This is a genomic window from Nitrobacter sp. MLSD-S21 (assembly GCF_058809865.1).
Map to the genome: position 1 here is coordinate 277,501 of NZ_JBXASZ010000002.1, position 57,671 is coordinate 335,171.

Genomic DNA, 57,671 nt, shown 5'->3' on the forward strand with positions numbered 1-57,671 from the left:
TGCGTCATCATGCGCTTAGAGTTTCGGCTATCGAAGGTGGGTTTCCCCATTCGGAAATCCGTGGATCAAAGCTTCTTCGCAGCTCCTCACGGCTTATCGCAGCGTAGTACGTCCTTCATCGCCTCTCAGCGCCAAGGCATCCACCGAACACCCTTAAGGCACTTGATTGCTCTCATTATCAATATCCACACACTCGGCAGAATGTTATCCGCACACCTGCGTCAGGAGCCCGAAAGCCCCCTCAACACGCACCCTCGATGAATGCTGCATGCGGCTGGACATTGATTAGAAAGACCAGCTTGCTTCGTAAGATCGAACCGATAGCGAGGCGGTCAAGCTTCGCTAACAGGATCATTTACAACCCGTTCACCTCGCAACTTGCGTTACGACATGACCGAGCGCCGAAATGACCTGGAGATAGTGAATGGGCGCAGACCGTGCTTTCCAGCACGACCCACGATCCAGACTCGGATCGATCTCCTCTTTACGATGTCAGAAAACCCGCATGTCCATCTATAACAAATGAGACATGCGAAGCGTTGTTTTCGCGGACGATCGAACAATGTCGATCAATCAAACCATCTGGTGGAGCCAGACGGGATCGAACCGACGACCTCATGCTTGCAAAGCACGCGCTCTCCCAGCTGAGCTATGGCCCCGTACCAGAAGACGAATGCTGCACTTGATCAAATGGTGGGCCTGGGAAGACTTGAACTTCCGACCTCACGCTTATCAAGCGCGCGCTCTAACCAACTGAGCTACAAGCCCCTAACGACTAGGGACAGCGCACTCCGCCGGCTTAACCGGATCATGAGCACAAGCGTCGCCCCTGGCGCGTGTTCGTCCGCGAAGAAAGAGAAACGAAGACGGCGAAATCCCGCCAATGCAGCTCAACGATCCTGACGATCATTGGCCACTGATGTTTCTAAAACGGTTCGATAACAGCAAGCTGTTGAAGAACCATCCTTAGAAAGGAGGTGATCCAGCCGCAGGTTCCCCTACGGCTACCTTGTTACGACTTCACCCCAGTCGCTGACCCTACCGTGGTCGGCTGCCTCCCTTGCGGGTTAGCGCACCGCCTTCAGGTAAAACCAACTCCCATGGTGTGACGGGCGGTGTGTACAAGGCCCGGGAACGTATTCACCGTGGCATGCTGATCCACGATTACTAGCGATTCCAACTTCATGGGCTCGGGTTGCAGAGCCCAATCCGAACTGAGACGGTTTTTTGAGATTTGCTAGGGGTTGCCCCTTTGCTTCCCATTGTCACCGCCATTGTAGCACGTGTGTAGCCCAGCCCGTAAGGGCCATGAGGACTTGACGTCATCCCCACCTTCCTCGCGGCTTATCACCGGCAGTCTCCTTAGAGTGCTCAACTAAATGGTAGCAACTAAGGACGGGGGTTGCGCTCGTTGCGGGACTTAACCCAACATCTCACGACACGAGCTGACGACAGCCATGCAGCACCTGTGCTCCATGCTCCGAAGAGAAGGTCACATCTCTGCGACCGGTCATGGACATGTCAAGGGCTGGTAAGGTTCTGCGCGTTGCGTCGAATTAAACCACATGCTCCACCGCTTGTGCGGGCCCCCGTCAATTCCTTTGAGTTTTAATCTTGCGACCGTACTCCCCAGGCGGAATGCTTAAAGCGTTAGCTGCGCCACTAGTGAGTAAACCCACTAACGGCTGGCATTCATCGTTTACGGCGTGGACTACCAGGGTATCTAATCCTGTTTGCTCCCCACGCTTTCGTGCCTCAGCGTCAGTATCGGGCCAGTGAGCCGCCTTCGCCACTGGTGTTCTTGCGAATATCTACGAATTTCACCTCTACACTCGCAGTTCCACTCACCTCTCCCGAACTCAAGATCCTCAGTATCAAAGGCAGTTCTGGAGTTGAGCTCCAGGATTTCACCTCTGACTTAAAGACCCGCCTACGCACCCTTTACGCCCAGTAATTCCGAGCAACGCTAGCCCCCTTCGTATTACCGCGGCTGCTGGCACGAAGTTAGCCGGGGCTTATTCTTGCGGTACCGTCATTATCTTCCCGCACAAAAGAGCTTTACAACCCTAGGGCCTTCATCACTCACGCGGCATGGCTGGATCAGGCTTGCGCCCATTGTCCAATATTCCCCACTGCTGCCTCCCGTAGGAGTTTGGGCCGTGTCTCAGTCCCAATGTGGCTGATCATCCTCTCAGACCAGCTACTGATCGTCGCCTTGGTGAGCCATTACCTCACCAACAAGCTAATCAGACGCGGGCCGATCTTTCGGCGATAAATCTTTCCCCGTAAGGGCTTATCCGGTATTAGCACAAGTTTCCCTGTGTTGTTCCGAACCAAAAGGTACGTTCCCACGCGTTACTCACCCGTCTGCCACTGACGTATTGCTACGCCCGTTCGACTTGCATGTGTTAAGCCTGCCGCCAGCGTTCGCTCTGAGCCAGGATCAAACTCTCAAGTTGGACTTGAAACTTTGAGCCGGCTGATCACAACGTTTGACGAGGTCCCACCATTTTTTGTTAGCCGAAGCTAACAGCCATCCGCGATTCACATCGCTGATGACGATGGTGTAACCTTTAAAACGTGTACCGCCGAAGTCTTTCGTCCGGCCTCAATCCACGAAAGCCGAAGCCTTCATTGATCGAAACCCGCAAGGACTCCGCCGTCCACGTTTCTCTTTCTTCATCTTCACTTGTCAAACAGCCCGGGTCCAAGGACCCATCTTCCATCGCTGGAAGATCCGTGAAGCACTCACCGGACGACAAATAACAACCGATGGCTATCGGCTGTTGATTCACTCAACCTAGTGAGGAGCTTCACCGACACAGCTAAGGGCCTTGGTAAGGCCCAAGGCCGCGCCGCGTTCAGTGGGCGGTTTATAGTCCCACCGTCGGACGCTTGTCAACGCCCATCGTCAACAAATTGTTGCATCGGGTAAAACAACATCGCAGGCCAAAAAGCCCTGCGAAATGCCGTACTTGAGCCACATTCCTGCGACGTTCTCCAGAAATAAGTCTTGAATCGCCGATTGCTAGGGGCAGCGGCCATTTCGTTAAGTCCAGGAATTGGTAGCTTTCAGCAGACGGTGGTCATCCACGGTCGCATCGCCTTGTCCAGGCGACCGCAATGCATCGAGGGCTCAGACGCCGTTGATGTTCGTGACCCAGGCCAACCGGCGGGAGCCTTGAGCATGAAGCACGCGAATCTTTCGTCTCTCGCCCGAGGGCGTCGGACGCCGGGATACGCAAGAGTTTCGCCGGTTGCAGGAATTTGGGGGACGGCGGATTGAACGCAGCACGCAGTGGGGATCGAGGACGCGAGACGCGGATCATTGACCTGGGTCATGAGCCGCCGCTTTCTGCGGACGGATCCGAAGCCGCCGTCATCGACCGCCGCCGCATCTCCGTGCAGTGGTTCAGCGGCACCATTCTTACAGGCCTGTGCGGCGCGGCTCTTATCGGCGGCGCCGTTTTTGCGTCGCTCGATGGTGAAACCACCTTTGCGAGGGTAGCCGAGCGCGTCGAAGGCGGACTTCGCGGCTCGTTCGGAACCGGTGACCATCAGGCCAGCCTTCACAAGAGCGATCGTCTGCCGCCGCCGAGCGAGGCGGCCGCTGCAAGGCAGGTCATTCGCGTCTCGACCGTGACCCGCGCCGGCAACCGCGACGTGATGCGGGTCCGGCCCTTCGTTCGGGTATCCGGCAACCTGTCGATGGCGACCGGCGATCTCAGCGCAAAGATTCCGCCATTCAACGCGCAACGCCTGCTGGCCGACGGTGGTAGCCACGCCCGCACTGCCACAGACGATACAAGCGCCGCGACGGCGGCCGAACCAGACGCCGAAGTTTCCTTCGTGACCCGTGATCTCGCAACGATCCTCCCGAAGGCGACGATCGCGGCAACCATCCCGATCGATGAAGTTTTGATGCGGGTACGCGATGCCTCGAACTGGCGCGGCAACAGCGGTGTGCGGTACACGATGGCGGGGGCTGCGGTAGAGACCGCTGGCCCGACGTCGGGCATCAAAATGGCCTACGCCGCCGAAGGTAGCGTAGACCCCTATGCCGGGTTTGAGGCCCGTATTGTCCCGGAAAACGTCACGCTGCTTTCGAAAACCAGCGAACAACTTACCGGCGGCAATCCACTGGGCGAGCGCGTGCATCTGGTCAGGAGAGGCGACACCATCGCCTCGGTGCTGCGGGACCAGGGCGCAACGCCGGAAGAAGCCCATGCGATCGCAAGCACGCTCGGACCTCGAGGCCGCGACGGCGGACTCAGGGAAGGCCAGAAGTTGCGCGTCCTGATGGCGCCTGCGGCCTCCGACCAGCGACTCGTCCCCTACCGCGTGATCGTGGCGAACGATTCCACCATTGAGGCTGTCGCCGCACTGTCGGATCTCGGCAATTACGTCGCTGTCGACGTCGCCAGCATGAATTCGATCGCCGATGTCGCTGACAGCAGCGACACCGACGATGACCGCGGAGTCCGACTTTATCAAAGCATCTACGAGACCGCGCTGCGGGACAAGGTGCCGCCAGCGATCATCGAGGACATGGTCCGCATCTACTCCTACGACATCGATTTCCAGCGCAAGGTCCAGCCCGGCGATTCATTTGACGTCTTCTACGCCGGCGACGACGAAGGAACACCGACGACCGAGAAAAACGAAGTGCTTTATGCCTCTCTCACCGTGGGTGGTGAGACCAAGAAATACTATCGTTTCCAAACTCCCGACGACGCCGCCGTCGATTTTTATGACGAGACCGGCAAGAGCGCGAAGAAGTTCCTGGTCCGCAAACCGGTCGCCAGCGCGATCATGAGATCAGGATTCGGCGTTCGGCGCCACCCCATCCTCGGCTACGTGAAAATGCACACCGGCGTCGATTGGGCGGCACCTTATGGCACACCAATTTTCGCGACCGGCAACGGCGTCGTCGAAAAAGCAGAATGGGAAGGCGGCTACGGCAAGTATGTCCGTATCAAGCACAACAACGGCTATGAAACCGCGTACGGTCACATGTCGGCCTTCGCCAAGGGCCTCGAACCAGGCAAGCGCGTCCGGCAAGGGCAGGTGATCGGCTTTGTCGGTTCGACCGGCCGCTCCACCGGAGCGCACGTGCACTATGAAATTCTCGTTAACGACCGCTTCGTCGATCCGATGCGCGTCAGGCTTCCGCGGGGGCGATCACTGGACGGCACGATCCTGGCCGGCTTTGAGAAGGAACGCGACCGGCTCGAGGCGATGATGAATAGCCGCGGCGCCGTTGCCAGGGTATCGGATGCCGCAGGCTCACCTGCCCTACCGCTGCCTCGGCAGGTCTCCAACCGCTAGATCTTTTCGCTTCTGACGCGGATTAGACGCGTGGCTTCTATGATTGCGATCTGACGCGTTGTCTTCGCGCGAACCGGCATCCACTTCGCTCGAAACGCCCTAGTCGGAACAAGCCTGGTTGGTTCGCCGAGAGTAAAGGCAGGCAAAAATCTCTCAGCGCGGAGAAAATCCGCAGCTTGATCCAGCATACGATCAGGTAGAGACAATCCAGATTCGAGCATATCGATAATAGCTGCATGGAACGTCCATCCGGTCAGAGTGTGTGCCTTTCTTCCAGACGAACGGCGATGGCTCGAGCCGACATTCCAGGTAAGTTTTTTGAGCAGGGTTGGCTCGGTCCGCTTCCGATGGACATGCGACCTGTTCAACGTCTTGCGCCGTTCGGCAAGATCCGAGCATGACCGACCATCGCAAGCTGCTGCGTGCCCTCTTCGACGCGAGTGTCGCCGCCGCGCATCCTGACAACATTCTCGAGGCACATCTGCCACCCGCGCCGGAAGGCCGCGTGATCTGCCTCGCCGCCGGCAAAGCCGCCGCTGCCATGGCCGCAGTGGTGGAACGACACTATCTCGACGCTGCCGGTCTTGATCCCGCCCGGCTGACCGGCCTCGCCACCACACGTTACGGCCATAGCGTGCCGACGCGTCGAATCAAGGTGATCGAGGCCGGCCATCCCGTGCCCGATGAAGCGGGTTGGCGCAGCGCCGGCGTCAGTCTGACCCTCGCGAGTACCGCGACAGCCGACGATCTGCTGCTGGTATTGCTTTCGGGCGGCGGCTCGGCGAACTGGATTGCGCCTGTGAATGGCGTGTCGTTCGCTCAGAAGCAGCAGCTCAACCATGCCCTGCTCCGCTCCGGCGCCCCGATCGGCGAAGTCAACACGGTGCGCAAGCACTTGTCGCGGATCAAGGGCGGGCGGCTTGCGCGCACGGGCAGGCGCGCCGAGATCGTCACGCTGGCGATATCGGACGTGCCGCGCGATGAGCCGACGGCCATTGCCTCCGGCCCGACGGTGCCGGACCCAACCACGCTGGCTGACGCCCGCGCGTTGGTCGCAAAATACAAAATCGTATGCGACGATGCTGTTGGCCGCGCCCTCAACGATCCCGCCAACGAAAGCTGCAAGCCCGGCGACGCCGCCTTCGCCCGCACCCGTTTCGAGATCGTCGCACGGCCAAGAACTTCGCTCGACGCCGCCGTGAGACTTGCACGCGATGCCGGCTTTGAGGTGCTCGACCTCGGCGCGAATCTCGAAGGAGAAGCTCGCGACGTTGCAGTGGAGCACGCGAAACTAGCGCTGAAGGCGCGAGCCGACGGCCGCAAGCTCGCCATCCTGTCGGGCGGCGAATTCACCGTAACGGTTCGCGGCAACGGGCGCGGCGGCCCCAATCAGGAATATGCGCTGTCGCTTGCATCACAGCTTAAGGACGCGCGGGGCATTTCCGCGCTGGCGGCCGACACCGATGGCGCCGACGGTGGAGCGGGCGATGCCTCCGATCCCGCCGGCGCCGTGATCGATGCCCGCACGTACGGGGCGATGCGCGCGCAGAACCTCGATCCCGCCGTCTATCTCGCCAACAACGACGCCACCGGCTTCTTCGCAGCCAGCGGTGACCTGCTATTCACCGGACCGACGCTCACCAACGTCAACGACATACGGGTGATTCTGGTGGATGCCGTCTGATTGGCGCGCTCTCACTGCGGGAGTAGCTTAACCCGAGCGGGATAAGGAAGGTCCGTAGCGGCTTTCCGTCCGCATCTCACCTCTCAAAATTCTGGAATCTATCACGTGCGTGATTTTGGATCGCTTCGACCCGGAATCATGATCGAGCTGCTGTTCAGGCGGCAGCATCGTGCTCCTGACAGATCGCGCCCCCATCAGAATCGGAGAGCGCTTCATCGAGTAAATTGCAATGATGCGGCGAGGCGCTGCCCGGTTTGGCATTGTGGCGGAAATGCCTGCATGTGCGGCAGACTCCGAAAGCCCGTCCGTCGTTCCTCGCGATCGTTGCCGACAGGATGCCCTGTAACGTCGCGAGCAACTCGCCAGCATCGCCGCCCGTGGCGGCCGTAATGTCGTCCGCCAGCCGCCGCAGCGGATCATCCCTCAATACGGCCTCGCCGCGCCGGGTCAGCGCCAATTCGACCGAGCGGCCGTCGCGCCGGCTGGACTGCCGCGACGCCAACCCCTTCTGCTCCAGCGCAATCAGGGTTTGTGAAATGGTCCCTCGAGTCGAGCCAACGTAACCGGCAAGCGCCGCCGGCGTGCGCGAGAAACGATTAGCCCGTGACAAGTAGCGCAACGCCTCCCACTGCGCAGGATTGAGCTCCGCGATGTTTCCGCCGCTGCGGGTCAGCCGATCCAGGCGGTCAATCAGATAAGCCGCTTCAAGGGCTTTGGATAATAACATAGTAGCGACTCGCTATTTTTAGTTGACACTCCGATCGTCGATCAGACATATAGTATCGACTCGATATTAACAACTGGAGTTCTCTATGTTCGCCTCCATGCCCAAGCTCTCCACGAGAACGTTAGCTTTCATCTTGCTGCAAGGTACGCTGTCAACCTCCGCTTTCGCCCACGATATCCATTCTAAACCAGATGCGGCGGTGCCCCCGGCGTTCGACGTCACCAGCGCCTCCGCCTCGACCGACGGCCGGCTTGCCACCTTCGCCATGGAGGTCAGCGGCGATGCCGGTTCGCTGAAACCGCAAAAGGTCGGAAAGCTCGCCGGCGCCAAAGTCGACGCCTACGTCTGGCCGACCAAGCTCGATCCCGCGACGGTCGGCTTTGCTAAAGGTTCCGGCATCCTGGCGCTCGCCATTACCGCACATCCGGACTTTGACGACACACCGCTGTTCGACGAAAACGGCGATGGCGATCCGACCAATGACGGCGCGGGCTGGCATTCGCACTGGGTAGTACTAGCCAGCGACAAGGGCTGCGCCGGCGGCCTCAAGGTGCTGGACATTTCGCCGGGGCAGGATCTATTGCCGGCCACCGCGCCCGGCCTGCCTCTCGCGTTGGACAGCCCAGGCATGAGCCCCGTTCTCAAAGGACAAACGGTGCGTATTACCGTGCCAGTCAAGGGAGCGGAGAACGTCAACTTTGATGCCGTCGCCGCGCATCTGCAGGTCAACGAAGCCGGAAAGGCCCCGCTTCTTTGCGTCACCGGCACCTACAAGGTCGCTTCCGGCAATCTCACATTGCCGGGCATCATCACCAGGGAAAAGAAATAGGCGTTTGAGCTGCGCGACCGTTATGCCGGTACCAGCGCAGCCTCCTCGTCGTCGGCCAGGTCGTCGAGCGGCACGAACGTGCTGAGCGGCTTTGTTGACAACGTAATGGGCTTGCGCTGGCCGTGCTGCGACGGAGCATGGGGTTGCCGTGCGTTGCGTGACAGCGCGAACAGCGTGGAACCGACGCGGCCACCGACTGCGACCAGATCGCGCTCGGTGCAGCTTGAAGCGATTGACAAAGCCAGTGCGTGCAGATGGCTCCGGTGGTAGCAGAACAGTGCCAGCATCGCTCGTACATCCGGAGCGACGCTGGCAATGAGCTGAGGCAACCCATGCTCGCTGGCGCGATACATGGCGCCCAACAGATCATCCTTGACTGGGCAGATGTCGTTCTCGAAAGCGTCGGCGCTAGAGCACATGCGCAACTCTCCTCAAGTCCTGAGGATGCAACACAATTCCCTAACGAGAAGTTAACCACGCCCGCAAAGTCAGGCCGGGGAGACTTGCATTCCGGTTCCGAATCAAACCGGGCCACGATTCGCGATTCGCAGGTGCCGTCGCCAGATCACGTATTTCAGGTCACGCGTTGAATGCCATGACGATCGCCAGACCGAATCCGGTGAGATGATGCAGTGTCTGATCGACGCCTATCAGCGTCCAGAACCACGGGTGCTGATATGTCACGTCGAAGGCGGAGACACAGATACCCTTGGCGCGATCCACGACGATATGAATCGCGAAATCGATAAAGGCGATGAACCAGAAGCGTGGCGCGATAAGCAGAATCAGCACTAGCGCCAACACGAGATGCACGAGACAGTGCGAGAGCAGCGGCAGCGCCCAGCCGGTCTTTTGATCCTTGCCGACCGCCATCCAGGAATTCTGCAACACGAAATCGGCCAACACATGCTTGATGGTCAGCACGACCATCCAGCCAACAAGCGGACCCACTGCGATCGACGACGACAACGAAGGAAGTATCACGCAGACGCCCCTGCTAATGTCCGGTTTTTGAAGTTCGCATATTCATGAACGAGGCAAGCTGTGCGAGCGTTCTGCGCATCGAGCGGCTCAAGCACCTTCATTATGCCATCTCTGGACCGGGATACACCGCTCAATCGACCCTCCGGGTGTCGGCACCGGCCCGCTCCCTTATCCCCGCGATGACACGCTTCAACGATTCCTGCTGAGGATCACGATCCACGGCCGCCCGCGCCTCGGCTATTGAGACACCCAGATCAGAGCAGCACATCGCACCGTCGAAGGTCGGTTTGACAAGATGGTCGATAATCAGATTCCAGTTACGCAGATTCTGAGCGTAATCATCCCCGTATCCCTGCACCATTTCGGCCGTCGCAACCACCGCGGCGACTGCGGCAGGCTGCTTTGCCAGGCTGCGATCGATCATATGCAGCCAGCGCTCGACCCAAACGCGCTCATTGGCATAACGGAGAGATGACAGCCGCCATCGCCTGAGCGACGTCTTGATTCTGAGGGATCTAACCCCCAATCCACTCGCTGCACTGAACCGCATGGTGACCGGCAGGTGTCGCCACCCGAGGCGGTCAAGCAGCGAGAATACAGGATCGGCTCCCCGTTTTGGGAGCACGGACACCAGCTCATCGAGACGTAGCTTGCGAATATCAGACGGAACATGCAGACCCATTCGGAATTCAGCAAGCTTGAGCTGCGCCATGCGGATAGGATCATCATAAGCCATACGCACGGCCATCAGACGCGCGATATCGGCAAACACTTTATCATCAACATTGCGCCGGCCGATAAACCGCCGAAGCCGGGCGACATACAACTGCGCGTAACCTGCTCCTTGATATTCGACCAGGTGTTTCACGCCATCGACCGCCACACGCCTCGCTTCTTCAGGCATGTCCGCCGGCAGCGTCGGAATGAGATGGTTGTTCTCGCCTGAAACAGTCGCGAACATCGAACGGATGGCGGGAAGAACGTCTGCGGCTTTGCTTCTGCCGAAATTCATGCGAGCTTAGGCGTCATGACCGCGGGCGCCGCATGTTCAGCGAGCCGCTCTTCGAGCCTGCCAATGTTCTGAAACAGCCGCGCGCTGGCCAGCCGCAGGAAATAGAAACCGAATTCCGGATTCTGGACGTAAAGCTCCTCGACTTGGCGATAGCTCACGCTGAGCACCGTACCGCTCTCGATGCACTCCAGCGATTGGGTGCGCTCGTTGTAAGGAGACAGCATGCCGAGCTCACCAACTATTGCGCCAACCGGAAGCTCAATGCCGGACTCCACCAGACGGTAGCGGCCGCTGACGATGTAGAACATCGTCTCCGCCTTTTCGTTCTTATAGAACAGCATTTCTCCGGTCTTGCACTTGCGCTTGGTCATAAAGGGCTTCAGCCAGTCCATCGATAGATCGCTGTTGACGGACTTCTTCACCTCGCGCACGAGCAGAAGCATCTGGTGCAAGCGATAGCCGTTGAGACAGAACAGTCCTGCGTGAAGCCCCAATTGCAGGAAATTGTGGAGCGGAAGCGCAGTGATCATCAGCATGAGATTGGCCAGCATGCCGAAAGCACGGAGCGGGATCATGGTCCGCATGGTGCAGGTGGCGACCACAAAGAACGAAGCGGCCACCCCGCCGACGGTCCCGAAATGTTCGGCTAAATGTGATATGTCCATGGCAATCCAGCCAAAATTCCTGACGTGATGAGAAGCGTAGCGAACTATAGGGAAGACAGCGGAAGTTATACCGAATTCTATCCAATATCCCGGCAAAAAACGCGCGCTGGGGGAGAGCGGCCTTTGTCCATGAGCGTGGAGCTTGATCACCGCCAGGCGTGCTCGCAACTGGCAGGGCTGGACTAGACGCATCCTGTTGCGGACGTTCCGCAGACCGGAAACGGATCACATCAGCTTGTCTCGAAAGCATCGAGCCTCGAGGACGGTTGGGTCAATTCCCTTGCGGAAGAAAGATTGTATGCTAGCCGGCCGTGCCTTTAAGCTAAGCTGCCTGCAGACATCTGCCCCGGCGAATTTCAGCGGTGCCGGCGTGACATTGCAGTGGGGGCCGGATGGCCAAGTGGATCGAGGAATTCCGGCGCGGGTGGCAGGGAATCTCCGAGCCTCCGGCGGTTCTGGGTTTCGGCCTCACGGCCGTCTGCCTGATGCTCGCCACCGCGTTCCGCTTCGGCATCTCGCTGCTGCGAACGGACGTACCTTACAGCATCTATCTTCCCGGCGTTTTTGTCGCAGCCGCGTTCGGCGGAGAGCGAGCCGGAATTGCCGCCGCGATTGGCGGCGCAGCTCTCGGCGTGATGCTGAATTTCGGCGAGGCGCCACAGGTTATGGCCGCGGCAATACTTATGGCGATCTATTTTGTCGTCGCGGCGCTCATCATCCTGGGGGTGCGACGCCATCGTTCTCTCGTCGTCCATCACCGCGAACTCACGACCGAACTCGAAAAGGAACAGCGCTATCGCGAACTCGTGGTGGAAGAACTGCGCCACCGCCTCAAGAACAAACTCGCCACTATTCATGCGGTGAGCAGACAGGCGCTTCACGATTATCCGGCGGCCCGGGCCAAGATCGACGGCTGCTTCGGCGCGCTGGCAACAGCCGATGACCTGATCGCACGCACCGACGAACGTGGCTGCGATATCATCGATCTGCTACGCTCGGAGCTCGGCCCCTACGGCCACGTCCGGTTTACGCTGAACGGCGGTCCCCTCTTTCTGCCGACGAAGCTCGCGGTCAGTTTGGCGCTGATGTTTCATGAACTCGCCACCAACGCCGCCAAATACGGCGCGTTCTCCACGCCCCATGGCCTGCTCCATGTGTCTTGGACTGTAACCAACGGCCTGCTGTCAATCGTCTGGGACGAATCAGGCGGGCCTATGATCACTGCGCAGGGCAAGCCGGGGTTTGGAACGCAGCTCCTGAATGCCGGTCTACGGGCGTTCGACGGGAAAGCGGAGATCGCATTCCTCGGCACAGGGCTGCACTGCATGATGCAATGCCGGATCGATCCGCCACCGGCCGATAAGAAAAGCGGAAGTTTATCCGGGCGGTAATTCTTGCAGCGCGACGGGGTCGGTGGAGCGCAGATGCAGGAGTTGATCGCCACACATCTTCAGCATAGGTATCTCGGCATCCGATCGCGACGACCCGCATGTTGGCTCGCCAAGGTATGGCCAGAAAAACGCCACGGCCGCCCGCCCACTTGCTCAAACTTGCCGCGTGGGGGACGGGAACGCAATGCAGGGCTCTCGGTTCTCATTGATGTTGCACTGCGACGTGCACAGCTTGATGACCTCGACAAGGAGTTTCACATGCGAAAGTACATTCTGTCGATGGCTGCCGCGGTTTCCCTCGGCGCGGCCACTCCGGCGATGGCCTATGACTCCGGTAGTCTTCTCTCGATGCAAGAGGCGCTTGGCGTCGCGTTTGAAGTCGGTATTACCGCTGTCTCTGACGCGGAGTTCGCCGGTCATGAGTGGCAGATCGAAGGCCGCGACGCAGCCGACCGGTATATGGAAGTCGACGTCGATGCCACGACGGGCGCGGTGCTCAACGTCGACCGATAAACACGATTAGATCGGCAAGGCCACGAATGTCCCGAGGTTGTGCACCGCGCCAGCACTCGCCGCCCCGGCGAATAACTTTGTTATTTGCCGGGCTGAACGTCCACGGGCTGCACGCGGGGCGCCACCAAGATCGGTCCGTATCGGAGCGCGAATAGGCCGAAGCTGCCGATCCACAATGCAGCCGAAACCTCGATCAACATCGCTGACGATCCACTATCCCAAGCTGCCACCCGGGCGATGGCGGCGAGTATCACGAGCAGGTAGATCAAGGCGGTGATCCGATCCGATGTGAGGGCGCGTCCGGTGTGGCCGAGTGAAACGCGGGTCATGACACCAAGCGTCATCGTTCCGATGGCGCCGGCGGTCAGCGCGTGGATTGCCGCGGCCTGAGGCACATGATCGGTCAGCATCGAAACGCCCAGCAAAGCCGCCCCGACGATGACCCACAGATATCCGGTGTGAAGAACGGTCAATAGCGGCTCGGCCCTGGCGGCCATGCCGCGCCAGCGGCCGAGCCGCCAAAGATTGAGCGCAGCGCCAAGAAGCAACAGCCACCCGAAAGGCCAGATCTCGGGAAAAATCGCCCATCCGATCATCCCCGCATGGAGTGTTACAAGTGCGAGGCTATCGATGTGTCCGTGTTCGGGCGGAAGGCGGGGCGCATTTTTCTTGACGAGCCAGTTACGCGTGAAGCTAGGGACGATCCGACCGCCGACGACCGAGATCAGGACGATGATCGCGGTCAGCGCCAGGCGCCATCCCAGACCCGCGGGTACCGAAAAACCTGCGAGTTCCAGATACATCAGAAGGTCTGCGACGCCGAGCACGGCAAGTGGGACCGGCATGACCATGTTGCGCCAGTTGCGGCCCACAATGATTTCGCGAGCGACAACCCCGCAAAGCACGAATGGGAAAGCAAGGTCGACTGCCGCAGCCAGCCCGAGCGGGATCGACGTTGAAACGAGACACGTAACGCGACCCGCGAGCCACAACAGCGCCAGTGCGGCGAGCGGCAGACCGCTGATCGGAGCACGGCCGGTCCAGTTCGGAATCGCGGTGAGCAGAAAACCGGCGATCACAGCCAGGACGAACCCGAACAGCATTTCATGGATATGCCATGTGAGGGGATCGAAGCGGCTGGGCAGCGTGAGCCCCATTGCGATCATGGCGATCCATCCGGCAAGCGCCACCGCCGACCAGACGCCAGCCATCAGGAAGAACGGTCTGAAGCCGATCGTCCAGATCGCAAACGGCCTCGCTCTTGCATTCTCCACTTCCGACATGGCCATGCGCCATCCTCCCATGGTTTCGCGCGACCATATCAGCAAGTGCGGCGTTTAGTGCGCGGTCTGGATGGTATCCTCGATGCTAGCGCATGAGATGGGCACAACTTGCACGCTCAGGTTTTGAGTCGGAAAAACCGTAATATCACCGCAGACGATGCTCGGATTAGCCCGGGTTGCAGCTTCGCCAGTTCGACAAAATCGCGAACAATTCATCGCGCGAAAACGGTTTCGAAAGTCTGGGCCGACCCGAGTATTCCGCTGGAAAGGCTTTGTCGCCGCTATAGCCGGTCACGAAAGCAAACGGAATCTTCAACACGGCCAGCCGATTGGCGACTGCAAAACTTTTATCTTCCGAAAGACCCACGTCAAGAAGCACGAAGTCGGGAGCACGTTCTGCGATCATGGCCAGCGCCTGCGCCACATTTGAAGCAGTCCGGGCTGACGTCACGCCAAACTCCGCAATGGTCTGCTCAACGTCGATCGCGATAATGACATCGTCCTCAACGATCAACACGTCGCGAGGGATGCCGGCTGGCTTTGAAGCCGGATCATCGGGAACAACGGTATCCATAACTTCCACGAAGTGTCCGTCCGAACGCCACGGCAACGAACTCGGCTGGAACCCGACCTGATCGGTTCCCGCATGGAACTGACCATAGCGGTAAAGCTTTGTCTGTTCACTTCTGCACATAACTTAATACGCGCTTGCGTTAGGAAGCGCTAAAAAGAAAGGCGCAGCATGGCGGCACAGGACACGAACCAGCAGGACCGACCGTACAACAACCTTCTGCGTCGGCTAAGCGACACCGATTTCACACTGATCAAGTCCAGTCTCGAAACCGTCAGCAGTCAAAACGACGACCTGCTCTATAATCCGGGAGACGATGTCGAAACCGTCCATTTTCCCTGCGGATCCAGTCTCGCGTCCTATCTCGTCCCCAACGAGGATGGCCGCGATGTCGAAACCATTCTGGTCGGACGGGAGGGGGCGGTCGGCGGCATCGTTAGTCACGGCCATCTGCCAGCCTATACACGCATTATGGTCAAGGTCGGCGGGCCATTCGTGCGGTTACGGGTTGCGAAACTGGAAGCCGCAAAAACAAAATCCCCCACTCTGCAAGATCTCTTCGCGCGTTATGCCGACTGCATGCTGGCGCAGGTCTTTCAAGCCACCGCCTGCAACGCCATCCATTCGATCGAGCAGCGCACGGCCAAGTGGATCCTCTCGGCGATGGAGCGTACCGGCAGCGATCTCGTACCACTTACCCACGAGCAGTTATCGACCATGCTGGGTGTCGGGCGCAGCTATACCAGCCGCGTGATCCAGACCTTCAAGATTGAAGGCGTTCTGGCGACCCGGCGAGGCGCCATTCTGGTATGCGACCGGGCAGCCTTGGCTACTCGCGCCTGTCTCTGCAACGACGCCGTAAGGAACCATTTTGAAGAGGTTTTGCGTGGCGTTTACCCGACCGAAGCACCAAAGCGGTTCCCGTCATCTGCAAAATGAGTTCGCCAAACGGCAAACGACGCATTGTTTTTTGAGGATTTCCGGCTATATAGCGTCGCAGCGAAAGCGCCGGAGCCGCAATGTGGCTGTTCGCACCTAGTATTCGGCATTTCAGACAAGAAGTGGCAATGACCTGGCCGGAAGCGACGAATCCCTGACCGCTTTTGCCGCGTGAATCGATCACGCCGCGCCCTTCTCGTGACCTTATCCCCGTAAATAAGACCGCCGCCCAAAACCGGGGCGATGCGCGGTTTTCTTGATGAAGAAGAATCAACCCATGAATCTCCGCAACGTCGCGATTATCGCTCACGTCGACCATGGCAAGACCACTCTCGTGGATCGTCTGCTCCAGCAGTCCGGCACTTACCGCGACAATCAGCGTGTGGTCGAGCGCGCCATGGATTCCAACGACCTGGAACGCGAACGTGGCATCACCATCCTCGCCAAGGCCGCCTCGGTGCAATGGAACGACATCCGCATCAATATCGTAGACACGCCCGGCCACGCGGATTTCGGCGGTGAAGTTGAGCGCATCCTCAACATGGTGGATGGCGCCTTGGTGCTGGTGGATGCGGCCGAGGGTCCTTTGCCGCAGACCAAGTTCGTGGTCTCCAAAGCACTGAAGGTCGGGCTGAAGCCGATCGTCGTCATCAACAAGGTAGATCGCCCGGACGCCCGTCCGACCGAGGTCATCAACGAGGTGTTCGATCTGTTTGCGGCGCTCGAGGCCAGCGACGAGCAGCTCGACTTTCCGATCCTCTACGGCTCGGCAAAGCAGGGCTGGATGGCAGATAGCGCAGAGGGACCCCAGGATGCCGGCATGCAACCGCTGTTCGACTTGATCGTGCGGCATGTCCCACCGCCGCAGGTGGAGGACGGACCTTTCCGCATGATCGGGACGATCATCGAGGCCAATCCCTATCTAGGCCGTGTCATCACCGGCCGAATCTCCTCGGGCATGATCAAGCCGAACCAGAGCATCAAGGTGCTGGCGCGGGACGGGAAACTGATCGAGCAGGGCCGCATCTCGAAAATCCTCGCCTTCCGCGGTCTTGAGCGCACGCCGCTCGAGGAAGCAACGGCTGGTGACATCGTCGCCATCGCAGGATTGACCAAGGGCACGGTAGCCGACACCTTTTGCGATCCCGCTGTCGAGGAGCCGCTTCCCGCGCAGCCGATCGATCCGCCGACTGTCTCCATGACCTTCATGGTCAACAATTCGCCGCTGGCTGGCACCGAGGGCAGCAAGGTGACGAGTCGCATGATCCGGGATCGATTGCTGCGTGAGGCTGAAGGCAATGTCGCACTACGTGTGACGGAGGCTGCGGACAAAGATTCGATGGAGGTATCTGGCCGCGGCGAATTGCAGCTCGCGATCCTGATTGAGACCATGCGGCGCGAGGGATTCGAGCTATCGGTATCGCGGCCGCGCGTGGTGCTGAAAAAGGACGAGGCGAGCGGCGAATGGCAGGAGCCGATCGAGGAGGTCGTGGTCGACGTCGACGAGGAGCATTCCGGCGTCGTGGTGCAGAAGATGAGCGAGCGCAAAGCCGAAATGACGGAGATGAAGCCGTCAGGCGGCAACCGGCTACGGTTGGTTTTCTACGCACCGACGCGCGGCCTGATCGGCTATCAGGGCGAACTTCTCACCGACACCCGCGGGACGGCGATCATGAACCGGCTGTTCCACGGCTACGCGCCCTACAAAGGCGACATTCAAGGCCGCCGCAACGGGGTGCTGATTTCCAACGAACAGGGCGAAGCCGTGGCCTACGCGATGTTCAAGCTGGAGGATCGTGGCCCGATGATGATCGAGCCCGGCTGGAAGGTCTATCGCGGCATGATCGTCGGTGAGCACACTCGCGATAACGACCTCGAGATCAACGTGCTGAAGGGCAAGCAGCTCACCAACATCCGCACCACATCGAAGGATGAGGCGGTGCGGCTGACACCGCCGATTAAGATGACTTTGGAAAAGGCGCTGGCCTATATCGAGGACGACGAACTCGTCGAAGTAACGCCGAAGTCGATACGCCTGCGCAAGAAGCATCTCGATCCCAACGAGCGCAAGCGCGCCGAGAAGACCAAGGAGATGGTGGCGTAAATATCAGGCGCCGAAGTTTCGCTGTCTGCAACGAGTCTGCGGCGACAGCTGCGGAGACACACATCTATCGCATGATTGTCTGCGATCTGCCTCCCGGTGAAATGGAATGAGCGAAGCGTCTGCCAATAATATTCCGCTGGACGACGTAAGAGCGTTGATCGTTCAGGCAAGCGCCTTGATCTTCGATGTCGACGGGACGCTCGCCGAAACGGAGGAGGCTCATCGCAAGGCCTTCAATACCGCATTCGCCGAAGCTGGCCTTGATTGGTGCTGGGACCGCACCCTCTACAAGGACTTGCTGCGAGTGACAGGTGGAAAGGAACGTATCCGCGCATTCGACGCGTCGCGAAATGGAGCTTCTCCACAGCTGTCGGATCGCGAGATCGCGGAATTACATCAAGCAAAAACCAGGCTATACGCCGAATTGGTAACCAATGGCGGCTGTTCGCTTCGGCCGGGCATTCACGCCCTGTTATCCGCGGCACGAAAGCGCGCGCAGCCTCTGGCGATTGCGACCACGACCTCGCGCGACAATATCGATGCGTTGCTAACAGTCTCGCTGGGCAAGGACTGGGCACAGTGGTTTGTGGCTATTGTCGCCGGAGACGAGGTGCGTAACAAGAAGCCTGCACCGGACGTCTATCTCAAGGTTCTTTCCCAACTGGACCTGCCGGGATCGCAATGCCTTGCTATCGAAGATTCCGGCAATGGTCTCGCTTCGGCATCGGCCGCGGGAATTCCTGTCCTGATTTCACGCAGCGCTTATTTCAGCGACGATGACTTTTCAGGCGCGGCTCTTACGATCGATGACTTCACTCACATTTCAGACATGCCTGAAAATAAATCGGATATGTGATCGGAGAGATTCTCTCGTCGATGATTTTAGAACGAATAAAAAAAGCGCATTCACCAGAACGACTCTTTTTCAGAACGACTCTTCTTTCAAATCCATCAAAATTATTTCCATTCATGGTCTCAGCCAGTCCGGCCGGAACAGCCTTCGTCTGACCATTCCACCTTGGGCGGCGATATAGATTTGCGGGAGCGTCGGGCGGCTTTAGGCCATTCCGACGCCGAGCGTCCTCTCCAGACGTTTCGTCGGGCAGCCGCCGATGATGGGGATTCCTTGAGGTCGAGAAGCTGACGCATTTGCGGCAGGCATACCCGCTCCGCGTCGAAATGCTCGACGACAAATTGCCGGGCAGCCTCTCTGATGGCGTAAAACCGATCGGGTTCCTGAAGCGCCTCAACGACCCGCGCAGCCACTTCATCGACCGCGAAAAAAGGAACCAGCAGGCCGTTGTCTCCGGAACTGATGACTTCACGCACAGGCGGGGTATCCGACCCTATCACCAGGCAGCCGGCGCTCATCGCTTCCAGCGCAGACCACGACAGCACGAAGGGATACGTCAGATAGACATGCGCAGATGACACCTGAAGTGCCGCAATAAAAGTGCTGTACGGAACTCCGCCCATGAAATGAACGCGCGACATGTCGATCCGATCGCGCACCTCCTGCAGAAAAATCGACTTCCAATTGCTGCCCGCCGGCGGAGGAAGGCCATACGACAATCCATCCCTGCCGATAATGACAATCTGTGCGTTGGGCCGCCGCCTCAATATTTCCGGAAGCGCGCGCATGAAGATATGGTAACCCCTAAGCGGCTCCAGGTTACGCACGACAAATGTCACGATTTCATCCGAGCGGCCGACTTGACGGCCGTTTGGAAGCATCAGACGCGCCTGGGGATCAGGTCGCACGCGCGATGTATCGATCCCCTCGTGAATAACTTCGATCTTGCTTTGATAATGCCTTGGAAAAGTCGACTGCTGCCAATTTGTCGGCGAAATTCCGACATCGCAATCAGCTAATGCAAGCAAGGTCGTCGCGTTCTTGAGCTGCAACCCGATATGGCCATCCAGGCCCGAGATTGGGAATTCCGGATCGAAGCCGATGTCGCGACCTTCGGCGCCGTAGAAGAACTCGCAATAGACCACTTGCCGCGCCTTGGGAAACATGGTGCGCAACGGCAGCGTTTCGCCCCATCCGGGATGGGCAAGGATGACATCCGGCGTAAATCCCGATGTCGCCAGTGTTGAAAGGCTGTAAAGCACCTGCTCAGCGCGACGACATTCAAGATCGAAACGTCTGGCAAACGGATGCGTGCCCGAAACGTCAGCGTCATGCAGAGCATATTTAATCAACTTGACCGAAGGCATCGGCTGCGCATTCGATGCACCAATCGCGGCGAGTTCAAATCCTGACTCACTCGCTAACGCCGCCGCGAGATTTCGGTACTGCGCCGGGAAATTATTATGCACGAATAAAATTTTCATCGGCGTGATATCTCTGGTCAGGATCGCGCTAAAGCATGCGTATCGCTACTTAGAAAGGCTTTCCATCTCCGGTCCCTTCTCATCGTCGATGCCTTCGAGACAATCTCGTCTAAATGTTTGCACGTTGACAAGTTCCAAATGACTCGAGGCTTGTTCATTCAGCTTTCACTTCCGTCTGACATCTTCCTGCCCTAAAAGTCGTCGAATAGTCGAGACCGGATGGACACGGATAACGAAGTCGCCGTATCACCCATAAATATGGCTAGCGCGGGACATTCGCGATGAGGCTCAAATTTACACAACATGTTTCCGATTATCTTCCGCAGATTCCGCACCCGGATTTGAGCAGCGTTGAGGATATTCCGGATTCCGTCGACAGCATCGCTGACTCCATCATACTGCTGAAAGACGAGAACGACAGATTGCGCAAGATGGCCGCATCGCTGAGTGTGGAGGCTGAGGACATCCGGCGATCTCTTTCGCCTACGAAATCGACGACCTTGTTGGCCTGATCATTTACTGGAGCCATGTGCTCACCACGACTGCCACTAGGAACATGATTCGCATCGGTATCTCGGAGAGAAACTGATGTATTCCGGCCGTTTCGTTTTCTCAGAGGGACGGCAATCGCGGGATCGACAACTTGAGAACGGAAATGACGTCTATAGTGGTTGCGTCGCGGTTTTGATCGTCTGCCCGCTGATTTCACGATAGCGGGTTTTCTAAGACAGCCGGTGGTGCATGACGAATTGGCACAATTGAGGGAGATGGCTGGTGGATTTGTTTCGGGGGATGACGAACGAGACTGAGCAACAAAAAAAACTGAGTCTCGACCGCGGACTTTTCTTCATCAATTACAAAAGCGCCGACGACTCCGTCTCGCCACCTCGCGTAATCGTCGCGCCGGCCGAGGGGCATGAGCGGCGCATGGAGATCATTCTGCATCCAGACGCGACCGAGCCGATTTTATACAGTCCCAATTCTGGACTGGTCGTGCGGATTAACACACCCGCGACTTTGCAGGTTCAGGTCCGGCCGACAAGACCTGGAGGATCACAATCTGCCATCGTGCGCGTCGAACAGATCCAGGCCGGACGAATTCCCGACGCGGCAAGTCCAGGCAACGGCGTGGGGCTGCATGTTGCAACGGAAGGTCTGAAGGTGCTCGGCCACGTTGCAGGCCGCGGCGACATTGTCGTCGGTCCGGATGCGTGGATCGCTGGTCCGGCCGCGCCGTCTCGCGTGGAAGGCGTGGCGCTGGAATGGCCGGACAAACCTGCGAGCATCGATATACGTTACGCGGTCCAGTTCGCCAACGGTCAGACTGGCAGCGGCAAGATGGTGCCGCTCGGCACCTATGCAGGCACGCGCGGCCGGGCCCTGCCCCTTACTGGCGTGGTTCTCGAGATGAGCGGCACCGATGAACTGAAGTTTGTGGCCGAGGCAGGTTTTTTAAATGCGCCCACTCTCCGCGCAGTTGGCAAGCGCGTGGTTTTATCGGGTCCGACCAGCCGCGAACCCCTGGTCGGCATTCGCATCGGGATCGAGCGTAGTGCGCCTGCGGAGGTGGTTGCAACGTCTGCAATACCACGCAAGTCTGCCGGTTCAGCACGAGTGCGGGTCTTCCGCAGCCAGCAGCGTCAGGCGGGCGCCGCCAGATAGAAGCCGATCATCGCTTTTCGGATTGCGCGCTGGAGGCCGGCTGCGGATTTGAAGCTCCGGCCAAGCGCCAACTTGTCAGGACACCGGCAGATGGTTCTCGGTCCCGTCACTGACAATCAGGACCGTGCTGCATATTCCTCGTATGTCATGCTCGAACGCATGGCCGCGCAAGCGTTAACGGCTAAGGACTATTTTGCTGCATTCAAATACGCGGACAGACGTTGCCGGGTCGATCCATCATCGGCTGCACATTGCTTCGTTCTCCGCGCGGAGGCGAACTGGAGACTCGAACGCAAGGAAGCGGCCATGGCTGATCTCGCCGAAGCGCTCCTCGTCGATCCATCCGATCTTGCCGCCAACCGCAGAATGTTTGCCTGGGCCACCGACGATCGACGGCGCACCGCAGCCGCCGATCTGATCGGCCGCGACAGCAATCCGGCAGTCCTGCGCCTTGCCATTGAGGAACTCCGACAAGCGGGGTATCGGCATTGGGCTGCCTATTCGGTATTTGACAACCACGTGACCGGCTGGATCGCGTGGACCACAGCGAACGCCGTAGAAGTGAGCGTGGGGGTCGAAAACGGCGCACTGATCAGCCAGCTCGAGCCCGACCCGTTTCACCCCTTGGCCAGCGTGGACGTTCAGGCAGCAGCGTTCCTGGTTCGGCGTCCAACGTCGCGAGCGCCTCAGACGCTGACGCTGACATGCGACGGCGAGATCTTCCGGGTTCGACGGCTGGCTCCCAACCTGTCTTCACCACCTGACCTGCCAAGCCAAGCGTGCCGCTCAACCGCGTCCCGATCCGACACCTCGCCACCCACCGTTATCGTTCCGGTTTACCGGGACGTAGCGGCGACGCTGGACTGTTTTGACAGTCTCATCAAAGCACGCGCATCGAATACGACCGGGAAACTTTCTTTTCGTATCCTGGCAATCGACGATACCAGCCCTGAACCGGAGTTGCGGCGCTATCTCAGCGAGCTTGCCGCCCGAGGGACGATCGATCTCCTCGTGAACGAGAGCAATCTCGGCTTCGTCGGCGCGATCAATCGCGCGCTGGAGAACGTACTGGCGGGCGACGTCGTTCTGCTCAATTCGGACACCATTGTGCCGCCGGACTTCGTTGAGAGACTGGCGGACGTAGCGCGTTCCACACCGGATATTGGAACAGTCACTCCCTTGTCGAACAACGGTGACATTTTTTCGTTTCCAGTACCGAACAATGTCAATCCGATGCAAAGCTATGAAGGAATTCTTGAGATCAACCGGATCGCGAGCATCGCCAATGCCGGTGATGTCACCGACGTGCCGAGCGGCATTGGCTTTTGTCTCTATGTCACGCGCGACTGTCTCAAGGCCATTGGCGCGCTATCGGAAAACTTCGAACGAGGCTATCTTGAGGACGTCGATCTCTGCTTGCGCGCCCGCGGCAAGGGTTTTCGTAACGTCTGCGCGCCGTCAGTCTATGTCGGGCATCACGGCTCGAAATCCTTCCAGCACGAAAAGCGACGTTTGGTGCTTCGCAATCTGGAGGTGCTTGACCAGCGATTTCCCGATTATCGGCGGGAATGTCGCGCATTCGAGATCGCTGATCCGTTGCGACCGGCGCGTGCGAAGCTCGACCGGGCGTTAACATGGCCCTGCCAGCCGTCCGTTCTGATTCTCGGCAATCGACGGAGATTTGCCGTTGCTGAGGAGCGGGCACGCCACCTCGGCGAGCGTGGCGAGCGTGCGATTTTCCTGTCGCGCGAACGGGATGTCATTCATGTCAGAGCCGCAGATGGGAGCAGCCCACAAGCCATTCAGTTGAATGTCGGCACTGAGACAGGCGCCACCGAGGCAGCTGCCATCATCACACGGCTGCACCCCGAGCGCGTCGAAGTTTTCGAGCCGAACCCATTACCTCAGCTGATTGATCTGATACGGAAACTTGGTCTTCCCATCCATCCGTGGCTTACGGCAGGGACCTTGAGCGAAGCGATCACGTCGCTTCCCGATGAGACTCAGCTTTTTGTTCCCGGAAAGAACGCCCAGGCGTTTGCGAAGGCTCGCTGGCCCGAACGCAAAATCGTCCTTCAGGATTGGCCGACCCGCCCGCTGACCGTGGAGCCGATCCATGGCGCGAGTCGATCGGTTGCCATCGTGCCGTCCGAGCCATCCCCCGCATCCTTCCGCTTGATACGACGTTTGGTCGATGACTTGCGACGGTCGATCGTTGTTGCCGGCGTGACCTGTGACGATGAGCGTCTGATGTCCTGCACGAATGTCTTCGTTACTGGCAGGATCGCAGCCAGTGAGATCGGCGATGTGCTGGCGCCACATAACCCTGGCTGGCTGTTGACGGATTTTGACGAACCGGCATTCGGCCATCCTCTGATCGAGACTGCAAGACGAGCCTCGATACCTGTCGCATACCGCGACTGGTCAGCCGGATCGGTCAAACCGCGAAAGGGCGATCTTGCCATCCCGGCAAACGCGGACGAGGAGGAATTTATCGATGCCGTTATCGCGTGGGCCGGACTGTCCTAGACATGACGCGTGTCATCCGGGCTCGCAAGGCACAGATCACCAAGCCAAAGCTGATCAGCCGGCTCGCACTCGGCGACGACGGTACCGTGTCCGGTTTCGTGTTCGATCCGGATGCGCCGGAACACCGCTTCACGATCGAAATCCTCCTCGACGGCCTAGTGCTGAAGACTGCTTACGCCGCCGCGTTCGCGCCGGAATGCTCTGAGCTAGACCGAAGTAACACTTGCGGATTCGCTGTGAGCATTGACATCGAACTGCTCCATGCCGCGCGTCATCTTTCGGCGCGACTCGCCAATCTCGGAACTCCCGTCGGCAATCCCATAGACCTTGAGAATGACACGACGTTTCGAGCCGATCTTCGCCCGACCTGCAAGCTGCGCTGGTTGGGCGGCCTGCACTTCCAAGGGTGGATCGATAGCGAGATCGTCGTCACTCTGGAAGCAATCGTCGACGGGGAGTCCGTCGCGCAGGTCCGCGCCACGGCCTGGACGCACATCGGTGGCGATGCCGAAGGAGGTGCGTCCCGCAACGTTCGCGCATTCGATTTCCACGTCCCGCAACGTCTCGCCGACGGAAGAGTCCATCGAATCCTGCTGCGGAAAGAGGATGGCGAACAAATTCCGGCAGCAGCCACCTTTGTGGCGTTTCCCGACGGCCTAGCCGGAATGATTGATGTCATCGGCGGCTATGCCGCTGAGCGGTTGCGCGGTAAACTTTATGACCGGCTTATTCCAGCCTCGCTGCCGTTGCATGACTATGCCGACTGGCGCGAGCGCTTTCCGTTACCGGAGCCTCAGCCAAGCCCGCTTCGGCTGGCTGTCGTGATCGCTGGAAGCTCCGGCACCCAACAGACGCTCGCCAGCCTCGAAGCGCAAAGCCACGAGAATTGGACCGCTGGCGCAATCGACGGCCAGCCGCTGTCGATCGATAGCGACGCCATGCTGGAGTTTCTCGAGGACGCCGCACCCGATGCGGACTACATCGTCGCGACCATGGCGGGCGTGTCGCTGGAACGAACCGCTCTTGCACGCATCGCGGCTGCGTTCGACTCCCATCCTGATGCATTAGCTTTGTACGGTGACCTTGACTTTCTCACTGACGACGGTCGCCTCTGGCCGCTTGCTTTTCCAGCGTTCGATTACGAAAGGTTGCTGGAACAAGGCTATTGCGCCCACCTGTTCGCAGTCCGGCGTAAGGCATTATTTGCGGCCATCGAGACGGCGCGGCCGAATAACCTCTACCGCCTTTTCAACAGCCTGCTGGATCAAATCGGTCCTCTGCGAACAGATATCCTTCACTTGCCGGGGGCATTGGCGACCATGCCAAAGCTCGACCGAACCACAGCTGGTGCGCTGCTGTCCGCGGCAAGCCAGTCGCACCTGCGGGCGCGCGGAATCCATGCAAACGTGACCCAGCGGACCGGCAATTTTTTTCCGGCGGTTCGAATCAAACGACCGCTCTCCAAACAGCGCGTGACGGTGATCATCCCGACGCGCGACCGCGTTTCTCTCCTGCGACGTTGCCTTGAGACCATCGCGCCTGCCGTTGAACGCTGCCACGCCGATATCCTTGTTGTCGACAACGACAGCGCGCAGCCGCAGACTATTGACTTTCTTTCCGATCTGTCACGACGCGGCATTCGAACATTGCGGATCGAGGGGCCGTTCAATTTCGCACGGCTCAACAATCAGGCCGCCGCAACGCTCGACAGCGACATCTTGTGCCTGCTCAACAATGACATCGAGGCGAGTTCCGATGACTGGCTCGAGGAGATGCTCACGCGTCTTGGCGAGCCGGACGTCGGCGCGGTCGGCGCGCTGCTGACCTGGCCCGGTGACGTCGTCCAGCACGGTGGCGTGGTGTTGGGCATGAACTTTTCGGTTGCGCATGCCTTTACGGACCGGTTCAGCGATGACCCGGGCTTTCTCGATCAGCTTCTTGTGGCGCACGAATGCAGCGCAGTGACCGCGGCTTGCCTTGTAACCCGACGAAACGACTATCTCGCCGTCGGCGGAATGGACGAGGACCGCTTCGCGGTGGCGCTCAACGATGTCGACTATTGCCTGCGGCTGCGCGAGGTCGGCAAGCGCATCGTCTTGACACCATACGCGAAACTGATTCACGCAGAGTCCGCCAGCCGGGGTAGCGATCATCGCGCCGACCGGCGAAGCCGGTTCGAACACGAACTCAATCTGCTTCGTGCGCGCTGGGGCGAACGGCTGAACGACGACCCGGCTTACAATCCGCAATTGTCACGCGACGGTGTCCCCTATAGCGGCCTGGCATGGCCGCCGGGGCGACGAACTCCCCGATACAATCGTCCGCCGGTCGCACACGATCTGCCGTTGGGATTCTGACGCAACGCCGGAAGCTGATTCAAGAAATCGAAATACACTCCAGGGTTAATCCTTTCGAGCATGATCTTATCCAAAACCAGGTCCGCCTTTTTGGGCGCGGCGCTGAGGCCGGGATCATGCTCTCATTGCCAAGACCGCCTGCTCGCCTTGACGTGTCACAAGGCTGTCGAGTTCCGCCGATAGCGCTTCCTGCCAAGTTGGCAGGGCCAACCCGAAACGATCTCGCAATTGCGACAGGTCGAGCCTGGAATTACCAGGTCGCTTGGCTTTGGTCGGGAAATCGGCCGTGGCTATCGGGGTGATCCTTTCCACCAAAAGCTTCACACCGCGAGACTTCAATCCATCGACGATGGCAGTAGCAAAGCCGTGCCAACTCGTTTCGCCGGCACAGGTGAGATTGACCACACCGCCGTGGCGCGCGAACAACCCGCTCACGTTCGATGCATTCGAGAGCACGATGTTAGAAATGACACTAGCGATCGCGCTTGCCGTGGTCGGAGCGCCGGTCTGATCGGCGACAATGCGCAATTCCTCGCGTTCACCAGCCAGCCGCGCGATGGTCCGCAGAAAATTGGCGCCGGTCGCTGCGTAGACCCAGGAGGTGCGTGCAATCAGATGTGGCCCACCGGCTGCCTGGATGGCGAGATCGCCGGCGAGTTTACTCCCACCATAGACCGAGAGCGGGCCGGCGGGACTGTCCTCGCGCCACGGCTTGTTGCCCGAGCCATCGAAAACATAGTCGGTCGAGAAATGGATCAACGGCACACGATGCCTTGCCGACCATTCCGCGATCGCCGCGGGCGCTTTGGCGTTGATAAGGAAAGCGAGTTCACGCTCGTCCTCTGCGCGATCCACCGCGGTATAGGCTGCGGGATTGACAATGAGATCAGGCTTGAATCCGTCGAGCGCCCCGGCAAGCGTTTCGGGCTTCGAAAGGTCGAACGCGCTGCGCGACGGCGCAATGACCGTACCACCTTTGTCCAGCAACGGCCGAAGCGCCCCGCCGACCTGACCGCTGGTCCCCGTCAATAATATCCGCATCAGACTTGCCCATAGCGAGGAAGGTTCTTGATCTCCGCGAGCAGCGGCGCATCCGCATCCTTGGCTGACAAGGACGGCGTTTCCACGCCCCAGTCGATGCCGATTGCAGGATCGTTCCAGCGGATCGAGACCTCGTCCTTCGGACTGTAGAGATCGTCGCATTTATAGAAGAAGTCGGCGGTCTCGGAGAGAACGACAAAGCCGTGCGCGAAACCGCGGGGAACCCAGAGCTGCCGCCTGTTTTCTTCGCTCAGCTCAACGGCCACGTGGCGGCCGAAATTCGGACTGCCAACGCGGACGTCGACGGCGACATCCAGGACCTTGCCGCGGAGCACCGTCACCAGCTTCCCTTGCGGAAAAGGGTTTTGCAGATGCAACCCGCGCAGCACGCCCCGAGCAGAGCGGGACAGATTGTCCTGGACGAACGGACAAGTGACTCCGTGCTCGGAGTAACGGGGAAATTGATACGTCTCGAGAAAAAAGCCGCGCTGGTCTCCGAACAGCCTGGGCTCGATGACCACTGCGTCGGGAACTTCGGTCCGAATAACATTCATTTCGCGTCACTTTATATTTGTTAACGTATGATACCTCCGCATTGATAACAAACTTGCACGCTTAACACTATATGTTATGTTATCAGCGATTAAATGAGAGGGGCCATGAAAGGCATCATTCTTGCCGGGGGGACGGGTTCCCGCCTCTACCCAGTGACGACGGTCGTTTCCAAGCAGCTCCTGCCCGTCTTTGACAAGCCAATGATCTACTATCCGCTGTCCACGCTGATGCTGGGCGGCATTCGCGAGATTCTGATCATTTCGACACCGCAGGACGGGCCGTTGTTTCATCGGCTACTCGGCGACGGCAGCGAAATCGGCATGCGCTTTGCCTATGCGACGCAGGAAACTCCGCGCGGGCTGGCGGACGCCTTCATCGTCGGCCGCGATTTTATCGGCTCCGACTCCGTCGCGCTCGTATTGGGCGACAACATTTTCTACGGCCATGGGTTGCCCCAACTGCTGTCGGCCGCGTCCTCCCGCAACAAGGGCGCCACTGTGTTCGGCTATGTCGTGAACACCCCTGAACAATACGGGGTCGTTGAGCTCGACGATACCGGACGAGCGCGCTCGATCGAAGAGAAGCCGAAGCAGCCGAAATCCAACGTGGCCGTGACCGGGCTGTATTTTTATGACAACGACGTTGTCGAAATTGCAGCTGGAATCAAGCCGTCTGCGCGCGGCGAGATCGAGATCACGGACGTCAACAACGCCTATCTTGAGCGCGGCGATCTGTACGTCGAGGTTCTCGGGCGCGGCTTCGCCTGGCTCGACACCGGAACCCATTCCTCGCTGGTCGAGGCCAGCCACTTTGTCCAGATCCTGGAGCAGCGACAGGGCTTACGCATCGCTTGCCCCGAGGAAATCGCGCTGCGGCAAGGCTACATCTCGCTTCCGGCATTTGAGAAGGCTGCCGAGAAGAACGGGAAAAGCAGCTACGGCGAATATCTGAGATCCGTTGCCATTTCATACCAGTGTTAATTTCGCGGAGGCGATCGATTATGCGCTTTAAGGCTTCGACCATTTTTGTCACAGGCGGCGCGGGGTTCATCGGTTCGGCGGTAGTTCGTCACCTCCTGCACAATACGCACGCTCGCGTGGTCAACATCGATAAATGCACCTACGCAGCGAACCTCGACTCACTGCCTGGTACGAACGAGAACCTGAATTATGCCTTCGAGAAGCAATGCATCTGCGACGGCCTCGGGCTGCGTCATCTTTTCGAGAAATATCGACCAGACGCCGTAATGAACCTCGCCGCCGAGAGTCATGTAGACCGCTCAATCGACGGCCCAACTGAGTTCATCCAGACCAACATCGTCGGTACATTCACTCTGCTGCAGGAAACCTTGCGTTATTGGCGTTCGCTGTCGCCCGATAAGCAAAAGAAATTCCGCTTCCTGCACGTCTCAACCGACGAGGTATTCGGCTCGCTCGGCGACGATGGCTTTTTCACGGAGGCCACCGCCTACGCGCCGAACTCACCATACTCGGCTAGCAAAGCATCTTCCGACCATCTGGTGCGCGCGTGGCGCGAAACCTATGAGTTGCCCACGCTGGTCACCAATTGCTCGAATAATTACGGCCCCTATCACTTTCCTGAAAAGCTGATCCCGCACATGATCATCAAGGGCCTCGCCGGCGAGCCGCTGCCTGTTTATGGCGACGGCGAGAACATTCGAGACTGGCTCTATGTCAATGATCACGCGAAGGCGCTCTCACTGACCCTCGAGCACGGCGCTGTCGGCGAAACTTACAATGTCGGCGGGCGTAACGAGCGCACTAACCTGCATGTCGTCGAGAGCATCTGTGACCTGCTCGACGAGATCCTGCCGGGTGCGGCACGGCATCGTGACCTCATCACTTTCGTCGCCGACCGCCCCGGCCACGATCGGCGCTACGCCATCGACGCATCCAAGCTTGAGCGCGAACTCGGTTGGCTCGCGGAGGAGAACTTTGAGAGTGGGATTGAGAAGACGGTGCGTTGGTATGTCGACGAACAACCGTGGTGGCGGGCGATCCTGGAGCGAGGCTACACAGCAAAGCGCGTGGGACTCAGGCAGTAGCCTGCCGATGGCTCGATCGAAAACCCGCTCTGTGATCGGAAATCGGAGTCCATAATACCATGCGCATCGTGATGATCGGCGCCGGCTATGTGGGCCTGGTATCGGCAGCCTGCTTCGCAGATTTCGGTCATGACGTGACCTGCGTCGACAAGGATTCCAACAAGATCGCAGCACTGAACCAGTACAGGATTCCGATTTTTGAACCCGATCTCGACAAACTCGTCGAGTCCGGCATCAATTCGGGCCGGCTGAGATTCGGGGTCGATCTCTCCGATATAAGCAACGCCGATGCCGTATTTATCGCGGTCGGAACGCCGTCACGACGCGGAGATGGGCATGCAGACTTGAGCTACGTGCATGCCGCTGCTCGCGAAATAGCTGGTCTTCTGGAGGGTTTCACGCTTATCGTCACGAAATCGACGGTGCCTGTCGGAACAGGCGACGAGGTCGAGCGGATCATTCAGGAGACAAATCCAGCGGCCGACTTCGCCGTCGTTGCGAACCCGGAGTTCCTGCGGGAGGGCGCGGCAATCCGTGACTTCCAGCATCCGGATCGCATCGTGGTCGGAACCGAGGACGAGCGCGCCAGGAAAGTGATGGGCCGGATCTACCGCCCGCTTTATCTCAACCAGGCGCCCATCCTCTATACCAGCCGACGGACCGCTGAATTGATCAAGTACGCCGCCAACGCCTTTCTCGCGACCAAGATCACCTTCATCAACGAGATTGCGGATCTTGCGGAACGCGTCGGAGCCAACGTGCAGGACGTTGCGCGGGGCATCGGGCTCGACAATCGCATCGGCGCCAAGTTTCTTCATGCTGGACCGGGCTATGGCGGCTCGTGCTTTCCGAAGGACACTCGCGCGTTATCGAAAACCGCGCTCGATTTTGGCGTGCAGCTTCGCGTCGTCGAGGCCACCCTGACCGTGAACGAGATCCGCAAACGTACGATGTCGCGAAAGGTAGCCGGCGCGCTCGACCATGATATTCGCGGAAAGACGATCGCCGTACTGGGCCTGACCTTCAAACCCGACACCGATGACATGCGTGAAGCGCCGTCGATCGCACTGATTGCCGGTCTGCTCGATTTCGGCGCCAAGGTAAGAGCGCACGATCCCGTCGGCATGGAGCAGGCGAAGAAAGAGCTCTCCGATATCGAATACTGCGACGACCCCTACGCCTGCGCCCGCGGCGCCGACGCGCTGGTGATCGTGACCGAGTGGCGGCAGTTCCGCGCGCTGGACCTCGAACGGATCAGAACCGACATGGCCACGCCGATTATCGTGGATTTGCGAAACATCTACAGGCCGGAAGACGTACGATCGGCAGGATTCAAGTATGAAAGCATTGGTCGCCAATAAGACGAACATTTCGGGGAGCGACACCTTGCTGACCCCCTGCATGGCCGCAACCGACACGAAGCAACAGTTGTTGCCGAGGATGTCTTCAGATGAGGCGGCTTTGTTTCTGTCGTTTGTCAGAAACAGCCGCATCTACGTGGAATTTGGAACCGGCGGAAGCACTGCCGTCGCATCAAGGCATGTTCAGAGTTCGATACTTTCTGTTGATTCTTCCCGGGAATGGCTCGATCAGGTCAAGACCGCATGCGCCTCGAGTCAAACAAAGCCAGAGCTGATTTTTGTCGATATCGGTCCGACTGGCGAATGGGGATTTCCGACTGACGCCTCCACGAAATCGCGCTGGCCGGACTATCACTCGGCCATCTGGAAAATGCCGCATAGCGCGGCTGCGGATCTCTATTTCGTCGACGGTCGTTTCAGGGTCGCGTGCTTCGCGCAGATCGTATTGCACTGTAGTCCGAATGCGATTATCGGCATTCACGATTTCACTTCACGTCCAAAGTATCATTGCGTCAGGGAGATCGCACGCGAGATTGCAACTGCCGGCGATATCTCGTTCTTCCGCCCTCTTCCGGAAAAAAGAATTGCAGAGGCCCTCCTCCAATCATTTCATGCCGAGCCGGCCTAACAGCTATTCCGGCTCTGATGGAATCAATAGCTTTTCGTTGACGCGTTTTCTTCACGCGAACCGGAATTCACTCCGCTCGAAAACGCTATAGCTAAACAGCCTCGGTGCCCGCGCCGCAACCGGCGAATTCGGACCAGAACTGAATTCGCATACAGCGCGTACTGTGCGTTACATCTGCATCGTAACTTTCAGCGATGAGCCAGTTTCTTGAGCTCAGGCAGGAATTTCAGGATCGTCAGATCCTCGACGTCATTGCGGTCGCGGAGCGTGAAGAACTCCATCGCCCGTATGCGCTCGGGGTCACCTTCCGCCAAAGGCCTCCCCCGCTCCCGCTTCTTCAAAAGCTGCTGTCGAGATTTCGTATAGTAGTGATTGATGGCCAGCTTCTTGCGCTTCGGAACCGAGCACCGGCCGCCGATCGGGAAAACGGGGGCGCCGTCCTCCTGGACGTAACATCCCAATACCAGCGACTGATGGGGGTGAAGATAGGCCACGATCGCATCGGGGCGCACGATCGACTTCATCACATAATGATCCGGAAAATCATCAGGAGCCCGTCGCGTAAACGACTCGATGCAGAGGCCTTGTGGTTTTGCCTCGTGACCATTGGAACCGAAATTCAGCCATTGAACCGCGACAGCCGGCGCCGAGGGAATATCGTCCAGAACATCCCTGATGCTGTTACCCTCGACGGGATAAAGAAACTCGTCGGCATCGATAAACGCGCACCATTCGGAGCTATTCCGATAGCTGTCGATTGCGTGATGAAAGGCGCGTATTTGTCCAAACTCACCTTTCACATGGTGGTAGGTGATCATGTCCGGCCAAGGAAAGGATTCAATTATCGCTCGCGTTTCGTCGGTACTTTCGTTGTCGTACAAATAGAAATGATCAACACCGACCAGCTTGTGGAGATGCAGCCACTCAAGCAGATCGTCCGCTTCGTTCTTGATCGCACAAACAACAGATAATCTGTGCTTCTTGCGGCTCACGCCGGCATACAGCTTCTTGGCCTCCATGACTCGGAGAAGGCCAGCGAATTCCCGGCGGAGATTCTCGCTCGAGGGAGCAGCCGCCAAGGCGGCAAGATAGGTATCTTGCGCCGCTTGGGCCGAACCCATGTTCAAATGGGTTACGGCAAGTCGATGCAGGATACGGGAATCGGACGGCAGTTCTCTCGCGAGACGCGTCAGAATCTCTCGTGCTCGCGCAAAATCGCACGCCTGCATCAGCACCGCAGCTCTCGCGAACTGATACTCGCTGTACCCGCTAAACTGCTCTTCCAGCTCCTTGACCGACTGCATCAGTTCTTCCGGATTCGGATTGGCAATCCGGCCGGAAAAGAACTCTTTCAATCTTGGTTCGATCTCGTTGGCCGTGAGCGCATCGACGTCCAGGTCCAAGCCGAATTTTGTCAGTGTCGCAGTTTCCATTCCCACCCTGTCGCGCTCCAGGCTTGTTCAAAAACCCTGACACCGGCTCCCAATTCCGGCGAAGCCGACTTTGATTTGCCGGATTGCGGCATGATCTTAACAGATCAGAGCAGTGTTCAATTCACGTGTGAAGCCTATTCTAGATTTTTGTAAGGTCTTTTCGAGGAAAATCAACAGATCAGTTAACGAATACCGCTGTGCAGTGTTATGGTTGAATGAACGAGCCTGACACTCACTACAGACGGAAGGCGTTCGCGCATGTTGACCCGACGCACGATTGTCGCTTCGCTGGCGGCAAGCCTGGTTCCGCCTATCACGCCGATCTTCCGGCGCAAGAGTTTCGCCGCAACGGCGATGAAACCCCGACCTTTGGTGGGAGCAATCCGCTGGGATGCCTGGTATTCGCCGGGTTCGGCGCCGACTGAAGCAGTCGAGAACTCGCTATCGCCCGAGAAATATCGTTGGCGAGCGCCATTTTTCGCCAAAAGCTCCGCCCACGATCCGAAGCCTTTTTCTTTCCCTCCCATCACGCCAGAGGAAATGGACAAGGAGATAAGTCAAGCCGTCTTCGCCGGCCTCGATTACTGGGCCTTCGTTGCCTACGGATCAAACCATCCGATGTCGAAGGCGCTCTATCAGTTCAGAGCCAGCGCGGCGAGTGATAGCCTCAGATATTGTCTATTTACCGAACTTGACCGGTGGGGGTCACGCAACAAGCCGACAACCTTGCCTCAAGAGCATATCGGTCTCATGGCGGACAGGAATTACCTGCGAGTCTCGGGTGACCGACCTTTATATTTTCTGGGTTTCATCGCGCCGGCCTCCATAGAACGAAACTGGAAAGGAGTCGCGGGTCTGAAAGAGCAAATCGAAAAGTTTAGAAGTAGCGCAACCGAGGCGGGGTTGGCTAATCCCTACATCGTGCTGGCCGGAGATCAGAATTTCTTGATGCGGGAAGCTAAACATATCGGCGGGGATGCGACCGGATCATACGCGCTCACGATAGGGAATGGCCGAGGATCTTTTGCCGAGCTTACGCGAGTTGCTGAGCGAGGCTGGAACGAACTCAGTAATGGTCACCTGCCTGTGGTGCCGACCGTGATGACGGGATGGGATCGCCGCCCTCGCATTGAACATCCTGTCCCATGGGAAAAAAAACAGAAACCAGGAGAAGGCATAGAGAACTTCTTCACAGCGCCGACGAAGAAAGAGCTCGCCGATCATCTGGAACGCGCTCTCGGTTGGGTCACCGCTCTACCATTGAGTGAGCAGGCCCCCGTCGTGCTGATCTATGCCTGGAACGAGAACGATGAAGGCGGCTGGCTGATGCCGACGCTGCCTTGTCAGACAGACCGTCTTGATGCGCTGCGTCAAGTTCTCAAGAAGACAGCCGTCCCGAGCCGCAAGCCTAAACTCTGCTAAGCTGTTTCAACTGGGTTGAAATCTCTCGAGTCTTTTCACTTCGGACAGACCTAGATGCCTGGCTTTATGGTTTTGATCTGACGCGTTTTCTTCACGCGAACCGTTATCTACTTCGCTCGAAAAGCGCTCTAACATGTTGCTTTGGATTCATTCAGCCCGAGATCATCATCGCCACTTGAGCGGCATCGTCCATTCGTTCCAGTCCACGGTCCGATGGTCAGGATGGTAAGGAGCATACAGCTGCTTTAACCAATAGCTGAAGTTCGGATGTAGCTTGATAAAACTGTAGAAGGCATCTCCGAAGTTTATGGGGCTCAGACAAGCTCTGTTGATCGGTCGTTGAGCTATCGCGTTTGTGCAGTACGACGACATGCAAGCCCTTGTTTCGCGTTCGGCCACCTTGCTCAAGCTTCGAAAACTATTCGTCGAATGGAGCCGATACATATAGCGATCCGATTCGACATATTTGGGCTCGACTACCGTTACGGCACGTAGCGCGAACTCCCAGTCATGGCAGTATTTCAGATCGGACAGCAACCCGATTTTCCTTAGCAATTCCCGGCTCAATACGAAGTTGCCGCTTGAGGCAGCGACCTGTGAATCCAAAAATATCCAGGATAACGGAGAACCCGTTATTCGGCCGCGATCAATGGCGTATCGAAGGCTCGTCGGAAATTGATAGGTTGTTATCGGCCTGCCGCGTTCATCGATTGGCTCAACGGCCGAAAAGCCGAAAAACAGCTTTTCTCTCTCATATTGGCTCGCAAATATCCGGATACGATCTTTCGAAAATGCATCATCCGAATTCAGGAGGAAGATCATGTCTCCCTTCGCGAGAGACAACGCCCTGTTCCAGGTGCCGGGCGCTCCGAGGTTGAGAGGATTCTTCAGGAGCGAGCAAGATGCGAAGCGCTTGGCAAAGGATCTTTTTTTGAGAACGCGTTGCGCGATTTCGAAGCTCTTATCAGGCGAGTGATCGTCGACGATAATGAGCTCAACGTCGGGGAAGTTCTGTCGATAGACAGTCTCCAGGCATTCTTCGATATACGCTTCATGCTTGTAGCAAGCGATGACGACGCTGGCCAACATGCGGATTCCCCAGCTCAGCGTCGAACAATGATCGAATGATTCGATCTGATGAGCGCACGACTCCCCTCACCTACCTCCAGAACCGCGATCTGGTACTCTCCTTCAGGAAGATCGTGGACGAGAAAGGAGAGCTGGAAACCAAAATAGCAATCACTGCTCTTCGTTCTCATATATTCCTTGACGTCAAACCGCTCATGCCAGTCCACGACCAGACAATAACCGTCTCGGTCCGGCATTTCGGAGGCCGTGGAGAGAAGGATGAGGAAGGCAATCCTGTGTTTGCTTGCCTCAAAGGAACCGCCCGCACAAACCCATCCTCGCACGAGCACGACCGATCGCGGGTCCACCACCACCCGTTCGTTCGTTTGAGAATTAATGTTTTCGACGACCAACAACGATTCCGCCGGATTTTCCGATGCGCCCTCGGCCTCAACCGGAATCCCGCTTCGCATATGTTGCAGGCCGGAATAGATCATCTCCGATCGATGAATGTTAGCGAGCAATTGAACGTGGGTACTCGCCTCCTTCATCGCTTGCTCGAGCTCTTGCCGACTCAGGCAGTCCAGCAAATCCGGATTCGAACGGACCTGAGCCGAGATTGGTTCGGACGATGCCACCCTTCTCACTGCCTCCAGAAACGCCCGACCGTACCGCGAGTCCGGTTCCAGGTGAGCTCCCTCGGCCCATTCATTCCAGGAGTTGATGAAAACAATCGGCTCCGCAAACGGGCCCTTTCTTGCTCTCCCTGCAGCATCCCGCAGCCATACCTCGAACGCCTCCGGACTCGATCTGTTGAAGATGTGTCCGCGTGAACCTTTGCGGGGCGTGTTATCCCAGCGCGGCATGACGGCCGGAAAGCAGGGAAAATCGTAGGTCTTACCCAGAGACGAGCGCACGGCATCAACATAGTCGTAAACTTTTCCGGTGAAGTTCGCCGGCGCGCCCAGCTCGGACAGCGGCTGCTCCGTCGTCGAGACGGTGTGCGGAGGAAACTCAACTGCCGCATCGCAGTTCACGTCGCGTGGATCAAACTCTCCGAACGTCATGGCGTTACAGATCAGAATTTCCCCGATACCTAGTTCCTTCGCTCTTGCGCGCCATGTTTCAAACAGCCTCTGCCTGTCCGGCAACAGCGAGGGCCGATAGATCAGGATGATCTTGCGACCATCTACCGTGATATAGCGTTCATCGAGCAGGAGCTCCGCCATATCGTCGATAAAGCGAACGTCATCTTCCAACGCGTGATTCTGTCCGAGCAGGAGCTCGGCATCCGAACCGTCCCAGCGGCGCGACCAGTTCTCATTCGCCCAGCAAATGCAGAACGGCAGGTCTGGCTCTCCATCCTCCAGAAGAAGCTGCAATGGCCGTTCGAGCAGCCTGCGACCCTGGAACCAGTAAACGTAGTAACAGAAGCCATGGATGCCGTAGCGGCGAGCCAGCTCGGCCTGTTGCCGGCGGGTCTCCGTCAATCTCACGTCATAAAAGCCCAGATCTGCCGGCAGCCAGGGAGACTGATGTGCAGGAAACTGAGGGCGCATACGTGCGATATTGGTCCATTCGGTGAATCCGGGTCCCCACCATCTGTCATTCTCCTCGAACGAGTGGAACTGCGGGAGATAGAAACAAACATGACGCACCTGCTTGCCGGCGGGATCCGGATCAGGTGTGATAGGCCTGTTGTTATTGGGAATCAGCAGGTCGGTATAATCGGAGGGCGAAAATCCGAGCGCGACGACCAGGTCATCGGGCGCGATGGCGTCAAAGAGCGGGATCTCGAAAAACTCTCCATCATCTAGACGAACGCGAAGATAGATCTGTGTCTGGTCCGGGTCCGCCAATGTGTTTCTGAGCGCGCGCGCCAGACGTCGACGCGCGACAGGGTTCGCCAGATCGATACGAAATCCGGGACGGCCGATTGCCATTCCCGAGCCGATTCCGGCGGGAGCCGCGCGGTCCGTTCTCGTCTCCTCGATCGCGTGGGGACCGACAAAGAGAGAAAGAGAAACAGATACCGTGGGCGAGCGCGTATCGACGATCCAGCCAGAAATTTCCCGGCCCGAATGCTCCAGTATTGCCCCGCGCAGGCGCGCGCCTGACTCCAGATCGCTGAGATCGGGATCCAGAAACGAGCTTTGAAGAATTTCCTCATGTGGAATAGGACTGGCGACGGGTCGCGTATTCTTCGCATTCCTAACATCGCGCTCCGCAATCTTGTTCATCGTACCCGGGTCTCCTGACAGCCCTGACCTGTTAGACTCATGATCTCGCATCACGCGCGGGCGAGGCCTGAAGACAAGCCACTCATATTCCGCCGGCGAGATCTTGCGTGAAGAAGGATGGTCCCGCTTTCAATCCTCAAGATCGAACCTGATCGCGAGCGATGCTCAGCCATCGACCGTTGTCACGCCGACCGCATCCAGACGACGCCGGGCACCTTCATGGTTTTGATTCGCTGCCCGGCGATACCATTGCACCGCCGCGTCCTGATCTTTCGTAACGCCGCTTCCCGCCATCAACGCGTCGCCGAGCGCAAACTGCGCTTCCGCCATATCCTGCTGAGCTGCTCTTTCGAACCATTCAACTGCCTTCCCGGGATCGGCCTCGCAGCCTTGCCCTTTTCCAAGCATCACCGCGAGGTTGAACTGCGCAACCTTGTGTCCCTGTCGCGCGGCGGCTTCGTACCACTGCGCCCCTTGCGCAATATCCTGGGCTAAGCCAGCGCCGGTGCAATACAACACGGCGAGTTGAAACTGCGCGCCGGCGTGGCCTGCATGCGCGGCCTTCGTCATCCAGGACGCCGCAGCCTTCGCATCGCTCATACCGTTTGGATCGAGATGAAGAAGCCCAAGGGCATATTGCGCATCGACATGCCCCGCGCCGGCGGCACGCGCGAACCATGTGACAGCAGCTTCGACGTCTGCGTCCCCTCCAAACTTTCCCATATGCAATACGCCGAGTTGGAATGCCGCCGGCGCGTGATCTGCCTCAGCCGCCTCGATCAATAGCGCGCAAGCCTGCTCAAGCTGCTCGGTCGAACCGTCCTGATGGAGCAGGAAAAGCGCATAGGCTGTCTTGGCGTCCGGGTCCCCACCCACAGCGGCCTTGCTGAGCCACTCTTTCGCCCGTTTCTGATCGCGCGGAACCCCATTGCCTGCCGAATAAAGTCTTCCGAGTTGCAATTGCGCGGCGTTGATGCCGCCTTCGGACGCGCGCTCAAACCATTCAATCGCGCTTTCCACGTTACGTTCGACGCCGGAGCCGTTGAGGTAGAAGATGGCGATGTTGAAAGCGGCAGTCGCGTGACCATTGCGGGCTGCGCGCTCAAACCATCTTGCGGCCTGACGGATATTCGGGCCGACACCGGTTCCGGTCGCATAGAAACGACCCATGAAGAACTGCGCCTGCACATCGTCCCGTTCGGCGGCCTTCTCATACCAGACCGCGGCCTCCCGCAGATCGGGCGCGAAACCTGCTGCGCCGTGCGAATAGAATTCCGCCAACGCCTGAACCGCCGGATAGTAGTCCTTGCGCGCCGCCTTGCGCAGCGCGGTTTCGGCCCTGTCGATATCCTTCGCAACACCATGGCCCTTCAAGCGCAACAGGCCGATGTTATAGAGCGCGATGACATCGTCGTGCATGGCCGCGCCCTGGAACAGGCGGGCCGCTTCCGCAGGGTTCTCCGGCATCCCCGTGCCCTTCAGGTTCATGAACGCGAGCGCAACCTGCGCTCTTACATGATCCTGCCCGGCCGCGTTGCGATACCAGGCTGCCGCCTGTTCGAAATCGACGGGAACCCCTTTGCCTTGGAAATAGATATCGCCAAGAGCGAATTCTGCCGCGGCGCAGTTCTGCTCGGCCGCAACTCCATACCATGCGAACGCTATCTGGAGATTCTTCTCGCAGCCGAGCCCCTCGCTATACATGTTGCCAAGGACCGTCTGCGCCTCGGCTTTGCCTCTTTCCGCCGCGACCGATATCCAATGGAAAGCAGCGTCAATATTCCGCTCAACACTCGTTCCATGCGGAAACACAAGCTGGTGAATATTCGACGCCTTGTCGCCGAGACGTACGGCCGAGGATTGGCGCCATGTTTCGTGGCGATGCGGACCCAGCAGCGGCTTTTCCCCCTGTAGAAAGATCAGGCCGAGCTGAAACTGCGCTTCGACGTTGCCGAGCCGCGCTGCACGCTCATACCAGATGGCGGCATCGGGTACGCTCCTGACGACCCCTTCGCCTTTTACATAAAGCATTCCTATCCGGTAGGCGGCCTCGGCCTCGCCTGTCTCCGACGCCAGCTTCCAGTGCTTGATCGATTCAAGATACTGGCCACGCTCATACGCAGCCATTCCACACTCAAAAGCACCAGCTCGAGAAGATGCAGAAGCGGGGCGCAACCACTGTAAAAGCGATCTAGATGAAAGCATCATGGTTCACGCATCGCCTCGTGGAAGCTCTTCAACATTCCGCCGAGCAGATACATCGCGACCGAGCGGGTTCCGACATTGACGTCCCCCTGAAGGGTCATGCCGGGAATCAGACGAAAATTACTCGGCACGTCCTTGAAATCGGAGGTGTCAACCGAGCACCGCGCCTTGTAATAAGTATAGTTGAGTGGCTTGCCGTCATCGTCCGTGGTGAACGCGCCCTCGCTAATCCAACGCACCTTTCCGCTCGCCGTACCATGCTCCGCCGCATTGAAGGCATCGACCTTCATGGTGCAGGGATCGCCAGCCTGAACGAACCCAATATCGCGAGAAGCGATCCTGATTTCCGCTTCAAGCTTGATGTCGATCGGCATGAGCGTGATGAAGGGATCTCCCGGCTTGAGGACCGAACCGACCGAGAGCCTTGCCATCGTCAGCACCACCGAGGGTTCGGCAGCCGTCCAGCGCACGAGATTCTGGTGCTTGAGCGCTTTCTCATAGGTCGCCCTTGCTTCATCGAGCTTGTTGCGCGTCGTCACCAGATCCTGACTCAGTTGCGCAAACCACTGCTCTTTGAATGCGTCGCGATCGGCGGTTATCGATCCCAGTGAATTCTGCGCCACGATCAGGCCATTGTGTGCATTTTCCAGCGTCCGTAATAATTCCAGCCGGGCGTCCTGGGAGATGTACATGTTGAGCTGCGATCCGGTGCCGCGTTCGGCGAGCGTGGTGCGCATAGTTTCGATTTTCGCCAGGATCTCGTCGCGCTGCCGATAGCGAGCATCGTCGTCGCGCAGCTTTTCAATCGTCGCCTTGGTCTCCCTGATCTTTGATTCGAAGCTGTTGAGCTGGGCGTTATATTGAGCCACGCGCTGACCGTAGAGCGCCTTCTGCAGGCCCGCGTATTTCTGGTAGTCGGGATCCGACTTGTCGGCAAATACGAGCGGCTGCTGCTTCAGCTCGGCCTCATCGCGCGCCACTTGGGTCTCAAGGCTCGCGATCTGCAACTTCGCCTGCATCAGGTCCGCGGACGTGAAGGTCGAGTCGAGCGTGGCGAGCAGCTGCCCCCGTTCCACCTGCTCGCCCTCGCGCACGTCGATCGTCTTGATGATCGAGGGATCCAGCGCCTGCAAGACATTGACATGACCGAGCGGCACGATATTGCCGCTAAGGCTGGTGATGACACGGTCGACCCGCGTCAGGCACAGGATCACGATAATCGAAACCAGGAACGCGGAAAGCACGAACAAGGTGGCGCGCGCGACCAGGGGTTCGGCGGCCTCCCGGATTGCATCGGTCTCCGACTGAAATTGGCGAACGGTCGCCAGCGAAACCTGGCTATGGGACAAGGGTCGGGCTCCGAAGTTTAGGCCTGTCACTGCGGACCGTCGGCGCGAGATGCGTGTTCTGCTGGTACCAAAGCGAACTGTAGATGTCGTTCCGCTCCAGCAACTCCGCGTGCCGCCCGAGATCGTCAACAACCCCGCGGTTGAGCACAAGGATGGCATCCGCTTTTGTTAGCGACGACAGCCGGTGGGAGATGATGATCAGCGTCCGGCCATTCGCTATCCGCGCGATGTTGCCGTTCACGATGGCCTCGCTGTCGGCGTCGAGCGCGCTCGTCGCCTCATCAAGGATGAGAACCGGCGGATCGACGATCAGCGCTCGCGCAATCGCAAGCCGCTGGCGTTGCCCTCCGGAGAGGTTGGGCGATCCCTCATAGACACGGGTTTCATAACCCCGCGGCAACTTGTCGATGAATTCCTCCGCGCCCGCCAATCGCGCCGCCTTGACGACGTCGTCAAAGGTGGCATCCGGCACGGCTGCGCAGATATTCTCGCGAATCGTCCCGCTAAAGAGAAAGTTTTCCTGCAGCACGATGCCGACGTTCCTGCGCAGGTGATCGACGTCGTATTCGCGAACGTCGATTCCGTCGATCTTGATCAGCCCGTCATAATCGGAATGCAATCGTTGCAAGAGTCGCGTGATCGTGGTCTTGCCGGAGCCGCTCTTACCCATCACGCCAAGCGTAGTTCCCCTGGTTACTTCAAAGGAAACGCCGTTCAGCGTTGGCGAGACAGCGCCTTTATACCTGAAGGTGACGTTGGAAAACTCCACTTTCCCCTCGATCGCGGAGCGAACGCCATGCCCGGAACGTCCCTCCTCGGGGGGCTGGTTCACGAGGTTGCGGACCGTTGCGACCGCGCTACGCGCTTCGTCATATTGATTGATCAACTGCGCCATCTGCATCAACGGGGCGGATACCCGCTGCGACAGCATCAGGAAGGCAAACAATGCCCCGATGAAAACCGGATCATCGTTGATAAGCGCGAGATAAACGCCGATCGCATAAGAACCGCTCACCGACAGCCGCTCCAGTGGGCGCACCACCGCCTGGATCGCGTTTCCGGTCATTCCTTCCGCGAGCCGCGCCTTGGCGACACGTGCCACCAGCACGTCCCAGAAATGACGCTGCCGCGAATCGAGCGCCAGCGATTTCACCGTCCGAATGCCGTTGAGCGTTTGAACCAGAAACGCACCCTGATCGCCTTCCGCGACCAGGACGGCGTTCGACGCCTTGCGGTAAGTCGGCAGCATCAGAATAAGCCACCCGACGATCATCGCCGAGAACGCCAAGACTATCAAAGTCATTGTCGGGCTGAAGAAAAACATGATCGGCAGGAAGAAGATCAGCGTCGTTGAATCCAGTACCGTTCCGAATAACTGACCCATCAGGAACGAGCGAATGCGGAACACCTCGCGGATGTCGCGCGCGACGAGCCCGACGGCGGTCTGCTCGAAATAGTCGATGGGAAGATTGAGGACCTTTTCGAAAACATAGGTGGACAACTTGACGTCAAGCCTGGTCGTCAGGCGATGAACAAGGACTTGCCTGAGGAACGCGAACGTCGCCTCGAAGGCGATGATGACCAGCATCGCGACGCAGAGCACGTAGAAGGTATTGTACGCGTGATAGAAGATCACCTTGTCCGACAGCAGGCGCCAAAACATGATAGGCGCGAGGCCCAGAAGGCCGAGGACCAGCGCAGCGATTGCGACGTCCCGAACAATGCGACGCTCGCGAAACATCAATGCGACCACGAGACCGAAACTGAACGGCTGCGATTCATCCGAGATTTCGTAGTTTCGCTTGGCGAGAATGACGTCCCCGGACCAGATGTCTTCGAAGCGAAGCCTGTCGATCACGAGCAGCGCGTCTTCCGCGGCGTTTGGATCCCTCAGCGCGATGCGCGTATTGTTGGCGTCTCCAGTTACGCCCAGCAACACCATGAAGCTTCCATTGCGGAGGCCGACAATGGCCGGAAGCGCCTTTTTCAGATGGGAAAGCCCGTCCCAATCGAGTTTGACGTGCTTCGATCGCATGCCGGCCTGTTCGGCGCAGCGGACCAACTGGCTGGAAGACACTTCCCCTTCGGTAAGAAGATTATCCTTGATGAGCTGCGTCGGGGTGAGATCCAGCCCGTGCTGCCGAGCGACAATGACCAGGCATTCGAGCCCAGACGGCAGCATCGGATCGATATCGGCATCCTCGGCGACGGCTAGCGCGATCATGAAGTCTCGCTCTGTCTGTTGCAATTCATGATAGGCCATCCCTGCCATCAAGCGAGTGATAATGACCTCTCATTAATAACATTACATATAATGAAAGTGACGAAAACACGAACATTTCAAGAGATGCGGCGGCGTTGAGGCGGCAATTGCCCGCATTCATCGGCCGGCAGAGTCCGGCATTAAAGGGCCGACGTCCCGCTCCAGGGTGTCCCGCTTTGTATTAGGGCGCTGGGCCAGCATCCCTTTCCCGGGAATTCGCTATCGTATGCTTCGATTGGTCGGGTTCAAAATTGGACTGCCGAAAATGCAACGGGTTCTTCTGAACCACCATGCAAAAGCATCCGTGCATGGCCGCTCCGCGCCGGACTAAGCCGCCAGCTCCTGAAAATTAAACCCGCTTCCTAATAAAGCTGTCTTGATGGCTGCATCATCGGCCTCGGGCATCAACGCCAGCGCGCAAACCTCGAAGTTCTGCATTGAGACCGACACGGTCGGGAAGCCGGCCGTCAATAGCAGATTGCCGAGTCGCTCTGCGGTAAAGCCGGTGCGATGGGCCATATGCAGGTGTCCTTCCTCGATGGCCCGGGAATGGCCGTAAAGCATATCGAGCGGCCTGATCGGACCTGCAGGAGAATTGTAGGCGACCGCCGCAATACCTTGCTCGACTATAAAATGAGCCACCGCTTCGACATCAGGGCTCATGATCAGGGCAAAGCCGTCCGGTTGCAGGACGCGATGGAACTGGCGCAGCGTGGGAAAGATCTCGTGAGCATAGAGATGCTCAAGGACGTGTGACGACCATATCACATCAAACGATTGTGGCTCGAACGACGTTTCAAGTTCGAGGATAGAGCCGACGACGTGGGGTTGCACACTCGGATCGATATCGAAACGTAATTCTTCCAGTCCTCGCTCGTGAATCATTCGAGCGATTCGTCGGGCAGACCCGGGGCCGGAGCCCGCGTTGAGCAAGCGCTTGATACCTCGGGGCAACATCGGCTCCTGGCGTTCCGATCGGAGCTATCGGAAAAAAGTTAGAACAATACCGCTCCAGCGATCTATGACCATGACACTATCGATGTGGCTTCACAAAGGCACGAGCGGCCCCGTGGGATGTCTTTGCATCACAAAAATTAAGGCCCCACCGAAGCGGGGCCTTAACAATCCTGTGCTTCCGTCCGAACTATGAGAGTTTCGGCAGCGTGACGACCTGATCGCTGAAGTGCAACTCCTCAACTCCGTTGACCGCAACAGTCTGCTCATCGTTGAAGTGCAGGGTGTAGGTCGACGTGCTCTCATCGACGTCGATCTTGGCAACATCGAAGAACGAACGACCAACGAACTCGGCGGAGTCGTTACCGTTGCCGCCGAAGATGGTATCGCTGCCGCTATGCGATTCGATCCGGAAGGTGTCATTGCCACCTCCGCCTTCCAGCGTGGAATTGCCATCTCCACCACCGGACAGCCTGAAGTGGTCGTTGCCCGCACCGCCTTGCATGACGTCGCCCTGCACGCCAACCAGTGTGTCATTCCCAGCGCCGCCTATAAGCGTGCTGTGTCCTTCCACATCATTATTATTGCCACCATTATTGCCACCGCCGCCATGACCATGACCCCCGCCATGGTCATCTCCGCGACCGCCACCATGGTCGTCTCCGCGACCGCCGCCATGGCCATCTCCGCGACCACCGCCACGGTCATCTCCACGACCGCCGTCACGGTCATCTCCGCGACCGCCGCCGCGATCATCTCCACGACCGCCGTCACGGCCGCGGCCGCGATCATTATCCCCGAAGGTGCTGTCGTCGGCGCTGGCAACGCGCGCGTTACCGCCGCCGCCACCCCCGCCGCCGCCGGCCAGCGCACCAGATACCAGGAGGTCGTTGCCGGCGCCGCCGTCCAGCGTGTCATTGCCGGTGCCGCCGTAAATGCTGTCATTGCCGGCACCGCCGAATAGCGAGCTGTCGCCATGGCCTCCGCGGATGACGTCGTTGCCGCCTCCACCGTAGACCGTATCGTCACCGCTATCGCGAAGGTTGATCGTATCATTACCTCTGCCTGCGGCGACAAAGATGTCGTTATCCCCGCCGGTCACGTTCAGTCTGGCGCTGTGGTCGTCCAGGACAATCGCTTTCAGATTCGGATTCGTCTGGACGCTTGTCGAGTTGGATACGTCCAGAATCTGGACCACCGGCGGCACCGCCCCGCCGGCGAACGGCCCTGACTCCAACCATCCCCTCGCACTGTTGTCGCCCTCGTTAAACACACCGCTTTGCTCGAGCGAATCGATCAACGCCGATCGTACGCCCGCCTCGATGTTCCCGTTATTATGGAGAAACTCACCTAACTCGGTCTTCGTCAAATAGGAAACGGCCATGGCGTCCTCTGGCTGGATTTTTTCATGACGAAAGCAGATATTCAGTCGACGCCAATCGACACCAATATACTGCAGTTCGAATGTGCTAGTCCTGAGCCGACCCGGGGCTCGCATAACATATAAATGTTATGTCACCTCTCGATTGTTATGTCTATGTTAGAGGCACCAGATCGCGCAAGTCAAGGATCAAATTACGTCCCCTTAACTTAGATTCGACTGAGATCGTCGGCCCATCAGCCGGATACCTGCGTGCTTTACCGAGCCGATTTCCCTAATCTGGGTCGGATTCGCCCACTAGGCATGCATAAAATCAGAAGGACGGACCACTATAAACCCTGACCGGCCAGCCAATTGTGATTTTCGGTCAAGAAATGGTAACGTCGGCAGATGCTTTTACCGGAAAATGTGAGAATTTGTTATCGTGGCGCCCGCATGAGCTCTCACGGACTGAGACGGAGAATTATAACCGTTACTCAGCGCAAAGGCGGTGTCGGCAAAACCACCATCGCGGTCTGTGTCGCCGCTGCGCTCGCGCGCCGGGGACATGACGTTGCGCTTGTCGACAGCGACCCTCAACGTTCCGCCTCACAGTGGGCGGAGCCCGGCAATCTCGAATTCCCGGTCTATGAAATGGCCTTGGAGCAAATGTCAGTCTCCGCCTGGGCGCAGGAAGTGCGCAGCATTGAAGCTGGGGTGATCGTCATCGACACCGCTCCCAACGCTCGAGAAATGGGGGCCTCCATCGCTGTGGCCAATCTGATTTTGGTACCCTGCACCCCGTCCGGCCTTGACCTCGATGCAACGCTTCAGACTCTTGCGATCATTAACGCAGCACGGGAACGCCGCCGGGATCGAATCAAGGTGATCCTGGTGCCGAACAGGCTCGATCGCCGCACGCTCGAGGGAAGGCAACTGCTCGACGAGTTAAATACATTCGGTGAAGCGGTCGGGCCGCCGATCGCTAGCCGCGCCGCCTTCGTTCGTTGCTTCACTAGCGGTCAATCGGTAACAAGCTTCGTGCCCGGAGATAACGCTGATCGGGAAATCCAAGAACTAGCGGACGCAATCGAACGGACCGACCAAGAGGAATAGGTAACTTCGCACTCGCAGAGAGACACTTCTTTCCCTTCCAAGGACAGCTATCTGGAATTGGCTGGACCAAGCAGGGCCTGCACACCTTGCGTCTCCGACGGACGAGACGATGCCGTAACCGCGGCTTCCTCAAGCCTCATTTTCTCTAGCAAGAGATCCGTGACGATCTTTCGAAGCCGCTGGTTCTCGAGTTTAAGCTCCTCCAGAACATGACGCATCTGATCCATCGCCGGAGGTCTGGCAGACGCCACACCTTCTCCTGCATTGTCCTGAAAAACATTTGCTTCTTGCCTTGGCAGAGGCAGTTTCCTCCACCGATGAAGGGTCATGACACTCACACCAAGCGCCTTGCACACATCGACCTGGGAATTGCCCGTGCGGGCAAGCTCGTCTGCCCGGGCAAGCTTCGAAAGAATTTCCTCCCGCGAATGCTTCTTCATCTTCCTACCTGGATGCGGCTTCGATGACAGGGAATAAAACCAAATGTAAATCTCATTTTGCGAACAACTTCACAACGATAAAATGGACAAATAAATATATGACAGCCGAGCGCCACAGGATCAAGCTCCGCGCGCGTTAGCCTTTCGTGTTAGCTGCAGTGCAACGTAAAACCAAAACCATCTGTTTCGATCTCCGATTGCTATCATATGGCGAGATACCCACGAGGACCGCGATCGGGCGTATCACTTCTTCAGAGCACGGGCGCCATGGTCTGTGGTCGATCCTATCTTTCCTATCTTGCGTTCCGCGTTCATTCTGTAAGGCGGCTGCAGTCGTCACAGCGGAACTACCTATCAAACCTCACAGATTCGATTTGTAACCAGCTTCTGGGGCTGACGAACAGGTCGGCATCTTTGTGCCGTGCATTGTGCGGGGACATTGTCCAGCTATGTCAGTCGCCCCGCCGCATCTCGCACCTAAAGATGTTGTGGGCATCAGGCCAGATGGCCGCGCAACGGCAGGAGAATTCGCGGCCCGATCGTCTCGCCGCCTTCGTCGCACTCGCGCAAAATTGATACACGTTGGCGCCACATGAGCCGGAAGGTCTCGCAGGCTCGTGTAGATGCCTGATTTGCTGGTGGGCCCGGAGGGACTCGAACCCCCAACCAGACCGTTATGAGCGGCCGGCTCTAACCATTGAGCTACAGGCCCCGGCCGGACGTCGCGTGTGCAACCGCCGCCGGCGCAGGCATCCCCTTACAATGTCATGTGCCGCGCGGCAATCGGCGGTCAGGGCTTTGGGTGGCTTCGAGCGCGATACGGAGCACGCGCGCCAGATCGGAGCGCGCATTTCCTCCTCTCCGTGACCACCGCGCTAGAAGTGGCACGCGTTCCACCGAAGATGTGGGACTGAGGCAGGCATCAGGCGGGTTCGTAGGTCTTATCAAGCGGATTTTTGACGCTGCTTCGCGAACCGGACATCTCGATGACCTTTATTTCGATGACCTTATTAGCTGGTTGCGAGCGTACAGGCCCGATGCGGACCGGGACGGCGGCGCCGAAAGAACACGTTCTGTCTGGGCACCGGCCAAAAGACATCGTTCCAGCGGTCACCAGCGACCACGAGACCTAGCGGCATCGGAAGTGACAGAACCAGACGCAACGAGGGCGTCTTAACTCTTTGCTAACCATACACAGGGCAAATTTTGCCTAGGGGACCGCGCGTCGTCAGCCGCTCAGAACGGCATCGCCCCCAATGAACGCCAGGGCGGCGCCTTACTTCAAAATGGAGCCGCCTCAGCCGCCGCGCAGACGATCGGCGCGCGGGAGCGGCCTTGGGCGTGGGTGGAGACGGGGAGGATGAGGGGCATCACGGCGAATCAGGGCGCAAATTCGCCAGGCTCGGGTTTTCCGAGTTTTGGCGAGATCGGGACCATGCTGAAGCGCGGCGATCTCGCGCTCGCCTTCGGCATCCTGACGATCCTTGTCGTCCTGATTCTTCCGCTGCCGTCGATCATCCTCGACCTCTTTCTGGCGATCTCGATCACGCTGTCAATCCTGATCCTGATGACGTCCCTGTTCATCCAGGCGCCGCTGGAATTCTCCTCTTTCCCGACCGTGCTGCTGATTGCGACCATGCTGCGGCTGTCGCTCAACCTCGCCTCAACACGGCTGATCCTGTCGCACGGGCATGAAGGCTCGGCCGCCGCCGGCCACGTCATCGAGGCCTTCGGCAACTTCGTGATGGGCGGCAACTTCGTGATCGGCATCATCGTGTTCGCGATCCTGGTGATCGTGAACTTCGTGGTCATCACCAAGGGTTCGGGCCGCATCGCCGAGGTGGCGGCGCGCTTTCAGCTCGACTCCATGCCCGGCAAGCAGATGGCGATCGATGCCGACCTCTCCGCCGGCCTCATCGACGAAAAGACCGCCAAGGAACGCCGCAAGGCGCTGGAAGATGAAAGCGGCTTCTTCGGCGCCATGGACGGCGCCTCGAAGTTCGTGCGGGGGGATGCGGTCGCCGGCCTGCTCGTCGTCTTCATCAACATCATCGGCGGCATGGTCATCGGCATTGCGCAGGAGGGCCTGAGCTTCGCCGACGCCGCGCGCAGCTACACGCTGCTCACCGTCGGCGACGGACTGGTGACACAGATTCCCGCACTCATCGTCTCCACCGCCGCGGGCCTTCTGGTCTCCAAAGCTGCCGTCACCGGCGCCGCCGACAAGGCGCTGATGAAGCAGCTCTCCGGCTATCCGCAAGCGCTTGGTATGTCAGCCGGGGTAATGTTGGTGCTGGGTCTGCTACCCGGCATTCCGATGCTGCCGTTTGTCGCGCTCGGCGGCGGAGCGGCGGCGCTTGCCTGGAGTTCGCGAAAACGCCAAAGCGTCGCGGCGGCGGCAGCCATGGCGGCGGCGGCGTCCGACGCCGCGGTCGCCCCCCCGAGTGCGGAAGAGCCGATCTCGGCGGCGCTGAAGATCGACGATCTGAAGATCGAACTGGGTTATGCGCTGTTGCCGCTGGTCAACGGCCCGGATGGCCAGGATCGCCTCACCGAGCAGATCAAAGCGCTGCGCCGCTCGCTCGCGATCGAGATGGGATTCGTGATGCCGGCGGTGCGGATTCTCGACAACGTGCAGCTAGAGGCCAACACCTACATCATCAAGATCAAAGAGGTCGACGCCGGCTCGGGTCGTATCTGGCCGAACCAGTACATGGTGATGGATCCTGCCGGCGATCAGGTCGGGGTTCCCGGCATTCACACCACCGAACCGACCTTCGGACTGCCGGCAACATGGGTGGATGCCTCGCTCAAGGAGGAGGCCTCACTGAAAGGCTATACCGTGGTCGATGCCGCGACCGTCGTTTCGACCCACCTCACTGAACTGCTCAAGACCAACATGTCGGATCTGCTCTCTTACGGCGAAGTGCAAAAACTTCTGAAGGATCTACCGAAGGAACAGGGCGAGCTAATCAAGGACATTGTTCCAGGCCAGATCACGATATCCGGCATCCAGCGCGTGCTGCAGCTCCTGCTCGCCGAGCGCATTTCCGTCCGCGATTTATCCACTATCCTCGAAGGCATCGCCGAAGCGCTGGCCTTCTCGCGCAACCCGGCGACGCTGGTCGAGCACGTGCGTGCCCGCCTTGCGCGTCAAATCTGCGCCCAAAACACTTCCGTCAACGGTTACCTGCCACTGGTCGCACTGTCGGCCAAATGGGAACAGGCCTTTGCCGACTCCATCATCGGCCAGGGCGAGGAACGCAGCCTTGCGATGCAGCCGTCAAAGTTATCAGAATTTATGGCCGCGGTGCGCGACCGCTTCGAACAGGCCGCCCGGGAAGGCGAAGCGCCGGTGCTGGTAACCTCGGCCGCAATCCGGCCGTTCGTCCGCTCGCTGGTCGAGCGTTTCCGCGCCCAGACCTCTGTTCTATCGCAGGCCGAAATCCATCCCCGGGCCCGGCTCAAGACGGTCGGCAGCATCTGATCACGCTGCTCGAATCACGCCGCTCTTAATGCGGCATTTTGGCACCAGACAACTGGTTTATCTCCAGCCTGTGCCGGCCCCGTCGGGACGCGCCGCGAGCGCAGTTTAACGTTAAAATGCTGATGTATTTGCACAATTTATCCATTTCCCCATATTAGGCCGGGTCAATGATCGCGCATCTTCACACCTTTTCACCACTTTGTGATCAACCCTTCGGAACATTGGTGTCGATTCCTACGTTCTAAGGGCGCGAGATTATGAACCTCTGCGCAGGCAGCGGAGACCAATCTCCAAGAAGGAAGTTACGCCAGGAGGGCTTCCAATGAACCATTCGATTTACAGCGCGGATCGGACGACCCACCTGAAGATCGTGGTTGTGGCTCTTGTTGCAGGTATTGCAGTGGCGGGTTTCGCAATTTCAGCGCGCATGAACGCTGACGATGGCTATACCCAGACTGCACGCGTCATCAAAGCCGGGAAGCCGATGGCTGTTACGAGTTCGGGCGCGATGGTCGTCCGCTGAAGGAGTTTGAAGGAATTCACGAGGCTTCTTTACATTTGCCCCCCGAAGTCGCCACGTGAGTACGTAGAGGACCCACTAACCCCAAGTGGACTACGATGGAAAACGCCCGCCCCCCACGGGCGTTTTCTTTCGTTATAAACACCCCATAATAATAAGCGCACCCAGATAGAAGCCGTCGGCGCCGATGCGGAATTTTTCTCTTCGGCGGACCGCCCGCGTCACGCGATGGTGGCGGCGCCCATGCGCGAGCGCATTAAACCGATACTATCAAGATCGGCCTGCTCGCGAGCGTTCTCTTCTGCGCGTTCGCGAGCCTGATCGCGCTCATCCAGCAATTCGACTTTCTTGAGCTCCTCAAAGGCTTCCGCCAAGCCCATCTTGGCATCTTCGAGCTGGACGCGGAGTTCGTCGGCGGAGCGGGTCAGGTTTTCCCGGCGCTGGATCGCTGCCTTGGCATAGGTCGGATACGCGAAATGTGCGGGATCGTCGATCCCAGCACGTTCCTGCTCGATTTCGATTTCACGCTCCAGATCGACCGACATACGCTGGAAATCAGCAATCATGCCCTCGATCTGAGCCACCCTCCGACGCTTCTCCTCGACCTGGAATTTCTTCAGGCGGATCAGCGTTTCACGCGACTTCATCGACTCGTACTCCCCAGAAGTCCCAATCTACGCGGGACAACGGCGGCACCTCCTTCGGATCCCGCCATACTCCTCATATGAGAATCCGATGATGACCCGACAAAGTTAGCTTTCCGTTTCCAAGGTCTTAACGATTTGCTGCAACCTTCGATAACCCTCCTCGATGCTCGTCACCTCATCCTTCGCCTGGCGCAGAAAATCCTCTAAAATCGGATTCAACTTGATTGCCTCGTCGACCTCTGCGTTGGAGCCGGTCCTATAGGCGCCGAGCCGGACGAGTTCCTCCATATCGGAATAAGTGGCCATCATCTGTCGCGCGCGGGTAATGATCGGCAGGAAGGCTGGATCAGCCGATTTCGGCATGGTGCGGGACACCGACTTCAAAATGTTGATCGCGGGGTAGCGACCTCGCTCGGCAATGGCACGCTCCATCACGATGTGGCCGTCGAGAATGCCGCGCACTGCGTCGGCCACCGGCTCGTTATGATCGTCACCGTCCACCAGCACGGTGAAGATGCCGGTGATGGTTCCCTCGTCGGCGCCGGGACCGGCGCGCTCCAGAAGCCTCGGCAATTCGGTGAACACTGTCGGTGTGTAACCCTTCGTGGTGGGCGGCTCGCCGGTCGACAGGCCGATTTCGCGCTGCGCCATTGCAAAGCGTGTCACCGAGTCCATCATGCACATGACGTCCCTGCCCTCGTCGCGGAAATATTCCGCGACCGCCAGAGTCAGATAGGCGGCCTGACGCCGCATCAAGGCTGGCTCATCAGAAGTCGCAACCACGACGACCGATCGTGCGAGCCCCTCTTCGCCAAGGTCGTCCTGCAGGAACTCCTGCACCTCACGACCGCGTTCGCCGACCAGTCCGATGACCGAAATGTCGGCATCCGCGTTGCGCGCCAACATCGACAGCAGCACCGATTTGCCGACGCCGGAGCCGGCGAAAATGCCGAGCCGCTGGCCACGGCAGCAGGTCAGGAATGTGTTCAGCGCGCGGACGCCGAGATCGAGCGGTTTGCCGACCCGTTTGCGCGAATGCGCCGACGGCGGCGAATTACGGTACGGCACCGGCGCCGGCCCCTGTGGTAGCGGCCCTTTGCCGTCAATCGGCTCGCCCATGGCGTTGATAACACGTCCGAGCCATGAGGCTGCCGGCCGCACCTGGCCGGAGGCATTGGCGATCAAGGCGCGGCAGCCGCGTCGTACCCCGTCAAGGCCGGCAAACGGCATGACAACGGCATTGTCGCCGTTGAAGCCGACCACCTCCGCCGGGATGGCCCGACCGACGCCGGTCTCGATCACGATACGGGCTCCCACCGACATCGCATGGATAGGGCCGGCTATCTCAACCATCAGCCCACGTACACCGACCACGCGGCCATAAATATTGACGCGCTCGATCTCGCCAATCCGCTCGGCCAAGCTCTTCATCGTGAAATCCTTAGGTTTCCGCGCATTAGCCGAGCTCCTTAACCTCGTGTTTACCCGCATCGTTAATCATTGCGTCACTGTCTTTGGTGACTGAGCGCGCGTGTCTTCAGGACGAAGGCGAGTCGCGAGAGTCGGTTAGGCCTGACTTTTAATGTGGAGCCTGAGTGCCGGTCGGATAAGGAAAGCTGCTTCAATGCAACAGCTTAGGGCGATTCGATGAAAATTGCACCGAAGAGACTTGCAGAACAGAAACAGTTTTTGTTAACCATAAGCTGTCAGGATCCGAATCAGTTGCTTAAAGGCGTTTCCAGTGCCGCAAGTATTGCGGCCGGCCTGACGCCCGGCGCGGCGACGATTAGGGGACTGGCATGCGCGTTTTGCTGATTGAGGATGACAGCGCCGTCGCGCAGTCGATCGAGCTGATGCTCAAGTCCGAGAGTTTCAACGTCTATACGACGGATCTCGGCGAAGAAGGCGTCGATCTCGGCAAACTATACGATTACGACATTATCCTTCTCGACCTCAACCTGCCCGACATGTCGGGTTACGACGTGCTCAAGCAGCTGCGCGTCTCCAAGATCAAAACACCCATTCTGATCCTTTCCGGCCTTGCCGGTATCGAGGACAAGGTCAAGGGTCTCGGCGTCGGCGCCGACGACTACATGACAAAGCCCTTCCACAAGGACGAGCTGGTGGCCCGCATCCATGCGATCGTGCGCCGCTCCAAGGGTCATGCCCAGTCGGTGATCCAGACCGGCGATCTCGTAGTCAATCTCGACACCAAGACTGTGGAAGTCGGCGGGCAGCGTGTCCACCTTACGGGCAAAGAATATCAGATGCTCGAGCTGCTCAGCTTGCGCAAGGGTACTACGTTGACCAAAGAAATGTTCCTCAACCACCTCTATGGCGGCATGGATGAGCCCGAGTTGAAGATCATCGACGTATTCATTTGCAAGCTGCGCAAGAAACTCGCCAATGCCTCCGATGGCCGCAACTTCATCGAAACCGTCTGGGGCCGCGGCTACGTGCTCCGTGAACCGCACGATGACGAAGTCCGCATTCCGGCGTGATACCGGACTTCACCTTTCCTCCCAGACTGACCCCGCCGCAAATGGCGGGGTCTTTGTTTGCGAGACCTAGAAGTCTGCATTTTACTCGACCCGAAGGCCCGATCCTGCCCTGAACCCGTCGCCGGGTTGCCTCGACTGACACAACATGGCTGATTATCCGGGGCTGAGGCGTCACCACGGGGGCTGACATGATCCTGCAATCGCTGGCCGGGCTGCCGGCCTTCCTGCTGTATTTCTGCACAGGCCTGATCGCGGTCGTGCTGTATCTGTTCGTCTATACGCGCGTCACGCGGCACGATGAATTCCAGCTGATCTGCGACAACCATCCCGCCGCGGCGATCGCGCTCGGGCTCAGCCTGGTTGGCTTCGTCATTCCGGTGGTCAGTGCCATTATGCACACCGTCAATGTGATCGACTGTCTGATCTGGAGCGTGATCGCGCTGAACGTGCAGATCGCGGTCTATTACATCGTCAAAATTCCCGTACCGAACCTGTCGGCTCGGATCGCCGCCGGCGAACTCGCGCCGGCGATCTGGCTCGGCCTGTCATCGGTCGCGGCCGGCGCGATCAACGCTGCGTCGATGGTGTACTAACCATGGCCCAGCCTCCCGCCGAACAATTCGGGAAACGACGGCTGCCGCCGCTCGAATCGTCGCCCCCGGTGAAACGTTCCGGACGTGTCGCGCTGCTGGTGATGGGCACGCTCGCGGTCGGCGGTGGCGCCTACTTGCTGATGCCTCACAACAACTGCGAGCCCAACCGCCCCGGCGTCGCGGCGTCCGCAACACCCGGCCAGACCGGAACGGCCTGCAATTCGGGTTCATCGAGCAGCGGCTGGTCATCGCGATCGAGTTATTACGGCGGCAGCGATTCCTCGAGCCACTCCTCATCCGAATCCGGCAGCGGTTCCGTGACACGCGGCGGCTTCGGCGGTTTCGCCCATGCGATTTCGGCTCACTTCTCCGGCGGCTGACACGCCTGCGGCTCGCGAGTTCCTCCTATGCAACGCATCGCCTGCCCCGAACGCGACGACTGGCAATCGACCGCGGAGAATGCCGGCTTCGCATTTCATACCCTTGACGGCGCGCGGTACTGGGACGAGCGGGCCTATTATGCGTTCACGCTTGACGAGATCGAGCAGCAGATCGAAGGACCGACCGGCGAAATCCACGCCATGTGCCTCGAACTGGTCGAGCGTGCAATGAATGACGAGAGCGTGCTACGCCGCCTCAGGATTCCGCAAGCCTGCTGGCGGATCCTCACCGAGAGCTGGGGGCGCGGCGATCCCACGCTTTACGGCCGCTTCGACTTCAGCTTCAGCGGTCACGGGCCAGCGAAACTGCTCGAATACAATGCCGATACCCCCACCTCGCTGTTCGAGGCCGCGGTGTTTCAATGGACCTGGCTCGAACAGGCGATGGAGCGCCAGATCATTCCCAAGAATGTCGATCAGTTTAATTCCATCCACGACAAACTGATCGCGCGCTGGCGCGAGATCGCGACGAATGGCCATCTGCATCTGACCGGGCTGTACGACAACCCCGAGGATGCGGTCACACTGAACTATCTCGAGGACACCGCCCGGCAGGCCGGCCTTCAAACGACATCGCTGGAGATCGAGCGCATCGGCGTCGACGGCACCGGCCAGTTCGTCGATCTTGACAATCGTCGCATTGAGCTCGCGTTCAAGCTCTACCCTTGGGAATGGATGCTGCGCGACAGCTTTGGCTCCAAGGTTCAGGCTGCGTCGACGCGATGGGTTGAGCCGCCCTGGAAGGTCGTGCTCTCCAACAAGGGAATTCTGCCGCTGCTGTGGGAGATGTTCCCCAACCACCCGAACCTGCTGCCCGCCTATTTCGAGGACGATGCCGCGGCGAGCAAGCTCGGCAACTCGTATGTGCGCAAGCCGATATACTCACGCGAAGGCGCCAACATCGAACTGATCAGCGGCGGAACGGCGCTGGATCAGCAGGGTGGACCCTACGGCGGCGAAGGGTTCGTGCGTCAGGCCTTCGCGCCGTTGCCGACCTTTGATGGTCAGTATCCGGTGATCGGAAGCTGGATCGTTGGCGATCAGGCTTGCGGACTGTCGATCCGTGAG

The 57,671-nt window shown here is 58.7% G+C and carries 47 protein-coding genes, 3 tRNA genes and 2 rRNA genes (2 of these 52 only partly in view); 26 read left to right on the forward strand and 26 right to left on the reverse strand.

Annotated features, from left to right (window positions below):
- The 4 genes from AC1RT6_RS07070 to AC1RT6_RS07085 form a co-directional block, all read right to left on the reverse strand.
- Positions 1 to 168: ribosomal RNA gene (locus AC1RT6_RS07070) — 23S ribosomal RNA — on the reverse strand (it extends 2,652 nt beyond the left edge of the window).
- A 415-nt stretch (positions 169 to 583) separates the two neighbouring features.
- Positions 584 to 659, reverse strand: a tRNA-Ala gene (locus tag AC1RT6_RS07075).
- A gap of 32 nt (positions 660 to 691) precedes the next feature.
- A tRNA-Ile gene (locus AC1RT6_RS07080) sits at positions 692 to 768 on the reverse strand.
- Between the two features lie 202 nt (positions 769 to 970).
- A 16S ribosomal RNA gene (locus AC1RT6_RS07085) occupies positions 971 to 2,459 on the reverse strand.
- Together the 16S and 23S rRNA genes with 2 tRNA genes alongside form the textbook arrangement of a ribosomal RNA operon.
- An 823-nt stretch (positions 2,460 to 3,282) precedes the next feature.
- Here AC1RT6_RS07085 and AC1RT6_RS07090 point away from each other — a divergent pair.
- Positions 3,283 to 5,328 (forward strand): peptidoglycan DD-metalloendopeptidase family protein, encoded by a 2,046-nt coding sequence (locus tag AC1RT6_RS07090; RefSeq protein WP_472791292.1) that lies wholly within the window; start codon positions 3,283 to 3,285, stop codon positions 5,326 to 5,328.
- 397 nt (positions 5,329 to 5,725) lie between these two features.
- Positions 5,726 to 7,012: a glycerate kinase type-2 family protein gene (locus AC1RT6_RS07095; RefSeq protein ID WP_079445718.1), complete on the forward strand. Its 1,287-nt coding sequence runs from the start codon at positions 5,726 to 5,728 to the stop codon at positions 7,010 to 7,012.
- Positions 7,013 to 7,166: 154 nt separating this feature from the next.
- Here AC1RT6_RS07095 and AC1RT6_RS07100 read toward each other — a convergent pair whose 3' ends face one another.
- The gene (locus tag AC1RT6_RS07100) at positions 7,167 to 7,739 is read right to left on the reverse strand and encodes a MarR family transcriptional regulator (protein ID WP_079445717.1); all 573 of its coding nucleotides are present in this window, start codon (positions 7,737 to 7,739) and stop codon (positions 7,167 to 7,169) included.
- An 85-nt stretch (positions 7,740 to 7,824) separates the two neighbouring features.
- Between AC1RT6_RS07100 and AC1RT6_RS07105 the strand changes: the two genes are divergently transcribed.
- Entirely contained in the window at positions 7,825 to 8,568 is a 744-nt protein-coding gene (locus tag AC1RT6_RS07105; RefSeq protein ID WP_173815904.1) for a hypothetical protein, read from the forward strand.
- A 20-nt stretch (positions 8,569 to 8,588) separates the two neighbouring features.
- Here AC1RT6_RS07105 and AC1RT6_RS07110 read toward each other — a convergent pair whose 3' ends face one another.
- The 4 genes from AC1RT6_RS07110 to AC1RT6_RS07125 form a co-directional block, all read right to left on the reverse strand.
- Positions 8,589 to 8,987, reverse strand: coding sequence for a hypothetical protein (locus AC1RT6_RS07110; protein ID WP_079445716.1), 399 nt, complete (start codon positions 8,985 to 8,987; stop codon positions 8,589 to 8,591).
- 160 nt (positions 8,988 to 9,147) lie between these two features.
- Positions 9,148 to 9,552 carry a DUF3307 domain-containing protein gene (locus AC1RT6_RS07115; protein ID WP_079445715.1) on the reverse strand — a complete coding sequence of 135 codons (405 nt, stop codon included), beginning with the start codon at positions 9,550 to 9,552 and terminating at the stop codon, positions 9,148 to 9,150.
- Positions 9,553 to 9,682: 130 nt separating this feature from the next.
- Positions 9,683 to 10,564, reverse strand: coding sequence for a DUF6537 domain-containing protein (locus AC1RT6_RS07120; protein WP_079445714.1), 882 nt, complete (start codon positions 10,562 to 10,564; stop codon positions 9,683 to 9,685).
- Entirely contained in the window at positions 10,561 to 11,229 is a 669-nt protein-coding gene (locus AC1RT6_RS07125) for a Crp/Fnr family transcriptional regulator (RefSeq protein WP_079445713.1), read from the reverse strand. Before AC1RT6_RS07125 ends, AC1RT6_RS07120 begins: the two co-directional genes overlap by 4 nt.
- Before the next feature lie 392 nt (positions 11,230 to 11,621).
- Between AC1RT6_RS07125 and AC1RT6_RS07130 the strand changes: the two genes are divergently transcribed.
- On the forward strand, positions 11,622 to 12,620 hold the full coding sequence (locus tag AC1RT6_RS07130) for a sensor histidine kinase (RefSeq protein ID WP_079445712.1): 999 nt from the start codon (positions 11,622 to 11,624) through the stop codon (positions 12,618 to 12,620).
- Between the two features lie 258 nt (positions 12,621 to 12,878).
- The gene (locus tag AC1RT6_RS07135) at positions 12,879 to 13,133 is read left to right on the forward strand and encodes a PepSY domain-containing protein (RefSeq protein WP_079445783.1); all 255 of its coding nucleotides are present in this window, start codon (positions 12,879 to 12,881) and stop codon (positions 13,131 to 13,133) included.
- Between the two features lie 80 nt (positions 13,134 to 13,213).
- On the opposite strand, the gene AC1RT6_RS07140 is transcribed toward AC1RT6_RS07135, so the two are convergent.
- Both AC1RT6_RS07140 and AC1RT6_RS07145 read right to left on the reverse strand, forming a co-directional pair.
- Positions 13,214 to 14,422 (reverse strand): NnrS family protein, encoded by a 1,209-nt coding sequence (locus tag AC1RT6_RS07140; protein ID WP_079445782.1) that lies wholly within the window; start codon positions 14,420 to 14,422, stop codon positions 13,214 to 13,216.
- Positions 14,423 to 14,582: 160 nt separating this feature from the next.
- Positions 14,583 to 14,990, reverse strand: coding sequence for a response regulator (locus tag AC1RT6_RS07145; protein ID WP_079445781.1), 408 nt, complete (start codon positions 14,988 to 14,990; stop codon positions 14,583 to 14,585).
- 168 nt (positions 14,991 to 15,158) lie between these two features.
- On the opposite strand from AC1RT6_RS07145, the gene AC1RT6_RS07150 reads away from it, so the two are divergent.
- The 3 genes from AC1RT6_RS07150 to AC1RT6_RS07160 all read left to right on the forward strand — a co-directional run bounded on the left by AC1RT6_RS07150 (position 15,159) and on the right by AC1RT6_RS07160 (position 18,886).
- Complete coding sequence (locus AC1RT6_RS07150; protein ID WP_079445711.1) at positions 15,159 to 15,926, forward strand: Crp/Fnr family transcriptional regulator; 768 nt, start codon at positions 15,159 to 15,161, stop codon at positions 15,924 to 15,926.
- Positions 15,927 to 16,203: 277 nt separating this feature from the next.
- A complete protein-coding gene (gene typA / locus AC1RT6_RS07155) occupies positions 16,204 to 18,030 on the forward strand; it encodes a translational GTPase TypA (protein ID WP_079445780.1) in 1,827 nt (608 codons plus the stop codon).
- 106 nt (positions 18,031 to 18,136) lie between these two features.
- On the forward strand, positions 18,137 to 18,886 hold the full coding sequence (locus AC1RT6_RS07160; protein ID WP_079445710.1) for an HAD-IA family hydrolase: 750 nt from the start codon (positions 18,137 to 18,139) through the stop codon (positions 18,884 to 18,886).
- A gap of 119 nt (positions 18,887 to 19,005) precedes the next feature.
- Here AC1RT6_RS07160 and AC1RT6_RS07165 read toward each other — a convergent pair whose 3' ends face one another.
- Entirely contained in the window at positions 19,006 to 20,367 is a 1,362-nt protein-coding gene (locus AC1RT6_RS07165; protein ID WP_079445709.1) for a glycosyltransferase family 4 protein, read from the reverse strand.
- A gap of 281 nt (positions 20,368 to 20,648) precedes the next feature.
- Here AC1RT6_RS07165 and AC1RT6_RS07170 point away from each other — a divergent pair, with 281 nt between their 5' ends.
- The 4 genes from AC1RT6_RS07170 to AC1RT6_RS07185 all read left to right on the forward strand — a co-directional run bounded on the left by AC1RT6_RS07170 (position 20,649) and on the right by AC1RT6_RS07185 (position 26,915).
- Positions 20,649 to 20,879: a hypothetical protein gene (locus AC1RT6_RS07170; RefSeq protein ID WP_079445708.1), complete on the forward strand. Its 231-nt coding sequence runs from the start codon at positions 20,649 to 20,651 to the stop codon at positions 20,877 to 20,879.
- A gap of 280 nt (positions 20,880 to 21,159) precedes the next feature.
- Entirely contained in the window at positions 21,160 to 22,029 is an 870-nt protein-coding gene (locus AC1RT6_RS07175; RefSeq protein WP_079445707.1) for a hypothetical protein, read from the forward strand.
- A gap of 90 nt (positions 22,030 to 22,119) precedes the next feature.
- Positions 22,120 to 24,558 (forward strand): glycosyltransferase, encoded by a 2,439-nt coding sequence (locus AC1RT6_RS07180; protein ID WP_079445706.1) that lies wholly within the window; start codon positions 22,120 to 22,122, stop codon positions 24,556 to 24,558.
- A 2-nt stretch (positions 24,559 to 24,560) separates the two neighbouring features.
- Positions 24,561 to 26,915 (forward strand): glycosyltransferase family 2 protein, encoded by a 2,355-nt coding sequence (locus AC1RT6_RS07185; protein ID WP_079445705.1) that lies wholly within the window; start codon positions 24,561 to 24,563, stop codon positions 26,913 to 26,915.
- A 114-nt stretch (positions 26,916 to 27,029) separates the two neighbouring features.
- Here the strand turns inward: AC1RT6_RS07185 and rfbD are convergent, their stop codons facing one another.
- Positions 27,030 to 27,956, reverse strand: coding sequence for a dTDP-4-dehydrorhamnose reductase (rfbD, locus tag AC1RT6_RS07190; protein WP_079445704.1), 927 nt, complete (start codon positions 27,954 to 27,956; stop codon positions 27,030 to 27,032).
- Complete coding sequence (gene rfbC, locus AC1RT6_RS07195) at positions 27,956 to 28,510, reverse strand: dTDP-4-dehydrorhamnose 3,5-epimerase (protein WP_079445703.1); 555 nt, start codon at positions 28,508 to 28,510, stop codon at positions 27,956 to 27,958. The genes rfbD and rfbC overlap by 1 nt, the downstream gene beginning before the upstream one ends.
- A gap of 105 nt (positions 28,511 to 28,615) precedes the next feature.
- Between rfbC and rfbA the strand changes: the two genes are divergently transcribed.
- From rfbA to AC1RT6_RS07215, 4 genes are read left to right on the forward strand one after another with little or no spacing between them, the layout of a single operon-like run.
- Positions 28,616 to 29,491 (forward strand): glucose-1-phosphate thymidylyltransferase RfbA, encoded by an 876-nt coding sequence (rfbA, locus tag AC1RT6_RS07200; RefSeq protein ID WP_079445702.1) that lies wholly within the window; start codon positions 28,616 to 28,618, stop codon positions 29,489 to 29,491.
- Between the two features lie 20 nt (positions 29,492 to 29,511).
- Entirely contained in the window at positions 29,512 to 30,576 is a 1,065-nt protein-coding gene (gene rfbB / locus AC1RT6_RS07205; protein ID WP_079445701.1) for a dTDP-glucose 4,6-dehydratase, read from the forward strand.
- Between the two features lie 59 nt (positions 30,577 to 30,635).
- Positions 30,636 to 31,937 (forward strand): UDP-glucose dehydrogenase family protein, encoded by a 1,302-nt coding sequence (locus tag AC1RT6_RS07210; RefSeq protein WP_079445700.1) that lies wholly within the window; start codon positions 30,636 to 30,638, stop codon positions 31,935 to 31,937.
- The gene (locus AC1RT6_RS07215; RefSeq protein ID WP_244553406.1) at positions 31,915 to 32,565 is read left to right on the forward strand and encodes a hypothetical protein; all 651 of its coding nucleotides are present in this window, start codon (positions 31,915 to 31,917) and stop codon (positions 32,563 to 32,565) included. The genes AC1RT6_RS07210 and AC1RT6_RS07215 overlap by 23 nt, the downstream gene beginning before the upstream one ends.
- Before the next feature lie 188 nt (positions 32,566 to 32,753).
- Here AC1RT6_RS07215 and AC1RT6_RS07220 read toward each other — a convergent pair whose 3' ends face one another.
- Complete coding sequence (locus AC1RT6_RS07220; protein ID WP_079445698.1) at positions 32,754 to 33,998, reverse strand: glycosyltransferase family 92 protein; 1,245 nt, start codon at positions 33,996 to 33,998, stop codon at positions 32,754 to 32,756.
- Between the two features lie 215 nt (positions 33,999 to 34,213).
- Here AC1RT6_RS07220 and AC1RT6_RS07225 point away from each other — a divergent pair, with 215 nt between their 5' ends.
- Both AC1RT6_RS07225 and AC1RT6_RS07230 read left to right on the forward strand, forming a co-directional pair.
- Positions 34,214 to 34,423, forward strand: a complete 210-nt coding sequence (locus AC1RT6_RS07225) for a hypothetical protein (protein ID WP_472791287.1) — start codon at positions 34,214 to 34,216, stop codon at positions 34,421 to 34,423.
- A 115-nt stretch (positions 34,424 to 34,538) separates the two neighbouring features.
- The gene (locus AC1RT6_RS07230) at positions 34,539 to 35,420 is read left to right on the forward strand and encodes a glycoside hydrolase family 71/99 protein (protein ID WP_472791286.1); all 882 of its coding nucleotides are present in this window, start codon (positions 34,539 to 34,541) and stop codon (positions 35,418 to 35,420) included.
- Positions 35,421 to 35,585: 165 nt separating this feature from the next.
- Here AC1RT6_RS07230 and AC1RT6_RS07235 read toward each other — a convergent pair whose 3' ends face one another.
- From AC1RT6_RS07235 to AC1RT6_RS07265, 7 genes are all read right to left on the reverse strand, one after another.
- A complete protein-coding gene (locus tag AC1RT6_RS07235; protein ID WP_079445696.1) occupies positions 35,586 to 36,509 on the reverse strand; it encodes a glycosyltransferase family 2 protein in 924 nt (307 codons plus the stop codon).
- A gap of 14 nt (positions 36,510 to 36,523) precedes the next feature.
- Positions 36,524 to 38,728 (reverse strand): glycoside hydrolase family 99-like domain-containing protein, encoded by a 2,205-nt coding sequence (locus tag AC1RT6_RS07240; RefSeq protein ID WP_079445695.1) that lies wholly within the window; start codon positions 38,726 to 38,728, stop codon positions 36,524 to 36,526.
- 165 nt (positions 38,729 to 38,893) lie between these two features.
- Positions 38,894 to 40,933 carry an SEL1-like repeat protein gene (locus tag AC1RT6_RS07245; protein ID WP_079445779.1) on the reverse strand — a complete coding sequence of 680 codons (2,040 nt, stop codon included), beginning with the start codon at positions 40,931 to 40,933 and terminating at the stop codon, positions 38,894 to 38,896.
- A complete protein-coding gene (locus tag AC1RT6_RS07250; protein WP_079445694.1) occupies positions 40,933 to 42,282 on the reverse strand; it encodes an HlyD family type I secretion periplasmic adaptor subunit in 1,350 nt (449 codons plus the stop codon). The genes AC1RT6_RS07245 and AC1RT6_RS07250 overlap by 1 nt, the downstream gene beginning before the upstream one ends.
- On the reverse strand, positions 42,272 to 44,506 hold the full coding sequence (locus tag AC1RT6_RS07255; RefSeq protein WP_079445778.1) for a peptidase domain-containing ABC transporter: 2,235 nt from the start codon (positions 44,504 to 44,506) through the stop codon (positions 42,272 to 42,274). Before AC1RT6_RS07255 ends, AC1RT6_RS07250 begins: the two co-directional genes overlap by 11 nt.
- Positions 44,507 to 44,872: 366 nt before the next feature.
- A complete protein-coding gene (locus tag AC1RT6_RS07260) occupies positions 44,873 to 45,499 on the reverse strand; it encodes a class I SAM-dependent methyltransferase (RefSeq protein WP_087881100.1) in 627 nt (208 codons plus the stop codon).
- Between the two features lie 190 nt (positions 45,500 to 45,689).
- Positions 45,690 to 46,883 (reverse strand): calcium-binding protein, encoded by a 1,194-nt coding sequence (locus AC1RT6_RS07265; RefSeq protein ID WP_079445693.1) that lies wholly within the window; start codon positions 46,881 to 46,883, stop codon positions 45,690 to 45,692.
- Positions 46,884 to 47,315: 432 nt separating this feature from the next.
- Here AC1RT6_RS07265 and AC1RT6_RS07270 point away from each other — a divergent pair, with 432 nt between their 5' ends.
- A complete protein-coding gene (locus tag AC1RT6_RS07270) occupies positions 47,316 to 47,975 on the forward strand; it encodes a nucleotide-binding protein (RefSeq protein WP_079445692.1) in 660 nt (219 codons plus the stop codon).
- Between the two features lie 47 nt (positions 47,976 to 48,022).
- On the opposite strand, the gene AC1RT6_RS07275 is transcribed toward AC1RT6_RS07270, so the two are convergent.
- Positions 48,023 to 48,415 carry a transposase gene (locus tag AC1RT6_RS07275; protein ID WP_079445691.1) on the reverse strand — a complete coding sequence of 131 codons (393 nt, stop codon included), beginning with the start codon at positions 48,413 to 48,415 and terminating at the stop codon, positions 48,023 to 48,025.
- Positions 48,416 to 49,051: 636 nt separating this feature from the next.
- Positions 49,052 to 49,127 (reverse strand) — tRNA-Ile (locus tag AC1RT6_RS07280).
- 648 nt (positions 49,128 to 49,775) lie between these two features.
- Here AC1RT6_RS07280 and flhA point away from each other — a divergent pair.
- Together flhA and AC1RT6_RS07290 are read left to right on the forward strand one after the other, a co-directional pair.
- Entirely contained in the window at positions 49,776 to 51,902 is a 2,127-nt protein-coding gene (flhA, locus tag AC1RT6_RS07285) for a flagellar biosynthesis protein FlhA (protein ID WP_079445690.1), read from the forward strand.
- A gap of 322 nt (positions 51,903 to 52,224) precedes the next feature.
- Positions 52,225 to 52,425 carry a hypothetical protein gene (locus tag AC1RT6_RS07290; protein WP_079445679.1) on the forward strand — a complete coding sequence of 67 codons (201 nt, stop codon included), beginning with the start codon at positions 52,225 to 52,227 and terminating at the stop codon, positions 52,423 to 52,425.
- Between the two features lie 218 nt (positions 52,426 to 52,643).
- Here AC1RT6_RS07290 and fliJ read toward each other — a convergent pair whose 3' ends face one another.
- A complete protein-coding gene (gene fliJ / locus AC1RT6_RS07295; protein ID WP_079445678.1) occupies positions 52,644 to 53,069 on the reverse strand; it encodes a flagellar export protein FliJ in 426 nt (141 codons plus the stop codon).
- 105 nt (positions 53,070 to 53,174) lie between these two features.
- On the reverse strand, positions 53,175 to 54,500 hold the full coding sequence (gene fliI, locus AC1RT6_RS07300) for a flagellar protein export ATPase FliI (RefSeq protein WP_079445677.1): 1,326 nt from the start codon (positions 54,498 to 54,500) through the stop codon (positions 53,175 to 53,177).
- A gap of 216 nt (positions 54,501 to 54,716) precedes the next feature.
- Here fliI and AC1RT6_RS07305 point away from each other — a divergent pair, with 216 nt between their 5' ends.
- The 5 genes from AC1RT6_RS07305 to AC1RT6_RS07325 form a co-directional block, all read left to right on the forward strand.
- The gene (locus AC1RT6_RS07305; protein WP_158081493.1) at positions 54,717 to 54,884 is read left to right on the forward strand and encodes a hypothetical protein; all 168 of its coding nucleotides are present in this window, start codon (positions 54,717 to 54,719) and stop codon (positions 54,882 to 54,884) included.
- Positions 54,869 to 55,570 carry a response regulator transcription factor CtrA gene (ctrA, locus tag AC1RT6_RS07310; protein ID WP_079445676.1) on the forward strand — a complete coding sequence of 234 codons (702 nt, stop codon included), beginning with the start codon at positions 54,869 to 54,871 and terminating at the stop codon, positions 55,568 to 55,570. Before AC1RT6_RS07305 ends, ctrA begins: the two co-directional genes overlap by 16 nt.
- Positions 55,571 to 55,758: 188 nt before the next feature.
- Positions 55,759 to 56,163, forward strand: coding sequence for a DUF350 domain-containing protein (locus tag AC1RT6_RS07315; RefSeq protein ID WP_079445675.1), 405 nt, complete (start codon positions 55,759 to 55,761; stop codon positions 56,161 to 56,163).
- 2 nt (positions 56,164 to 56,165) lie between these two features.
- Positions 56,166 to 56,543 carry a hypothetical protein gene (locus AC1RT6_RS07320; RefSeq protein WP_079445674.1) on the forward strand — a complete coding sequence of 126 codons (378 nt, stop codon included), beginning with the start codon at positions 56,166 to 56,168 and terminating at the stop codon, positions 56,541 to 56,543.
- A 27-nt stretch (positions 56,544 to 56,570) separates the two neighbouring features.
- On the forward strand, positions 56,571 to 57,671 hold the 5' portion of the coding sequence (locus AC1RT6_RS07325; protein ID WP_472791282.1) for a glutathionylspermidine synthase family protein. It continues 57 nt past the right edge of the window; only the first 1,101 of its 1,158 coding nucleotides appear in the window; the start codon lies at positions 56,571 to 56,573; its stop codon lies off the right edge, out of view.

Excerpts from the sequence above, each read along its gene's own strand:
- AC1RT6_RS07140 (WP_079445782.1), bottom strand. The coding sequence starts at position 14,422 with ATGGCCATGTCGGAAGTGGAGAATGCAAGAGCGAGGCCGTTTGCGATC.
- fliI (WP_079445677.1), bottom strand. The coding sequence starts at position 54,500 with ATGAAGAGCTTGGCCGAGCGGATTGGCGAGATCGAGCGCGTCAATATT.
- AC1RT6_RS07160 (WP_079445710.1), top strand. The coding sequence starts at position 18,137 with ATGAGCGAAGCGTCTGCCAATAATATTCCGCTGGACGACGTAAGAGCG.
- AC1RT6_RS07225 (WP_472791287.1), top strand. The coding sequence starts at position 34,214 with ATGAACGAGCCTGACACTCACTACAGACGGAAGGCGTTCGCGCATGTT.
- rfbA (WP_079445702.1), top strand. The coding sequence starts at position 28,616 with ATGAAAGGCATCATTCTTGCCGGGGGGACGGGTTCCCGCCTCTACCCA.
- AC1RT6_RS07230 (WP_472791286.1), top strand. The coding sequence starts at position 34,539 with ATGGACAAGGAGATAAGTCAAGCCGTCTTCGCCGGCCTCGATTACTGG.
- AC1RT6_RS07095 (WP_079445718.1), top strand. The coding sequence starts at position 5,726 with ATGACCGACCATCGCAAGCTGCTGCGTGCCCTCTTCGACGCGAGTGTC.
- AC1RT6_RS07105 (WP_173815904.1), top strand. The coding sequence starts at position 7,825 with ATGTTCGCCTCCATGCCCAAGCTCTCCACGAGAACGTTAGCTTTCATC.
- AC1RT6_RS07315 (WP_079445675.1), top strand. The coding sequence starts at position 55,759 with ATGATCCTGCAATCGCTGGCCGGGCTGCCGGCCTTCCTGCTGTATTTC.
- AC1RT6_RS07255 (WP_079445778.1), bottom strand. The coding sequence starts at position 44,506 with ATGATCGCGCTAGCCGTCGCCGAGGATGCCGATATCGATCCGATGCTG.
- AC1RT6_RS07150 (WP_079445711.1), top strand. The coding sequence starts at position 15,159 with ATGGCGGCACAGGACACGAACCAGCAGGACCGACCGTACAACAACCTT.
- typA (WP_079445780.1), top strand. The coding sequence starts at position 16,204 with ATGAATCTCCGCAACGTCGCGATTATCGCTCACGTCGACCATGGCAAG.
- AC1RT6_RS07185 (WP_079445705.1), top strand. The coding sequence starts at position 24,561 with ATGACGCGTGTCATCCGGGCTCGCAAGGCACAGATCACCAAGCCAAAG.
- AC1RT6_RS07265 (WP_079445693.1), bottom strand. The coding sequence starts at position 46,883 with ATGGCCGTTTCCTATTTGACGAAGACCGAGTTAGGTGAGTTTCTCCAT.
- AC1RT6_RS07145 (WP_079445781.1), bottom strand. The coding sequence starts at position 14,990 with ATGGATACCGTTGTTCCCGATGATCCGGCTTCAAAGCCAGCCGGCATC.
- AC1RT6_RS07320 (WP_079445674.1), top strand. The coding sequence starts at position 56,166 with ATGGCCCAGCCTCCCGCCGAACAATTCGGGAAACGACGGCTGCCGCCG.
- AC1RT6_RS07175 (WP_079445707.1), top strand. The coding sequence starts at position 21,160 with ATGACGAACGAGACTGAGCAACAAAAAAAACTGAGTCTCGACCGCGGA.
- AC1RT6_RS07130 (WP_079445712.1), top strand. The coding sequence starts at position 11,622 with ATGGCCAAGTGGATCGAGGAATTCCGGCGCGGGTGGCAGGGAATCTCC.
- rfbB (WP_079445701.1), top strand. The coding sequence starts at position 29,512 with ATGCGCTTTAAGGCTTCGACCATTTTTGTCACAGGCGGCGCGGGGTTC.
- AC1RT6_RS07100 (WP_079445717.1), bottom strand. The coding sequence starts at position 7,739 with ATGTTATTATCCAAAGCCCTTGAAGCGGCTTATCTGATTGACCGCCTG.
- AC1RT6_RS07305 (WP_158081493.1), top strand. The coding sequence starts at position 54,717 with ATGAAAATTGCACCGAAGAGACTTGCAGAACAGAAACAGTTTTTGTTA.
- AC1RT6_RS07120 (WP_079445714.1), bottom strand. The coding sequence starts at position 10,564 with ATGAATTTCGGCAGAAGCAAAGCCGCAGACGTTCTTCCCGCCATCCGT.
- AC1RT6_RS07235 (WP_079445696.1), bottom strand. The coding sequence starts at position 36,509 with ATGTTGGCCAGCGTCGTCATCGCTTGCTACAAGCATGAAGCGTATATC.
- AC1RT6_RS07215 (WP_244553406.1), top strand. The coding sequence starts at position 31,915 with ATGAAAGCATTGGTCGCCAATAAGACGAACATTTCGGGGAGCGACACC.
- AC1RT6_RS07270 (WP_079445692.1), top strand. The coding sequence starts at position 47,316 with ATGAGCTCTCACGGACTGAGACGGAGAATTATAACCGTTACTCAGCGC.
- rfbD (WP_079445704.1), bottom strand. The coding sequence starts at position 27,956 with ATGCGGATATTATTGACGGGGACCAGCGGTCAGGTCGGCGGGGCGCTT.
- AC1RT6_RS07210 (WP_079445700.1), top strand. The coding sequence starts at position 30,636 with ATGCGCATCGTGATGATCGGCGCCGGCTATGTGGGCCTGGTATCGGCA.
- AC1RT6_RS07180 (WP_079445706.1), top strand. The coding sequence starts at position 22,120 with ATGGTTCTCGGTCCCGTCACTGACAATCAGGACCGTGCTGCATATTCC.
- AC1RT6_RS07110 (WP_079445716.1), bottom strand. The coding sequence starts at position 8,987 with ATGTGCTCTAGCGCCGACGCTTTCGAGAACGACATCTGCCCAGTCAAG.
- AC1RT6_RS07135 (WP_079445783.1), top strand. The coding sequence starts at position 12,879 with ATGCGAAAGTACATTCTGTCGATGGCTGCCGCGGTTTCCCTCGGCGCG.
- AC1RT6_RS07290 (WP_079445679.1), top strand. The coding sequence starts at position 52,225 with ATGAACCATTCGATTTACAGCGCGGATCGGACGACCCACCTGAAGATC.
- AC1RT6_RS07125 (WP_079445713.1), bottom strand. The coding sequence starts at position 11,229 with ATGGACATATCACATTTAGCCGAACATTTCGGGACCGTCGGCGGGGTG.
- rfbC (WP_079445703.1), bottom strand. The coding sequence starts at position 28,510 with ATGAATGTTATTCGGACCGAAGTTCCCGACGCAGTGGTCATCGAGCCC.
- AC1RT6_RS07165 (WP_079445709.1), bottom strand. The coding sequence starts at position 20,367 with ATGAAAATTTTATTCGTGCATAATAATTTCCCGGCGCAGTACCGAAAT.
- AC1RT6_RS07240 (WP_079445695.1), bottom strand. The coding sequence starts at position 38,728 with ATGAACAAGATTGCGGAGCGCGATGTTAGGAATGCGAAGAATACGCGA.
- AC1RT6_RS07170 (WP_079445708.1), top strand. The coding sequence starts at position 20,649 with ATGAGGCTCAAATTTACACAACATGTTTCCGATTATCTTCCGCAGATT.
- AC1RT6_RS07245 (WP_079445779.1), bottom strand. The coding sequence starts at position 40,933 with ATGCTTTCATCTAGATCGCTTTTACAGTGGTTGCGCCCCGCTTCTGCA.
- fliJ (WP_079445678.1), bottom strand. The coding sequence starts at position 53,069 with ATGAAGTCGCGTGAAACGCTGATCCGCCTGAAGAAATTCCAGGTCGAG.
- ctrA (WP_079445676.1), top strand. The coding sequence starts at position 54,869 with ATGCGCGTTTTGCTGATTGAGGATGACAGCGCCGTCGCGCAGTCGATC.
- flhA (WP_079445690.1), top strand. The coding sequence starts at position 49,776 with ATGAGGGGCATCACGGCGAATCAGGGCGCAAATTCGCCAGGCTCGGGT.
- AC1RT6_RS07220 (WP_079445698.1), bottom strand. The coding sequence starts at position 33,998 with ATGGAAACTGCGACACTGACAAAATTCGGCTTGGACCTGGACGTCGAT.
- AC1RT6_RS07275 (WP_079445691.1), bottom strand. The coding sequence starts at position 48,415 with ATGAAGAAGCATTCGCGGGAGGAAATTCTTTCGAAGCTTGCCCGGGCA.